Here is a 57,671-nt window from a genome sequence, read left to right on the forward strand (position 1 = left end):
AATATCATTTGAACCGAACGGCGTCATCTTCACTCAGGTATTCGCCATTTTGGTAACTAATCATCACCACGTCAATCAGTCCGGGGTTTTCGAGCCGGTGTTTGTGGTCGGCGGGGATGACCTCGATTCGTTGGTGTTGAGCAGTTTGTCCTGATATCGTTGACGATCTTGGCTTGGCGCGCACAACCATGATCCGGTGCGTTCGTTGCGGTGGTGATGCATCTGCAGCGATAGCGACGTTGCCGGGCTCGACCTCGATGCGTTCGATCTTGAAACCGACGCCTTCTTCAAGCACCGTGTGTTCCCACGGGCGATACACGTGCAGCCAGCCCTGTGGCCTTGGTCTCGAGTGCGGCGTAGATGTGTTCTTCTTACGTCCTGCGCGCGGCTGCGGTCCGCTACCAGCAGTGCGTCGGGCGTATCGATGATGATCAGGTTATCGACACCGACCGCGTCACCACGCGCTGCTTTGAAATGTAGTTATTCGTCGAATCGTGCAGCATGGCATCGCCCAGGATGCGGTTGCTATTGGTGTCGGGCGCGGATAGTCTACCCACGGTATCCCAGAATCTTATATCGCTCCAGCCAATCCCCCAGGGCACCACCGCCAGGCCTTTGATTTCTCCATGACGGCATAGTCGATCGAAATATCCGGCACCTTCGCGAAGTGTGCATCCAGCTCCATTTGCGCAAATTCGACGCCTTGCGCGGCGCCTTCAACGCGTGAGATGATACCACAGCGTGGCTGTCAGCACCTCCGGCACAATAGCGTTCCATCTCTCGTAGCATCGCGCCTGCGCGGAATCAGAACATGCCGGAATTTCGCGATAGTCGCCGGATTCGAGGTAGGATTTCTATATTCCAGCGATGGCTTTTCAACGAACTGCACGACGCGATTGCCGTCCGCCCGATGTACCATACGCGGTCTCAGGGACGTTGGGCTTGATGCCAAAGGTCACCAGGCTGGCCTGGCCTTCGCAGCTTCGCCGCGGCCGCGCGGGTGCAGGCAGGTGGATCGGCGATCAGGTGGTCCGTCGGCAATACCAGCAGGATTGCATCCTCGCCATGTCCCAGCGACGTGGCGGTGGCTACAACGTGATGATGGAGCCAGCGCCAAACGGTTCGAGAATGTACGACGTCGTGATCTTTCGCTTTGTTGATTTCGCGATACCTGTCCTCGGTCTTGAAGAACACCCCCCGGTTTGTCACCGTGATCATTTCGGTTGCGCTCGCCGGTGCCGCGTCATGCAGGAATGCCTTCTGCAGGCTCTGGGCCATCGGCAAGACGGATGAACGGCTTCGGATGGCGCTTCGCGTAAAACCGGCCAGAGGGCGATTCGTGCCGCCGCAGAGGATGGTGGGAATGAGGGTCATATCTGGTGGAGTTTATAAAGCCCTTCTCCCTGGAGAAGGGTGGAGACGAGGACTGGTGTCATTAATGACGATAAATATCCAATCCACCCCATAAGCGCCAACCTCATTATGCGGTGCCCGGGTTGTGGAGGATCACGGAGATATGTGCGCGATCGTGGCCGGCGGAAAAGATCCCGCTTCGGGCAGTGCAAGGCCGGTATAACCTGTTTATCCCATTACGCAGAAATTGCATCTGTGTAGGACGTCAGTCAACGGTGGCTGTAGCTCAGCGGTAGATTCCGGGAGTCAGATTCCAGTTGTCGTGGGTTCGATTCTTATCAGCCACCCCAGAATGGAAAGTTTGTTCCTGGCGGCGTCGTTACTCTTTGGCGGCTGATGGGAATGAGGAATACCACCGCGACCAGGCGCTATCGCCGAATCATCCAGAAGGGTACTTTATCAATCTGATTTCCGTTCGCCCGGATCCTTCTTCGAGTCCTCAGGATAGTGTTGCGCGTATCGAAGGGCATTCCGATGCAAAATGAATCAATGCCTTACATTGAGGGTGAACGATACCTCAGCACGAACGGGGAGTTACGGAAGTCCCAGTACGTAACCCTAAGCGCTGGTAATCAGTCGAAAATGCCTGAAAGCCCCGCCAAATGGCGTTCTGCGTCATTTTATCCCAAAACGAAGAATTACCCGGACCCGCTTCTTCTGTATCAATTGCCTCGCTCGCGCTTCCATCCTTTCCTCTCCACATCGCGCTTTGTCGTGCTATGTTTGCTTCTGGCGAGGCCGATTTCGGAGTTTGACGAAGCCTCGCCCTTGTAGTGGAGGTTGCTGACAAGCGTAGCCGCGCCGCTCGATCTTGCCGACGAGTTCTTGATTTCATCCGCCTTCAGTAGCAGTTTGCGGCGCACGGGTCAAGGATGACGTGAGTGGACGCTTCCGGTAGTGTGGAGATATGCGCGCCGATCAGACATAGTACCCTCCGTTTCAAGATGACGTAACCTTCCTGATCTGCGCGCGGACAGCGTCCGAATGGCTTTCACTTCCCAGCCATGGAGGACGACGCCCGCCTCGTAGCGTTCCTCGATGAAGCAACGAAAAGGCTTTTGTTGTCGACAATGCTCATAGAGCCGAATTATCCCATGGGATGCTTGCGCCCCGGTCGATAGAATCTGATTGCCATGGCTCACGTCGAAAAAATCTGCCCCTTGATCCCTATTCCGCCGCGAAGAGGGACGAATTGCGGACGATTGCGAGCGCGCCATCCGGAATTCCTGCCATGGTGCGGCGGCGCCGGAGACGCCCGTGCGCGATCAGACGCGAACGCTGGCGACCATCCACATCGACCATCGCGGGATCCGGCAGTCCTTCACGACCGATAACGCTAAGATCGAGAATGTCGAGAGGTAGACGAATCTTCCGTGAAGGGCCATTCAGCGAACTCAAGGGCAAATGGCGATTTGGCGCGTCGGAGTCGGCGTGCAAGGTGTCGCCGACGCTCGACTACGGATTTTCAAATACGTTGCTGGAGAAAGTGGTCGGTCCCGTGTTCGGCATGATCGGCAACACGATGATCGGGAACGCTTCGTGACGCGGGCGGAAGCGCTGTACGGCGACCCGGTGTGAGCATCTTGCGGTTGCGTGTAGCTTTGGCGGAGCCTGAATCGCAAGGCGAAATTGCCGTGGAATTGCCGGAACCCGCGAACGTGCAGATGGCCATTGATGCCGCATGTGAATCGATGCCCGAGATCGCGACGATTGCGGCGAACGCGGTGGCTGTCGGCGTATGGGGCAAGGTGCGTACCCGCGATCATTGGCTGCGGGACGGCGATCGCGTCGAGTTCTATCGCGCCCTGCAAGCCGACCCGAAAGATGCGCGCCGCGCCAATGCGAAACGCTCGCCGGGAAAGACGAAAAAAATGTGAAGTGGGGACCGGTTACCGTTTGCCGATCACTTCAAATCGCAACCCGACCCAATCGCCTCCCTTGCGCAATACGCGATTGATGCGAACCCGAAAATTATTGGTTTTCGTGGAAGGCTGAATACATTTTTCAAGCCGAAATCCTCGCGGCGAGAACCATGCGTCGGATTTTCCATCCTGGTCGCGCCCCGGCAGGTAAATCGCCGGAACGGGCGGATTACCTGGGTCGGGCATGGCATCGCGGGCATTTGTATAGCGATAGAGAGGGTCATCGGCAATGGGCGATAGGAAAGCATTTCAACGCCCAGCAGCGTGTCACCCTGGGTGTCCTGGGTGCGCTGGGTCAGCTTACGTACGATCACGCCGAGCATGAAGTACGCGAACCCGTCCGGCTTTACGGCCAGCAACTGTCCGACGCTAATGCGATCGCCGGTCGCGCGATCCACGATCAGGCCGATGCCCTTTGAACTCATGTCGTGAATTCTCCAGCGGGTCTGGGGCGTATCGGATACCGGCGGGACCGTGGTTGCGGATGTCTCAACAGTGGTCGATGCGTTGCCCTGGCGCGGCGCTTCCAGGGCTGAGCTGGAGGCCGCCAAATTTCGTGCGAGTGGTCCCGGTTGCCGCAAGCCGAGCGGGGTGGCTGGGGGCGACTTGCCGGCCTCGCTGTTCATCGCCAATCGTGCCTCGCGAAACCCGAGCCGTACTTCCGCCGTCAAGTTTTCGACGGGCTTGCGTGCCTCAATGCGCGAGGCGCTGGCCTGCAAAGGGCGGCATACAGGCGCTCAATGGTCGTCAGCAGCGCGACATGCTCCTTCATCGAGAAATGAATCGGCGCACCGCGGCCGCGATAGGGTTGCCAGTACGAAGCTGGGCGCGCACCGCCTCGACCTGCTCTTTCAGGCCTTCGATACGCGCATAGCGGATAGGAAGGCTTGGCCGAAATGCTTGTGACCAGTTGCAGGCCGGCCATGAGGTCAAGATCGACGAACAACGCATGTGAACGCGGCGAGTAGAATTCGTCGAGCGCGTAGTCGGTGGTCCATTCCGCCAGCCATTCATCGGCAATTTCAATTTGCGGCGCGTTCAGGCTGCCAGTGTTCAATACTTCCAGCATCAGCGCGCGCAGGTACAAAGACAACGCCGTGACCGGTTGCTGCGGCTCGTCGGCGAACAATGCGATGGGCGTGCCGGCAACCCGTGGCCTCGGCGAATTTGTAGAGCGCAGCAGGCCAGGCCAGAGGGTGGGCTTGATCGGTTCGTGGCGAAAGAAGCACCACTTCACCGCCGCGCCATGGTGAAAGAGGGCAAAGCGACGATGCGTTGCAGCAGCGGATCGGCGTCTTCTTTGGTCCACTCGCCGCGACGCTCGACAGGGTCTCCAGCGTCTTGGCCGCCAGGCTATGCATCAGGTGCAGGTCGCGCGCGAGTTGTTCCGCCGCCGGTTTTGCGGGTTGAGGCAAAGAAGCTGCTTTGTCGGATTGAATGACCTGATACAAACTGGTTTTCAAATGCAACGACTTGATGGACGGCTTCCACCGACATGGGCGCTGGCGTCGGCCAATGCCTTGACGGTTCCGATCAGTGCGAGGCAGCGGGCGCCATTCTGCGGCGCCGGGGCATCCACCGCTGTCGACATGGGAGCGAATCATTTCGGGTGAATGTGCCTGTTTGCATATTCATTGCCGCTATTCATTGCGCCGGCCCGGTCGGGAGTCGCGAAACGGGCCGTGATGGAATCAAAGTCGGCGCGACTGACGCCGTGATCATCCAGCAATGCCAGGCGCAGATCGGACATCAATGCGTCGGAGGTAAAGTCCATGGGCGCATTGAGCCAGTTTCGGCAATCGGGTCAAAACGCGTTTCTCCCGCCAGCGGGGGCTGCCGCTGGCCGCAAACAGGGGATTGCCGGGGAGGTCGAGTTCGTGGCCGACATGGCGCACCTTTGGCCACGCCGCAGTATGGCTGAACAGTACATGGAATTTACCGGCCAATTCGTGGAATTCGGCCACCATGTTTTCCAGGCGAAAGATCTCGAACTGGGCCAGCCAGAAACGGATTTCCTGCGGACGTTCTTCGACCGCGAAGGTAAGCAGTTCACTGGCCTTTTTCGCGGCCGTTGCCCGGTCGCCTTCTTCGTAGTAAAGGCGCGCGGCAGTGATGACCGAATCGGCGTCGTCGATCGAAACCGTATTGCTTTTCAGCTCGGGGTAGCGCTCGTGCATGTACTGCAGGCGCCGCACCTGATCCTCGGGGAGCTTCTCGTCCATGCCAACCAGAAAGTCAACGGCGGTCGCGGTGTTGGCATCGAGTTCGTAGCTTGCAGGCGTGTCGTCGAAAACGACCGGTGCATCCACTTGGCTGGTGCGTGTCGATGCGCGGGCGCCATCTGCACCGGCGCGCCGCCGCATCGGCCGACCGGATATCCGGTCAATTCGTCAGGCACGCCGCGTACGGTTCGCACATGGGCGTCGGCGCGGCTGGTTGTCGACAAAGGTGTCGCCAACTTCTTCCTTCTCCCAATCGGCGAATGCGGCGTCGTCCGAACTTGACGCCCGTGGATTTGCCCTGTGTGGATTCCTGCCGGCGGTGCTGGAGCGTTGCGCGCCCGGCGCGACGGAATCACGAGCTTTTTCGATTTGCCATCGCGGCGCGACCAGACCCGGGACGCCAGCAGCGCAAGGAGTCGACGGCGATTCCCCCAGGCCAGCGGGGTGACGTGAGGTAGCCGGCAATCTTGTCGGCAATCGATGAGCCTCAGGCGGATGGGTTTCTCGATCGAGCGGGACCTGGCGCGGTATCTGGTGCAGCCGGCACGGCAGCCGGGGTAGGTTGTACCTCACGTGTTGCTTGCGCTGCGGGTGTGACCGGTGACCCGGCGGATGCAGCGGGTGCCGTGTCCCGAATCGGCAGTTCCGCCGTCTGCTTCAGCTGAATTTCATTGAGGCGCTGTTCCATCTGCTTCACCGAATTCTTGAGTGAGAGCAGCGGCCACCCTGATCGTCCGCATCGAGCATGAGTTGTGGGGGGCGCGGGTTGCTCGTCGCAACTTCCGGCTTCGCGACAGGTCCATTCTGACCGGATAGCGTTGCGGCTTCGCCTCTGGCGAGGCTTTCAGTCTTGATAGTGGTCCGGATAGCGGCCATGGGCAACCTTCGCCGCGGAGCCGACGATATTGCACTGGCTCTGGCGGCGGTGCCTGCCGCCTTTGGACCGCGCACGGCCGATATTGTGACCGCCCGGCGATGGCTGACGCCCGTGAGGGACCGTAAATCCGCATTGCAGCTGGGCGCGCTTGCGGCTCTTCGGCGATGTCGGGGCTGCCGGATTGAGCGCACGCAACGGCTGCGACGCTGATTCTAGTGGTCGTGTGGCTGCATTGCCAGCCGCGTGTCGCCTTCGCGCTGACCAGGTTTACCCCGCGTCATCGAAGTCGGCCGGCGGAGGCAACCTGGGGCGCGTGCGCGATTCGATCGTGGTCGCCATGGAGGGAGCTACAGGCGGCGGCGCGATGAACGGCGGCGGATCAAGCGCAATACCAGAATTCACGATCGAACGCTGGTTCGCCGGGGCAGCCGATCCGGATCGAAAATCGCGCAACCGGCTCATTGATGGCATGATGGCTGCGAATTTGCAGATAACGCGAACTGCGCAGTTCCACCATCGTCAGGATCAGGTCTTTGCGGCGCAGCGCGTTTTCGCGCCGGTCGCTGTCGATGACGGATTGGCAAATCGCACCGGTTTCGGGTGACGTCGAGGCAGCGAGCGCAACGCGCAGATTTAGTGGCTCGCCGAGGAATGAGCGAACCTTGATGTCGCCCAACACCGGATTCTGCGCATTGCAAGCGGAATGAGGAGGCTGGAAAGAACCAAAGTCCTGACGAGTCCCTTGAAGCCATCAAGACCATTGCATCACGCTCGCGAAACTTCTTCAAGGCATGAATACAACGGCGCATGCATCACGCTTTACATGATGCGGCGGCCGCGGCTCGTACCTTGGTCAGTTCGGCTTCCCGCTCCTCATCGGACATGACGTTTATCTCGCCCTTTTCGTTGGTACGTCGAATCGGTCGTCCGCTCCAGGTCGCGCAAGCCGGCGCGGGCCGATTTGCAGTTCTCTTCGGCGATTTCGTCATTCTTCTGTGTCGCTTCCGCCTTCTTGGCACTGTCTGCCACGTCGGTGCGGCGCTTGTCATAGTCCTTGGCGCGATCCTGCAAAGTTTTCGTGGGCGTACTCGTGGTCGATGCCACCGGCGCACTGGTCTCGACCTTCTTGGCCTCGGCTTTCGATGCGCCTTGGGGTGGCGCATCGGTGTATTGCACCTGGCCGTCCTTGTCCACCCACTTGTAAACCTGAGCCGCGACGGTCGCAGTCGCCAGCAGAATGGCAATGGCAATGAATAATTGAATCGGGGATCGCCGTGACGCTCTTGCGAACATGTTCAATTTTACCACTTGACCGGCGGTAGCGCCGTTTGCTTGATCGAAAGTGCACACAACGCCACCACTTCCTTCGCGTGCTCGAGGGTGGCCGTGCTATCCAATATTTGCGCGGCGGCTCGTGCTTTATTCAGGTGTTCAACGGCAGCGGTCCACAACGCGCGCTTTACTCGCGCTTCAATTACACTTTGTTCGGCGGCCTTCAGTGCGGAATCCGCTTCCGCCGTCAGCTCGATTGGTCTGGTAACCGGGACAATGACGACCGGTGCGACCGGCGCAGTTTTGGGTGGCTCCGGGGCGACGCATCCGCCGGCCAAACCGAGCAAACCCATGCTTGCCACCGCCAAACCAGCCCCTTTGCGGTATTTTGCGCCCATTTTCGCGAAAAATACTGGAAAAACAGCCAAAAGTGTATTTATTGTCAACGGGTTAGCCAAAGAACTTCGCCTAGATTCGCTAAGGTAATCGTAAATATCCTTCGCGTCAACCGAATATGAGCATTGTGCGCCCGATTTTGAAGGTAAATCCGGCTCGCGTATAATGCTGATTTTGTCGGAGTCAAAAACGTGAAAGTCGTCAAAAAAGCCCTGACCTTTGATGATGTGCTGTTGATCCCCGCGCATTCTGCTGTTCTTCCCCGCGACGTTTCCCTTCAAACCCGTCTGACCGCCAAAATCAGCCTGAATATCCCGCTCCTGTCGGCAGCGATGGATACCGTCACGGAATCGCGACTTGCGATTGCGCTGGCGCAAGAGGGGGCATCGGCATCATTCACAAAACATGACGGGACAAATGCAGGCGGCCGAGGTCCTGCGGGTGAAGCGCTTTGAGAGCGGCGTGGTCGGGCGATCCAATTACGGTCACGCCGGATATGAGTGTCCGCGATGTGATCGCGTTGACGCGCAAGCATAATTTCTTCCGGACTTCCGGTGCTCGTCGGCAAGAAGGTGGTGGGCATCGTCACCAACCGCGACCTGCGCTTCGAGACGAAGCTGGATCAGCCGGTCAAAAATGTCATGACGCCGAAGTCCCGGCTGGTGACCGTAAAGGAGGGGACCACGCGCGAACAGGCGCTGGCGCTGATGCACAAGCATCGACTCGAGCGCGTGCTGGTCGTGAACAAAGCCTTCGAGCTACGCGGCCTAATCACGGTAAAGGACGTACTGAAATCGAGCGAACATCCTTTTGCCTGCAAAGATGACATGGGACGCCTGCGTGTTGGCGCCGCCGGCATTGGCGAAGGCACCGACCAGCGCGTTGAATTGCTGGTGGAAGCTGGCGTTGATGTCATCGTGGTCGATACCGCGCACGGCCATTCGAAGAATGTGATGAACCGCGTCAAATGGGTGAAGAAGCATTTCCCGCAAGTCGATGTTATTGGCGGCAACATTGCGACCGCCGCTGCGGCGCTGGCGCTCGCGGATCATGGTGCGGATTGCGTGAAAGTCGGTATCGGGCCAGGCTCGATCTGCACCACGCGCATTGTCGCGGGAGTGGGCGTGCCGCAAATCACGGCCATTGCGGACGTCACGGCGGCGCTGGCGAAACATGGCATTCCCTGCATCGCCGATGGCGGAATTCGCTTTTCAGGCGATATGGCGAAAGCGCTGGCCGCGGGGGCCTCGACGGTCATGCTCGGCGGGATGTTTGCTGGCACGGAAGAGGCGCCCGGCGAGACCGAGCTCTATCAGGGGCGTTCGTACAAGAGCTATCGCGGCATGGGTTCGGTGGCCGCGATGCAAAAGGGATCTTCGGATCGGTATTTCCAGGATCCGCAAAACAATGCAGACAAGTTTGTGCCGGAAGGCGTGGAGGGCCGCGTGCCGTACAAGGGCAGCATGCTGGGTGTCGTGCATCAGTTAACGGGCGGATTGCGTTCCAGCATGGGCTACCTGGGCTGCAAAACCATCGAGGAAATGCACAAGAATGCACAGTTTGTCGAATCACGTCTGCCGGCATTCGTGAGTCGCACGTGCACGATGTGCAGATCACCAAAGAAGCGCCTAATTATCGCGTCGATTGACGCTCGCCGATGAGCAACGAAAAAAACCAGGCACTATTGGTCATCGACGTACAGGTGGGTATTGCCCCGCGGAAGGACATGCATGCAGGCTGGCCAAAATACTCGGCAATATTGTCGATCTGATTGCGCGTGCGCGCACGCAACATGCCGGTGATTTTTGTTCAGCATGACGGCGAACCGGAGACCTGTTGCAGCCGGGCAGCGATGGCTGGGCATTGTGCCCGGAACTTGGCGTGCTGCCCTCCGATATCATCGTCCGCAAAACCGCCAGCGATTCGTTTTTCAATACCCGCCTCGAATCGACCTTGCGCGAGCAGGGCATCCAGCGCCTGATTGTCGCTGGTTGCATGACCGAATACTGTGTGGATACGACGGTGCGGCGCGCGGTGTCGCTGGGGTTCGATGTCACGCTCGCCGCAGACGCGCACGGGACGTGGAATTCGCCCACACTCAATGCCGATCAGGTCATCGATCATCACAATCGCCTGCTCGACCAGTTTTCGGCCGGTCGCGCCGCCGTCACCGTCGCGCCGGCATCGGCCGTGGCATTTTCCTGAGTGGCTGAAACCGCCATGTTGAAATTGTTTGGTTCGCCCGGAATGGGCTCCGCTGCCGCCGAAGTGGTTTTGCAATTGGCCAATCAACCTTACGAGTACATCAAGACGTCGTTCTGGGACCAGAACAAACATTTTGCCGAACTGGTAAAAGCCAATCCACAAGCCAAGGTTCCCACGCTGGTGTTCGAAGACGGTACGGTGATGACCGAGAGCGCCGCGATCCTTCTCCATTTTGCCGAGAAGGTTCCGGGCCTGATTCCGCTGGAACCGGCGAAGCGCGCGGCTTTTATCGCTGGATGATTTTCATCCCGGCAAACATTTACGCCATGTTTGACATTGGCGATGAGCCGTCGCGCTGGGTCGACGGCGACGCATTGCAGGCGGCGCTGAAAGAAAAATCCGTCGAGAAGCAGAAGTTCTTCTGGGGCTTGCTGGAACAAACCTGTCGCCGGCACCCTATGTGCTCGGCGAGCACATGACCGCGCTGGACGTTTACATCGCCATGGTCAGCCGCTGGCGTCCCGGACGCGACTGGTTCAATGCCAATGCCCGAAGCTCGCGAAAGCGGTCGCCTTGACCGAGCAACACCCGGTGGTTGCAAAGGTGTGGGAGAAGAATTTTGGAAAGTAGCACGACGGTAGAAATCGCGAACGCCAAACCGGGCAAGGTTGCCAAGCCCGTGGGCCTGAATTTCATCATGGTCTGTGTCTTCATCGACATGCTGGGAATCGGACTTGCGGTGCCGGTATTGCCGGTGCTGGTCGGCCAGTATGTCGAAGGCCGCGAATTGCAGGCACATTGGTATGGGATCCTGGCGATGGTATTTGGCCTGTGCCAGTTCCTTTGCATGCCGCTGCTGGGCGCGCTGTCACGAGGTCGGCCGCCGGCCGGTGATGCTGTATTCGATGGTTGGCATGGCAATTAATTTTTTCTCGACCGCGCTGGCGACCAGCCTGGCGATGCTGTTCATCGGCCGCGTCGTCGGCGGCTTGTCCTCGGCGAGCGTGTCGGTGGCGAACGCCTATGCGTCCGACGAGCACGCCGGAACCCGCGCGAGCGTTCGGCATGATCGGCGCGTGCTTCGGCATGGGATTTATTTTCGGCCCCGTCATCGGCGGTTTCCTGGGCAGCATCGATCTGCACTTGCCGTTTTATGTAGCGGGCAGTTGTGCCTCGCCAATTTCATTTTTGGCTATTTCTTTGTGCCGGAATCGTTGACACGCGATCGCCGCAACCACTTTCGTGGGCCAAGGCGAACCCGTTTACCGCCATCGTCGGCTTGGCGCGACGCGTGGAGATCCGCGGACTGGTGGCGGTGTTTGCGCTGGCGAGCATGGCGCAAATTCTGCTGCACACCACCTGGGTGCTTTACACCAACTTCCGCTTTGGCTGGGGGCCATGTGAAAACGGTCTGTCGCTGTTTTGCGTCGGGGTCACCGCTGCCGTGGTGCAGGCCGGACTGCTGGGTTGGCTGATGAAAACGTTTGGCGAAGTGCGGCTATCTCTGCTTGGGCTGATCTCCGGCGCGGTGGTCTATACGCTTTACGGGCTCGCCACGCAAGGCTGGATGATGTACGTCTTTGTCCTGGTGAACGTACTGGCCTTCGGTGCCGGCCCGGCGCTGCAGGGCATCGTGTCCAAGCAAACCGATCCCAAGGAGCAGGGCGCGCTGATGGGTTCGCTGCAATCGATCAATAGCCTCGCCGTGATCATCGGGCCGCTGATCGGCGCCTCGCTGCTCGGCGTCGTCAGTCAGTATCCGCAGGGAGACTTCCGTATCGGCACCGTGTTCTTCCTGTGCGCGGCATTGAATCTGGTGGCCGTGTTCGTTGCCTGGCGCTACTTCAAGAATCACGCGATTTCTCGACTCCCGACGTTAAACCCCAACGTTAAACCCCAACGCTAAACCCCAACGACAATCCGACGATAAATGTCCGACAAAATCCTCATCCTCGATTTCGGTTCGCAAGTCACGCAGTTGATCGCGCGCCGTGTGCGTGAAGCCGGTGTGTATTGCGAGCTGCATCCGTTCGACATGTCCGACGAAGACATTCGCCAGTTCAATCCACGCGGAATTATTCTCTCCGGCAGCCACGCCTCCGTTACCGAAGACGGCACCGCGCGCGCGCCGCACGTGGTATTCGAACTCGGTGTGCCGGTGCTGGGCATCTGTTACGGCATGCAGACCATGGCCGCACAGCTTGGTGGCACGGTCGAGACGGGACGGGTGCGTGAATTCGGTTACGCCGAAGTGCGCGCGCGCGGCCACTCGAAATTGCTCGAAGACATTCAGGATCGCTCCAACGCGGAAGGTCACGGGTTGCTCGATGTGTGGATGTCGCACGGCGACAAAGTCACGGAATTGCCACCCGGATTCAAAGTGATCGCCTCGAACGACACCACGCTGCTGGCCGGCATGGCCGACGAAGCGCGTGGCTTCTATGCCGTCCAGTTCCACCCGGAAGTGACGCACACCCGTCAGGGACGCGCGATCTATAACCGATTCGTCCACGACATCTGCGGTTGCGATGGATCGTGGAACATGCCAGACCACGCGCCACACGCAATCGCGCACATCCGCGAGCAGGTGGGCAGCGAGGAGGTCATTCTCGGCCTGAGTGGCGGGGTGGATTCGAGTGTCGCTGCGGCGCTGGTTCACCAGGCGATCGGCGATCAGCTCACCTGCGTGTTTGTCGATACCGGCCTGCTGCGTTTGAACGAGGGCGAGCAGGTGATGGACATGTTCGGCAATCACATGCACATGAAGATCATTCATGTTGACGCGGCGGACGAATTTCTCAGCCAGCTGAAAGGCATCTCGGACCCCGAGCAGAAGCGCAAGATCATCGGCCGCGTGTTCGTGGAAATCTTCCAGCGCGAAGCGGCGAAATTGCCGTCGGCCAAGTGGCTCGCGCAGGGCACCATCTATCCGGACGTGATCGAAAGTGCCTCGGCCAAAACCAAGAAAGCCCACACCATCAAGTCGCACCACAACGTCGGCGGCTTGCCCGAGTCGCTGCACCTGAAGCTGCTGGAACCCTTGCGCGAATTGTTCAAGGATGAAGTGCGTGAGCTGGGCGTGGCACTGGGCCTGCCGCGCGAGATGGTGTATCGCCATCCCTTCCCCGGGCCGGGACTGGGCGTGCGTATCCTCGGCGAAGTCACCAGGGAGGCGGCCGATCTGCTGCGCCGCGCCGATGCCATTTTCATTGACGAGTTGCGCGCAACACTGGATGCGGATGGCGTCAGTTGGTATGACAATGTTGCGCAGGCGTTCGCGGTCTTCCTGCCGGTGAAAAGTGTCGGCGATGGGAGACGGACGCACCTACGAATATGTCGTCGCCCTGCGTGCGGTGCAGACCACCGATTTCATGACGGCGCATTGGGCGGAATTGCCGTATTCGCTACTGGCGAGGGTATCGAACCGCATCATCAACGAAGTGCGCGGGTTTAACCGGGTGGTGTATGACGTGTCGGGGAAACCGCCCGCCACCATTGAGTGGGAATAGCGCGCATGGACTGGGTCGCGCGTTTTCACAAGCTGGCAATCAAGCGTGGATTGACGCCTGGCGCACTGCTTGAGGCCAGCCCGGATGATCTTGACTTGCTGCTGCTGTCGCTGCGACGCGAATTTCCGGCTGCACGAACTTTCGCCGAGCGAGAAGTGAACGAAATTCTTTATCGTTGGTTGCAGTCTGCCGGCGGTATGCTGGATGTGGACTACGTCGAATTGCGGCGCTGGCTGGTGGATCTGAAAATTCTTTCCCGTGATGCATATGGCCGGGCGTATTTGCTGGCGCCGGTACCATTGCGGCTGGCGGAATTGAATGCAAATGTGGCGGGAGTGGATTTCGGTCGCGAATTTGCCGATGCCAATACGCAGGAATCGCAAAAACGCGCTGCCAGAAAGATGGCCTGGCAGCAAACCAAGGCTGTGTCGTGAATGTCTGAACGCGAGAACATCTCTTCCGGTGTGCCTTGGGAATCCGTCGTGGGTTACTCCCGTGCCGTTCGCATCGGTCAACACGTCTGGGTGTCCGGCACCACCGCGACCGATGACCATGGCCAGGTCTTCGGCGCAGGCGATGCGGCCGCACAAACGCGCTACGCTCTGCAAAAGATTGAACGCGCGCTGCGTCAAGCGGGCGCATCCATGGTGGACGTGGTGCGCACGCGCATGTTCGTCACCGATATTTCGCAATGGGAGGCGATTGGCCTGGTACATGGCGAGTTTTTCGGCGACATCCGTCCGGCCGCGACCATGGTGGAAGTGAGCAAGCTGATTGATCCCGGACATCTGATTGAAATTGAAGTTGACGCTTACGTCGGGGAGTGATGTGAGCCACGATGTTTGAACACGTCTCCAAGCCGGTTCTGCCAAAGCAACAGTTCCTGTCGCGATTGATGCGCGCGGTCCTGCTCGGTCTTGGGATGATCGTGATTTCGTTGGCGATCGGCATGGTCGGCTACCTGTACTTTTCCAAAGCTGGATTGGGCTGACGCCTTCGTCAATGCCGCCATGATTCTCTCCGGCATGGGCCCAGTTGGCGTGCCGGAAACCACTGGCGCGAAGATTTTTTCGGGTTGTTACGCGATCTATTCGGGCCTGATGCTGGTGATGAGCGCGGGTGTCGTGTTCGCGCCGTTGGTGCACCGGTTTCTGCACAAGCTGCATGCCGACGAAGTTGATGTTCGCGAGAAAGGCAAACGTGTTGCCAAGGATAAAGTCTAGCACTGGCGCGGCGTTTAAGGCATTTTCGGCTGAGACGCCGCGCCAGTGCTTGAGTTGTGCTCATGTATTGCTTGCGGTTGCGTATGGCTGAAAGCCGCGACGAGTCTTTCATGCGCGAAGCGCTCGCCCTCGCGCAACGCGCGTGGGACCTCGGTGAAGTGCCCGTCGGTGCGGTCGTCGTCAAGGACGGCGAAATTATCGGCCGTGGCTTCAATCAGCCGATCACATCATCGGACCCCACGACGCATGCCGAGATCGTCGCGTTACGCGCGGCTGCCGCGCACCTCAAGAATTACCGGCTGGTGGATTGCGCGCTTTACGTCACGCTGGAACCCTGCATGATGTGTGTTGGCGCGATGCTGCACGCCCGCGTCAGGCGCGTGGTGTTTGGCGCGAATGACCCCAAGACCGGCGCCTGCGGCAGCGTCATCAACCTGCCCGCCGAGGAAAAACAGAATCATCACGCCACCTTTGAAGGCGGCATGCTGGCCGACGAGTGCAGCGAGATGCTGAAGACCTTTTTCCGCGAAAGGCGACAATCCGGTTAGCCTGGCAAAACATGCCAGAATGAACCGCCGCCGGTAGATCGCTCCAGAAGAAACCGCCCGCGGCGAGGAGACCCGCACATGCACCACCTGAGCGCGCTGGATGCACTTTTCCTTCAACTCGAAACGCCGGAAGTGCCCGCGCATGTCGGCAGCGTGAGCCTGCTGCAAAAGCCGAAAGGCCATCGCGGCAGTTTCTACAAGCATGTTCGCAAACACATTGAAAGCCGCCTGCACCTGGCGCCGCTGTTTTCGCGCCGCCTCGCGTTCATGCCGCTAGACCTGGCCAATCCCATCTGGCTAAGCGGCACCAAGGTCAATCTGGATGACCACATCACGCATGTGGTGTTGCCAAAGCCCGGCACGCAAGCGCAGCTCGACGCAGCAGTGGCCAAGTTGCACGAAGGCATGATGGACCGCGACAAGCCGCTGTGGCAATTCACCGTCATCGAAGGCTTGCAGGACGGCAACGTGGCGTTCTATTCGAGGATTCATCATGCCGCGCTCGATGGGCAGGGTGGCGTGGCATTGGCGCACGCGATTCTCGACACCAGCGCCACGCCGCGCGCGGTGGAGTCGCCCGGCAGCAATACGAAATCGGCAAAACCGCGACTGCCGCCCACGACCGCCAGGATGCTGAGCGCGGCATTTCGCAATACCGTTGCGCAGTACACCCGAATCGTCAAGGCAGTTCCCGATGCATTGCGGCTGGCCGGCGCGGCGGGTGCAGGCTTGCTGTCGTCATCGCAGGCACGGAAAGCCGGTGCGCCATCGGAACAAGGAAGCGGATTTGGCCATCTCGCGGATTTCAAACCCGGCGAGTCTCTGCAGACGAATCGCCAAGTCGCTTCTGAAGAAAATTCCCGGTGGAATCTCCCTCGGGCCACGTACGTCGCTGAATGTGGCGATCAGCGGAGAACGCGCTTTTGCGGGCGCTGAATTGTCTCTTGCCGAAACGAAGGCGATCGCCAGCCATTTTGATACCAAGCTCAACGACATCGTGCTCGCGGTTTGCGCGGGCGCGCTGCGCCGCCACTTCGCCGGGAACAAGGCGGCGCTGGCCAAAGCCATGATCGGCGGCGTCCCGGCCAGCCTGCGCATCCCTGGTGATACGTCGCAGAGCAATCAGGTGACGATGATGCTCGTCAGCCTGGCGACCAATATTGCCGATCCCCGCAAACGCCTTGCCGCCATAGTGAAAGCCAGCACCAAGGCGAAGTCGCTTACCGGCGGCATGAAGAGCCTGATTCCAACGGACTTGCCTTCGCTCGGCATCCCCTGGTTGATGAGCGTGATCACACCGCTATACCGAACCGCGGTGGCGAGCAATCGCATTCCAGTGGTGGCCAATCTGGTTGTCTCCAACGTACCAGGACCGCAAATACCGCTTTATCTGGCGGGCGCGAAACTGATCACCTACTACCCGGTGTCGATCGTCACCCACGGGCTGGCCCTCAATATCACCATCCAAAGCTATGCCGGTTCACTGTATTACGGGCTGATTGCCTGCAAGGAGGCGGTACCGGATTTGCGCGGATTTGCGGCGCACATTTGCGCGGCGCATCAGGAATTGCTGGCGCTCTCGCGGGAGTCGCGTTCTCCGGCGAGCAGGCGTGCCGTGGCGAAACCGGCGCCTCGTCAGGCCGCGCCGAAAAGTGTGCCTAAATCATCGGTGCGGAACGTAAAGACGAAAGCGGTTACAAAGAAGACCATTGCCGGCAAGCCGACAATCAAGAAGCCGGTGCCCAAGGTAGCGGCAACGAAAAAAACGGGAATGAAGGAAGTCGTTGGCGGGAAGACCGCCATGGAGAAAACGGCGGCAAAAAATACGGACACAAAGAACAAGGTCGCGAAATTGTTGCCTGGGAAATTGACCGGCACCAAGAAAGTTGCGAAGAAAAAACGTGCATAATTCCCGCAGAAAGACAGGCGGCAAAGACCGCCCGCGCAAACCTGAAATCCCCATCGGCAATGGGTTCGGAGACGTCATGCAAAACACACTGGACAATATCTATGCGCTGCGCCCGCCCGGCGCGTTTCTGCTGGCGCTGGAAGGGCGCGCGCCGCTGGAGTTCGGCGCAACCCTTGCGGCGTGGCCATTCCTGAAAAACACCCCGCAAGGCGATGGCCATCCGGTGATTGTGTTTCCCGGGCTGGGCGCGGGCGATTTGACGACGGTGACGCTGCGAAATTTCCTGACCGCGCAAGGCTACGATACCTACGGGTGGGATCTCGGGCTCAATTTCGGTCCACGCCAGGGCGTGCTGCAAAAGAGTATCGAACGGGTGCAGCAGATTCATGCCGACACCGGTCGAACCGTCAGCCTGATCGGCTGGAGTCTGGGGGGCATCTACGCCAGGGAATTCGCCAAGGCACTGCCGGATCACATTCGCAGCGTGATTACGCTGGGAACGCCGTTTGCAGGGGATCCCAAGGCCACCAACGCATGGCGGTTATATGAATTTGCCAGTGGCCACAAACTGGAAGATCCCGAAAAGCTCGCGCATGTGAAGGAAGCGCCACCGGTGCCGACCACCTCGATTTTCAGTCGCACCGATGGCGTCGTGTCGTGGCCGCTGTCGTATCAGCGGGAATCAAAGCACGCCGAAAACATTGAAGTCATGGCCAGCCACATCGGGCTCGGCATGAACCCGATTGCGCTGTATGCCATTGCCGACCGGCTCGCCCAGCCGGAAGGCGCCTGGTCCAAATTCGATCGCGGCGGTTGGCGGCAGTGGTTCTTTCGCGATCACACGCGCAACGCCGACCAGGTGTTCTAGAAAAATTTCGTGCCGGATATTCAGGCCAACGGCCTCACCTTTCACTACGAATCGCGCGGAAACGAATCCGATCCGGTGATTTTGATGATCATGGGTCTGGGCGTGCAGATGATCCTGTGGCCGGAGCCGTTGATCGATCTCCTGGTACAGCACGGTTTTCGCGTGGTGCGGTTCGACAACCGTGATGTGGGGCTTTCCAGCCGGCTTGACCAGATGCCCGTGCCAAACGTGCCTCTGCAAGCCCTCAAGTTCATGATGGGCCTGCCGGTCAAGGCGCCATACCGCATCGAGCAAATGGCCGCGGACACAGCGGCGCTGATCGATGCGCTGGGCCTCGTACGACCGCATGTGGTCGGTGCGTCAATGGGAGGAATGATCGGCCAGAACCTCGCGGCGAATTATCCGGAAAGTGGCCAGCCTGACGTCGATCATGTCAACCACCGGCCGCCGCAGTCTGCCAAAGCCAACCTGGGATGCGCGCCGCGCGATTCTGCAACCGCCCGCCAGGCGCGGTGATATCGAAGGCGCGATTCACCGCATGATGCACGTATTTCGCGCGATTGGCAGCCGCACCTTCCCGTCCGATCCCGTGCGCATGCGCGAGGTGTGCGAGCGCCATGTCAATCGTTCGCATTACCCCGCGGGCGCCGCGCGCCAGCTGCTCGCCATTGCCGCGAGCGGTGATCGCACCGCCGTCATTCGCCAGATCAAGGCGCCGACGCTGGTGATTCACGGCGACGAGGATCCGCTGGTGCCGTTGGCGTGCGGCGTCGATACGGCTCGAGTGATCAATGATGGCGGCGGCAGCGCAACCTTTTCTGTCATCAAGGGGATGGGACACGATTTCCCGCTGCCGTTGCTGCCCAGGGTTGCGGAGGAGATTGTCGCGCATTGCCGCAATAGCGGCGTCAAAGGTAGCCAGACAAGTTCCTGACGCGTGATGGGAGGTGCCCGCGAATGTTAAAATTGCATGGAAAGTTTTCCGTGCATGCAGTGCAATTCCAGAATGAAAAGCCCCTCCTTGAACTCCCCATCGCGCCCCTTCATTCATCTGCGTTTGCACACCGAGTATTCGATCACCGATTCAATTGTTCGAATTGACGAAGCCGTCAACCGCGCACACGCGGAGCGCATGCCGGCGCTGGCGATTACCGACCTTGGCAATCTTTTCGGCGCGGTCAAATTTTTCAAGACGGCGAGCAGCCGCGGCATCCAGCCGATTATCGGCTGCGATGTGTGGATCGAAAATGAAAAAAATCGCGACCAGCCCTCGCGCGTGTTGCTGCTGTGCCGAAACCAGAGCGGCTATCTCAACCTTTGCCAGTTGCTGACGCGTGCCTATCGGGAAAATACCTGGCGAGGCCGGGCGGAGCTGAATCGAAAATGGCTCTCGCGTGATGCAGGCGCGATGTCGAGTGCCAATTCGACGGAGGGCCTGATCGCCTTGTCCGGGGCAGGGTTTGGCGATATCGGTCATGCGATCCTGCAGGGTGACCTGAAGCGGGCGAAATTACTCGCCGAAGCCTGGGCGGCCGACTTTCCGGACGCGTTCTACATTGAGCTTCAGCGCGTGGGTGGCGATGGTCGCGTTCGCGCTGAAGCGCTGTTGAGCGCATCGCTGCGGCTGGCGGCCAAACTCGACCTTCCCGTGGTCGCGACCCATCCGGTGCAATTCATGGCGGCCGATGATTTCAAGGCGCACGAAGCGCGCGTGTGCATCGCTCGCGGCGAAGTGCTCGGCGATAAACGTCGCTCCCGCGATTTTTCAGCCGATCAGTATTTCAAATCGAGCGAGGAGATGCGTGCGCAGTTCGCCGATATTCCTGAAGCACTTGAAAACGCCGTCGAAATTGCCAGGCGCTGTCATTTTGAATTCACGCTGGGCAAGCCACAGTTGCCAAATTTTCCGACGCCAAACGGGGAATCGATTGAAACCTACTTCTTCGATGCGGCGAAGGCCGGGCTGGAAAAGCGCCTCGCTTTCCTGTATCCGGATGTCACCGCGCGCGACGCGCAGCGCGCGCGTTACCTCGCCCGCCTTGAGTACGAACTCAAGATCATCGTTCACATGGGCTTCCCGGGATACTTCCTGATCGTGGCCGACTTCATTGGCTGGGCGAGGAACAATGGCGTGCCGGTCGGCCCGGGGCGCGGTTCAGGCGCCGGTTCGCTGGTCGCGTATTCGCTTGGCATTACCGATCTCGATCCCCTGCAGTACGACCTGATTTTTGAGCGTTTCCTGAATCCGGACCGGGTGTCGATGCCCGACTTTGATATCGATTTTTGCCAGGAAGGCCGTGACCGCGTCATCGACTATGTGAAGAAAAAATACGGCGCGGAGTCGGTCTCGCAGATCGCCACCTTTGGCACGATGGCGGCCAAAGCGGTGATTCGCGACGTGGGCCGCGTGCTCGGAATGGGCTACAACTATGTTGACTCCATCGCCAAGCTGATTCCCAACCAGCTGGGCATCACGCTCGCGGACGCGATGAAGGCCGAGCCGCAATTCAATGAGAAGCGCAAGAGCGAAGAAGAAGTCGATGAACTGCTAACACTGGCCGTGAAACTGGAAGGCATTGCGCGCAATATCGGCATGCATGCAGGGGGCGTGCTCATCGCACCCGGACCGCTGACCGATTTCACGCCGCTGTATGTGGCCGACGGGTCGGATTCGGTGATCTCGCAATACGACAAGGACGATGTCGAAGCCGTCGGCCTGGTCAAGTTTGACTTCCTGGGGCTGACCACGCTGACCATTCTCGAAGAAGCCGAACGCAACGTGCACGCGTTGAACGCCAACCCGGGCGATGATGTGTTCGATCTGGAAAAGGTTCCGCTGAACGATCCGAAGTCATTCGAGATTTTCACCCGAGGCAATACCGCCGCCATCTTCCAGTTTGAATCGAAGGGCATGCGCGACATGTTGATTCGCGCGCGGCCCGACCGGCTAGAAGACCTGATCGCGTTGAACGCGCTGTATCGCCCGGGCCCGATGGATTCGATTCCCGACTATTGCGATCGTAAGACCGGCAAGGCCAAGGTGGAATATCCCGATGCCAAGCTGGAAGCCATTCTCAAGCCGATTCTCGGTCCGACCTACGGCGTGATGGTGTATCAGGAGCAAGTGATGCAGATCGCGCGCGAATTGGCGGCTATTCACTCGGCGGTGCGGATTTGTTGCGGGCGCGATGGGCAAGAAGAAACCGAGAGATGGCCCAGCACCGGGCAATCTTTGGAGAAGGTGCGGCGAAGAACGATGTGTCGGCCGCCAATGCGAAGGCGCTCTACGATGCGATGGAGAAATTCGCGGGATACGGTTTCAATAAGTCCCACTCCGCCCCTTACGCCTACCTTGGCTATCTGACGGCCTACCTCAAGGCCAATCACGGTGCGGCGTTCATGGCCGCCAACTTGTCATGCGTGATGGATTTCACCGACAAGGTGCAGCAGCTGTTTGAGGATACCAAGGCGAACAGGCTTACGGTCCTGCCACCGGATATCAACCGCGGCGCATACCGGTTTATGCCCATCGACCGCAATACCATCCAGTACGGCCTGGGCGCGGTGAAGGGTACCGGCCACGGTGCGATAGACAATATTGTCGCCACGCGCGCCGCCAATGGGCCGTTCAAGGATTTGCTCGATTTCGTCAGACGCGTTGACCGGCACACCGTCAATCGTCGCGCCATGGAGGCACTGATCCGGGCCGGCGCATTCGACACCATCGAGCCCAACCGCGCGGCACTGCTGACGTCCCTGCCGCAGGCGATTGAACTCGCGGAAAAGGCTGAGCGCGACAAGCAGCAGGTGAGCCTGTTCGGGGAAGCCACGCACGAGGGCGGGCAGGTGCTGACGCTGGTCAACGTGGCGCCCTGGAGCGACCGGGAGCGCCTGAATCACGAAAAGCAATCGCTGGGTTTCTATCTGTCTGGCCATCCCTTTACCAGCTACGCATCTGAAGTCCGTCAATTCGCCAAGACCGAACTGAAAGATATTCAGCCCAATACGGTGGTGTTGCTCGCGGGCATCTTGCATGAGCAGCGGGTGCGTAACGGCAAACGCGGCAAGATGTGCGTCATGTCACCTGGACGATGGCAGCGCGCATCGAGGTGCTGGCCTATGGCGAAGTCTTCGACAAGCGCCGCTCGATGATCGTTGACGATCATCTGTTGATCGTGCGAGGCAAGGTTTCATACGACGATTTCTCCGGTGGCAACCGCGTGACCGCCGAGGATATTTTTGATATCGATACGGCGCGCCGGCAATACGCGCGCAAGCTGGAACTGTTCATGAACGGTCAAGCCGACAGCGAGCGGCTGCGCCGCACCTTGTCGCCGCATCTGGCGCCGAACCAGCCCGATAGCTGCCCGGTGCTGATTCACTATAACAACGGCGACGCCGTGGTCGATGTGCCGCTACCCGAGCAATGGCGCGTGCGCATTTCCGAGCCGCTCATTCAGTCACTGCACGACTGGCTCACCGAGCCAAACGTGGTGGTGCTCTACGATGCCTCCGCGGCCATTCCCACGCAGCAGGTACGGGGCTACGGCAACTACGGCGGTGGCGGGTATCAGAGTTCCAGGGTGGGGATTACTGAGCCCCAGCCTCTTCAAAAAATCGGGCGAATAGTTGGATCCGCGCCAATTGTGAAATATTGAAAACTGTGTGGTAATCGCTTGGAGCCCTTCGCGGGGGTGTTCGACAATTTGCGAACACTTTAAACACACCGCGACCATGAAAACCACCGACAAAAATCTTGAAGACAAAGTTGAGGCACTGGATTCCCTGCTCGCCGACCCGCGGCCCGATGACTGTAACTGGTTCGACCAGTTGCTGGTCGCACTTGAGGAAGTCGCGGAGTATTCGCTAAATCCCGGTGTTCCTGTCAGGGCATTGTCGCGGACCTTGCGCGCGCTCCCGCAAACCAGCTTTTGATACGCCTTTCCAGCACGCTATCGCAGGGTTGCACGCGCGGCAAGTGACGGGCGCTTGCTGACTGATGGACAGGTCAACAGAGCACAAAAGAACGTATAACGCCATTTTACGGGGATTGCAGGCCAAAAAAGCTCGGAGAGCCGCGCCAGTGCTGGTGTTTTAGATCCGGATCAGGTTGCTTACGCATGCGGTGCGTGCAGGCCGACGAAGGGATCCCCCCTACGGCATGACCCATCCCGACCGTGCTTTCACCGCGGAAATATCCACGGGGCTGATCGTGCCGGTTGCATTCAAATCTAATCGGAAATTCGTGGCCGTAGTCGGCTGTCCAAGATTTGCCTTGATCGCACTGATGTCGGCCGCATTGACTGAACCCGTGCTATTCACGTCGCCCACCAGGAAGCCCATCGATACCGGCGGCGCACTGGTGCCGCCGTTGACACCGGTAAGCAATACCGTGACGCGCTGGTTGTCGGGCACGCCGGTCAGCGTGATCGCGACTTCGGTGGTGACGCCTGAGAGCGAGGCGGTGGCCACACCGACGGGCGAAGCATTCGGGCCAATCACGGTTGCGCTGCCGTGGTCCGAAATGGTGGTATCGAACTCGAACACGATTTGATGTCCGACGCTGCCGATACGCGGTTCCACGGTGACCGCTTCATGGATCAACCTGCTCTTGTCGATGTCCAGGTTGAATGGCCCCACGTTGCCGTGCGTCTTGCGCGACACCACCTTGATCAACGCCGGTGGCGCCTGCGTCGTGACACTGAACGTTGCCGACACGCCGCCGATGGTGAGTACGGCGCTGGTTTGCGTGGAGTAGCTTGCCGAGGCCGTCTGCCGGACGCGCACCTGATCATTGGCATTCACGCTCGCGGGAAGCGTGGGCGAATACGCGGACCAATTCGCGCCGCCATCAGTGGAGACCGCGTACTCGCCACCGGTGATCGAGATTGATGTCGCGTTGCTGATTCCTTTAACTGTGATGGCGTTTGATGCCACGACCGAGCCCACGGCCACGCCGGTCTGCGCGATGAATGTGAACGGGTCTGGCACCAGTCCTGAGGCGGACGCAATCTCGGCGGCCAAAAGTGGCCGATCATACAGCCGGATTTCGTCCAGCAAGCCACCGAACAGCTGGCCGCCGCAACTGGGTTCGCCGCCGAAACGCAGCGAAACAGGCGCCGGGTCGACTGCCATTGCATGACTCGTCACCGGCAGGCCGTTGATGTACATCGTGGCATCGGTTCCGTCAAAGCTGATGGCGATGAAAGTCCAGACGTTGAGCGGCAACTTGTCCGCGGTGGTGACGACACCGCTGCTGAAGCCACCGGTGCTGGAGAAGGCGAACCAATCACCTTCTTCATACCATTGCAGTTGATAGTGCGCCTGCGCACCGCAACCGGCGCGCTTGGCGAAAATGATCTGCGATGTATTGGTGCTGGTGCGCTTGACCCACAGCGAAATGCTCATCGGCTGGCTGGGATTGAAATTGATACTGTCGCTATTGGGCACATCGACATAATCATCCACCGCGTCGAAGCTGAAGGCTTGTCCGACCAATCCGGCCGCATAGGTTGCGCCATTTATCGCCGTGCCATGATTGCTGCCGATGCTGTCCAGGGCGTTGCCCTCGCCACGCCACATGGAAATCAGGCCAGTCGATGCCTGCACCGCGGAACTGGTCAATACGTTGCCGTAGTCAACATTGGGGCTGACACCATTGACGGCATTCAACGTTGGCCCGGCGGGCGTGCCCCACCAGTTGTAACGTGCGTTCAGCATACTCGGCGTGATTGCGTTCACGACCGCCAGCGTCGTATTGCCGAGGAAATCGTTGCCCAGGCCCGGCGCGCCGCCGACGATGGGGTTCGATCCGCTATCGGCGTAGACACCGTATGGGTTGTTGGAGATGGTGTTGCGGGTGATGGTAGGCGTCGCATTACCCGCCGCCAGATAGATTCCGTAGGCCGCGTTGGCATGGATGGTATTGCCGGTGATGTTCGCGCTGCTGTTGTATATCTGAATGCCGGGACCCAGATTGTTCTGGATGATGTTGCCGGTGAACAAAGTATTGCCGGTGGTGTTGTCGAAGAGGATGCCGTTGACGTTGTGGTCCTGGATCATGTTGTCGCGCACGGTGACGTTGCCGGTGGCACCGTTGATCCAGATGCCCTTTGTAGCACTGGTTTCCAATAGCGAGTTGGTGATGTTGCAAGTTCCCGAACCGGTCTTGAAAATCGATCCCATTCCTGTCCATTGTGCCGAGCCATTCAGGTATGCGCCCGCGTACCGGATGACGGCATGATCGATAAACGCGTTGCCTCCATCTGTCAGATACAAGGTGACCCAGTTGCCTTTGGCCGGCAGCGTCGCGCTGCCATCGCGGTTCGAATCCCCGCCGACCGAATCATCGGCAAGGCTGGTGAAATAGACGGGCTGCGCGGCCGTTCCCGTCACATTCAATGTGCCGTAGACGTAGATGTACCCGCTGAGCTTGATGACGCGGCCCGCCGGAATGGTCAGCGTGACGCCGGCATCGACATTGATCAGGGCAACTGTGTAGGTGCGGTTATTCGCCCAACTCATTGAGTGCGATACGCTGCCCCCGGCAACGAAAATCGGCCCGGAAAAGACATTGTCGTCGTCAACAGTCATCTGCGAACTGTTGGCGTCAACGCCGATCGGTCCTGCTGTGTTGCCGTCAAGCACATTGGCGGATACCGCCGCCGGTGTCGCAAGACCGTGGACATACATAGTCCGTAACTGGTGTTTGCGCTCACGGTGTTGCCGGTGATTGACGGGCTGCTGTTGTAGACCTGGATACCGGATTCGGTGTTGTTCCGGATAGCGTTCCCGGAGAAAGACATCGTCGCGCTTGATCCTTCGACGACGATGCCGTTCACGGCATGCCCGCGGATAATCGAGTTGGCAATCGTCACGCTTCCGGTCGCGTTACTGATCCAGACGCCCTTGGTTGCGCTCGTTTCCACCGTGCAGTTGTTGATGCTGAGTGGTCCCGAGCCGCTTTTGTAGATCGAGCCCATGCCATTCCAGATCGCGGAGCCCGTGAAATACGCGCCCGCGTAGCGGATCACGGCGTGGTCCAGCGCGGCGCTACCGCCATCATTGACAAGGATCCCCACCCATTGCCCTGCCGCCGGGGTCGTGGCGCTGCCATCGCCATTGGAATCGCCGCCGACGCTATCGTCGCGTATGGTTGTAAAAGTGATTGGCGAGCCCTCGGTACCCACGGCGTTCAACGATCCGCTGACCGACAGATACGTGGCGTACGTGTAGCTGTCAGCAAACTTTACGACGGTGCCGGGTTCGATGGTCAGGGTGGCACCCGAGGCGACGCCAAAGTCGCCGGTGATCGCGTAGGGACGATGGTTCGCCCATGTCAGTGACCGCGTGATGGAGCCGCTGGCGACCTTGATCGGCCCGGCGAAAACATTGTCATCCGCCACGGGCGTGTCGGAACTATTCGGCATCACGATGAGGGCGCCAGCGGTATTACCGCTGAGGGTATTGCCGGTGATGTTTGGGCGGCCGCTGTTTACGAGAATGCCGGCACCGGTGTTGTCAACGATCGTGTTACCCGCCAGCGCGATGTTCGCCGCCGGGCTTTCGACCAAAATGCCGTTAGTGGCGTGATTGCGGATGGTGGAATTGGCGATGGTTACGTTCCCGGTCGCATCACTGATCCAGATTCCTCGGGTGGAGCTCGCTTCCAGGATGGAGTTGCTGACGGTGAGTGTGCCCGCGCCCGTCTTGTGGATCGCGCCCATGCCGGTGTATTGTGCCGAGCCGGTCAAGTATGCCCCCGCGTAGCGAATCGTTGCGTGATCCAGCGTGACGTTACCGCCGTCTTGGATGACGATGCCGACCCATAGTCCTGCGGCAGGTGTGGTGGCGCTGCCATCGCCATTGGAGTCGCCACCGACGCTATCGTCCCGCACGGTGGTGAAGGTGATGGGCGAGCCGCTGGTTCCTTGAGCGTTGAGCGTGCCGTTGACGAGGAAATAAGTGGCATAAACATAGTTGTCTGCGAACTTCACCACCGTGCCGGGCTCGATGGTCAGCGTGGCGCCCGCCGCGACACTGAAGTCGCCCACGACATGGTAAGGGCTCGCGTCAACTGTCCAGATCGTGTTGGTGGAAATTGTTCCGCTCACGGGGTAAATGCCGCGGCAGCGTATACCCACAACAGACAGACGCCGAAGACGCCGCAGCGCAGTGCTGCGGACATTCGTGCAAAGTGTCGCTTCATAAAACGACCTTTCACCTGATCAGATCAAACCGGTGCCGGCCGACGTCACCCGTTACGGCTCCTCCGCCGTTGAAATGGTTTTTGTAATGTCGAGCTTAGGCTGATGGCCGGAGGAAACGTTGACAAAAATCAGATGAGGTGTCGATTGGTGGCCGTTCAATCGCGTATCCTGCGAATTGCTCAAGCGCTGCAGTAAACAAGTTATCGCGGATCGCCAGCTGACGCGCATTTCGAGACCAAAGCACCCGGAACGCCTCGCCAGTGCTAGAGTTTGCCCAACTTATCTCGCATGATTGAATTGAGAAGGCAGCCCCTCCATGACCGACCGCAAAATGTCCGAACTCGAAACCCCGGCATTGCTGCTTGAACAGGGCCGCATGAAGAACAACATCGCGCGTATGCGCGAGCGAATCACCCGCCTGAAGGTTGGTTTTCGCCCGCATGTCAAAACCGCGAAATGCCTTGAAGTCGCGCTCGCAATGTCGGGGGGTACGCCGGGGCCGATCACGGTATCCACGTTGCACGAAGCGGACTATTTCGCCGATCGCGGCTTCACCGATATTCTCTATGCCGTCGGCATTACGCCAAACAAAATGGGCCATGTGGCGGCGCTATTGAAACGTGGCGCAAAACTGACAGTCATTCTCGACAGCATTGAGGCTGCCGTGGCGCTGGCGCAGGCGGCCGCCGCCCTGCCGATGCCGCTCAGCGTATTGATTGAAATTGATTGCGATGGACATCGCGCAGGCATATTGCCGGAGAGTCCCGATTTGCTGGCGGTGGCACAAATGCTGGCGGCGGGCGGCGTTACCGTCGCCGGCGTGATGACCCACGCCGGCGGCTCGTACGATTGCCGAGGCGATACCGCGCTACGAGCCATGGCCGAACAGGAACGTGCGCGCACGCTGCGCGCCGCCGAGCGATTGCGGCAGGCAGGCCACGCCGCCCCCGTGGTCAGCGTCGGCTCGACCCCCACCGCCCTGTTTGCGCAGGACCTCACCGGCGTGACCGAAGTGCGCGCGGGGGTGTTCGTGTTTTTCGATCTGGTGATGGCGGGACTCGGTGTGTGCCGAGTCGATGACATCGCGCTATCGGTCCTCTCCACCGTGATTGGCCATCAACGCGAGAAAGGCTGGACGATTGTCGATGCCGGCTGGATGGCCATGTCGCGTGACCGCGGCACCGCCGCGCAGACGGTCGATCAGGGCTTCGGCCTGGTGTGCGATGTAAACGGCAAGGCGATGCCCGATTACATCATGGTCTCGGCCAATCAGGAGCATGGCATCATCGCGCATCGTCACGGCACCAATGGAACAGCGCTTGATCTGCCATTGGGGGCGCTGCTGCGGATTCTACCCAATCACGCCTGCGCAACAGCTGCGCAGCACGCGCGCTATCACGTGGTCGACGGCACGCCAGCAGTGACAGCGGTGTGGGAGCGGATCAGCGGGTGGTAGGCGTGGGAAGCGTAGAGGGTTTCTACATTGTCGCAATTGCTTCGGGCGGTTTCACCCGCTGACGCGCCGCGTAAACCGCAACAGCGACGACCGCCATGCTCCAGACGATAACCGCGCCCGACGGCAGGTCAAACAGTGAAGACAGCACCAATCCCGACGCATAACCGGCGGCCGACGTCGCATAGGCGGCGATGAGCCTTCGCGACAGGAATTTGCGTGTTGCCAGTGCAGGAATGATGAGCCCGGCAAACACCAGATAGACGCCGACCAGTTGCACGGAAATCGTCACCGTGCACGCAAACAACACGTAGAATCCGGCGCGCCCCAGGCGATCCCCTGAAACCAAACCACAGCGCCAGGATGACGGCATAAGCCAGCAACACCGGCAGCAGCGAATTCAGGTTGACCCAGAGAATCTGCCCGACCAGCAGATCCTTGAGGTGTTCGCCGCCGTGGGGATTACCCGCGAGCAGCAGCAGCGCGGCACTCGCCGCCAGCACGAACGACACGCCGATCGTCGCCTCCTGCACGTCCGGCCAGCGCTTTTCGGCCCAGGTAAGTACGATGGCGCCGATAACGGCTGCGGACATGGCCACTCCCTGCGCCGCCCAGCCCTGCGGTTCCCAGCCGAACATATCCGCCAGCATGATGCCGAGGCCGGCGATTTGCGCGATCGCCAGGTCGATGAAAACTATCCCGCGCTGTAGCACCTGAATGCCCAGCGGCACATGGGTGGCGGTGACCAGTAATCCAGCCAGAAAGGCCGGAATCAGGATGCTGAATTCGAGCGCCGAGAGATTCATTTCAATGCGGCCAGCAGGCGTTGAATGGAATCGTCAAACAGCCAGAACAAATCCTTGGCCTGTTCGTTTCCACCCACCGTATACGGCAGCGTCACCGTGGGAAGCTTTGCCCGCTCGGATAACCATGTGGCCGCCTTGGGGTCGGAATAGGCAGAACGCAGGATCATCTTCGCTGGTTCGCGTTGCAGTTTAGCGAGCATTTCGGACAAATGGCCGGTGGTTGGCGGGACGCCGGGCTTCGGTTCCAGACTGGCGATATCGCGCATGCCCAGCCAACGCAGCAGGTAAGACAGATCCTTGTGATAGACGACAACGGCAACGCCCTTGAGCGGCGCCACCTGTGCTTCCCATTTCTGCATGGACTCGCGCCATTTTTTCTGGAACGCCGTTGCGCGGGATTTGTAGGTTTCAGCGTTGGCGGCATCGAGTTGCATGAGGCGCGCGGTAATGGCCTCGCCCACCTTGGCGATGTTCTGCGGGTCGAGATGGATATGCGGATTGCCGGCGGGATGCACATCACCTTGCGAGCGATCCAGCAATTGCGGCACTTCCATTTTGTTCACCGAGGCCGCGGCTTCCAGATAGCCCGGTTGCCCCGGTTGAATTTGCCGGTTGCCCGATTGTGATAACAGTAGCGGCAGCCAGCCGATTTCCAGCTCCGCGCCGGTGCAGACCAGCAGGTCGGCATTGCGCGCGCGGGCGATGAGACTGGGGCGCGCCTCGACGTGATGCACATCCTGCAATGCGGTGGTGGCTGAAGTGACTTTGACTTTGTCGCCGCCCAACTCCAGTGCGAGTGCGGCCCACTCGGGTTCACAGGTGAATACATTCAGCGTCGCGGCCGCCGGTAGCGCGGTTGCACTCAGCATTGCGGCAAATACTGCAGGAAACATATTTCGAAAATTGATGTTCATGAGCGGGCCCTAGAATTTGTGCGCGCCGTGGGCGCCAAGACTGAAGATGTATTGCAGAACGATCTGGTTGTCGGTCACGTTCTGCCGCGATTTGTCCTGCCCGAATTGCAGACGGAAGCGCGTGAATTCGCTGGGGTTGTAATCGAACATCAGGCTCACGCGCGACGGGTTGTATTCCGTGCGCTGGAAATTGCCAAGGTTGGCGGTACCGATATTGACCGTGCCGCGATCGAGCTTGTCAAAGCGCAATCCGACGCGCCATTGCGGCATGAACTGATACACGCCCTGCAAATACCAGCCGGCTTGGGACGTTCCATAACTGCTCGCGATGTTGGACGCCGCCAGGCCGTCAATGCCGGCGAAATCGTAAGTCAGCGCGCCGCTTTCGCGACGATGAAAATATTCCCCCTGCAACTTGAAACTGCTGCGTGTGGCGTTGCCATCGGGAGCGTACTTGTAGACGAAATCCGCGCCAACGATTGTCGTCTTGCCGGTGAACGCATTGGTGACATTCGTGCCCGCCGGATCGATGTCATTGACCGTCGCATCGCGCGGCGACGTACGCAGTGTCGAAAGCCCAAGGCGGTACGATTGGCTATCGCCGATATCACCGCCCAGGTGCGCGAACAAGGTGCCTGAGCCGCCACCGTTCTTGTTGCGATTGCTGCCCGGTCGATCCTTGCCGCGGCCGATCTCGGCGCCGAACTCAAGTAGGCTGTCGGTGGGCGCCAGCCATTTCAGTTGGAGCCCATCGTCGGCGTAATTTTCGCCGCTCAAGAAAGCACGGTAGACCAGCGGGGCATCGACGAAATCCCAGGCGTGGCTGTGAATCTCGTTCTGGTAACCGAGCGCTGAAAAAAACCTGCCGCCCTTTAGGCTCAAGCCCTTGCCAAGGCCGATGGTTTCGAAATATGCCTCCTCCACACCGACGGCGTTGGCTTCATCGAATGAGAGCAGCAATTTGCCGCGAAAATCGGGATCGATATTGGCCGCGATCGCGAGTTCCGATTCACGCAGGCTCAAGCCGCGCGTACCCGGCGAAAGACCGTTGTTGGCCGGCACGAAGCCACTAAGCGCGTAGTGATCCGGATCTTTGGAAAAATTTCCATATGCGCCATTGAGCACCACCGAAATCGCCGGATTGAATGCCCCTTCACCGGCGGCGCGACCGGACGCCGGTGCAACGGGCTCCACACGGGACGCTATCGGCGTTGGCTTGCTGGCCGCCGCTTCGAGTCCCTGTAGCCGCTGCTCCAGTGCCTTGATTTGTGCTTCGTACCCTTCCTTCAACTGCTTGATCTGTGCGCGAACTTCATCAAGCGCGGTATCGCTGGCCGCCTGCGCAGCCGTCGATATTCCCAGCGCCGTGGTGAACAATGTCGCAACGAATCCGAATTTCAAAACCATGAAAACCTCCTTTGAAGCCATACAACGAGTGCGTAGCGCTGGACGACATTGGTCCACGCGTTACGCGGCGTGATGTCAAATCAAAGGAAGGCGGGAGGTGCCCGGGCAGAATAGACCGGGTGGGTGAGGGCGGGAAAAAAAGATTGTGCGACGGACGCAACGACGATGAATGGCGCGGGCACCTGAAGCGCGGAATGCGCAGTGATCGGCCCCGTACCGCTGACCTCGGCATAGACGACACACTTATCGCAGCTCTTGCCATGCGGCAGGTGTTTTTGCGACCCCGTGGAATGCTCGCCGGCGAGGTGCGAAAGTTCATGGAACGCCGCGCCTTGTTGCAGGCCGAGCAGGCACAGCACCGCCACAAAGGCGATGACCGTGAAACGAAGGCGGCGTAGCATGTGCAGGGTTGTTTTCAAGAGAAGCAGAATATACAAGATTTTGGGTCTGCCGTCGGGGAAAGGCGGATTGTCACCGCGCCGCGTCATAATGGCGGGTCTGCCTTTCCAATCTTCCAGAGGTTGCTCGCCATGTCATCACCCCGTCCCATTCTCGACGAAGCCCACATCCATCCCGCGATCCGCGAAAAGATCGCCACCTTGCACGTCGATATCATCGATGAAGTCCGCGCCGCGATTGCCGCGAACCCGGTGGTGGTGGTCGGCATGGCGCAAAATCCCATGCCGAAGAAAGCGCGCAAGGCACTCGCTGCTGCCGGCATCGCCCACAAGTATCTGGAATACGGCAGCTACCTCAATACCTGGCGGCGGCGCAACGCGCTCAAGATGTGGACCGGTTGGCCGACTTTTCCAATGGTGTTCGTCAAAGGAACGCTGGTTGGCGGAGCGGATGATGTCGCGCGATTGAATGCGGGCGGTGAAATGAAGAAGATGATTCAGATGATTGGGTAGCGCGGCGCGAACTTGGATTCCCGCCTTCGCGGGAATGACGGGTTTTACCGTTGATGCGGCGATCAAACATGTTCCATCGCCGTTGCAATTGAAGCGCGACAAATAAGCGCAGATCGCCATTTGGCGAGGCGTATGGAGCCAAAATGGCTGGAAACCCGCGCCAGATATAGAGTGTTGCAACACTACCTTGGGCTTGTCGTCGCGCAATTACTACCTGCTAAGTTACGAAGATGCGGCGCGCCAGCAGGCGATGGTCTGCTCCCTAAATCACCTTGGAGTACTTCGCCGTCGCCGTCGCCTCGCGCAGATATTTGTCAAACTGCATCGCAACCGTCCGCACCAGTAGTCGCCCGCGCGGCGTAACCTTTACCGATTTTTCGTCCAGCTCCACCAAGCCATCCGCGGCGAGGGGCTTCAATGCGGCGAGATCGGGCGCGAAATAATCCTCGAAGCGGATGCCGTATTCGCTGCTGGCGGCGGCGAAATCCAGTTCGAAATTGCACATCAGTTTCTGGATCACGTCGCGGCGCATCAGGTCATCGGCATCCAGTTTCACGCCGCGCATCACCGGCAAGTGGCCGGCGTCGAGGTGCTTGTAATATTCGTCCAGCGTTTTGACGTTGGCAACGTATGAGGGACCGACCTTGCCGATGGCCGATACGCCGAATGCCAGCATGTCGCAATCCGGCTTGGTGGAATAGCCCTGGAAGTTGCGGTGCAGTTTCCGCTCGGCTTGCGCGACCGCGAGTTCGTCGCTGGGCTTCGCGAAGTGATCCATGCCGATGTAAATGTAGCCGGCCGCACCGAGCTTTTCGATGGCGAGCGCCAGAATGGCGAGCTTTGTTTCCGCCGTCGGCAGCGTATCGATATCGATGCTGCGCTGCGGCTTGAACAGGTGCGGCACATGCGCGTAGCTGTAAAGCGCGATGCGGTCCGGCGACGCGGCGATGACTTTGTCCAGCGTTTGCGTGAAGCCGGCGACGGTCTGCTTCGGCAGGCCGTAAATCAAGTCGGCATTCACCGAGACAAATCCATTGGCTCGCGCGGCGTCAATGACTGTCATGGTCTCCGCTTCGGACTGGATGCGATTGACCGCTTTCTGCACCTCCGGGTCGAAATCCTGGATGCCCACCGAAATGCGGTTGAAGCCAAGGCTGCCGAGGAACGCGATGGTCTCCGCACTCACTTTGCGCGGATCCACTTCAATCGAGATTTCGGCGTCAGGTGAAAATGTGAACGCGGCCCGCAGCATGCCCATGAGCTTGGTCATTTCCTCCTGCGAGAGGAACGTCGGCGTGCCGCCCCCGAGGTGCAATTGTTCGACTGCGTGGCCGGCGGCGTCGCCATTGATCTGCTTCCTGACCATGGCGATTTCGCGGCCGACATAATCGATGTACTTCTGCGACCGGCTGCGATCCTTGGTGATAATCTTGTTGCACGCGCAGTAGTGGCAGATCGTGTTGCAAAACGGAATATGCACGTAGAGCGATACCGGCTTTGGCTTCGCCGTGTGCTCGTGAAAGCGGGTCTGCAGGGCGCTTACGTATTGCTCGGCGGTGATGCCGGGGTGAAAGCGGTCCGCGGTGGGGTAGGAGGTGTAGCGGGGCCCAGATGCGTTGTATTTATTTATCAGGGCGGTATCGAGAACCAGGTTGTTGATGGAATTACGACTTGAGGCAGCTCCTGCAAGGGCCGATGTGGACATGTTGACTCCAAACGTTAGCGGTCATACTCCCGCGATTGTTCTGACATCTTAGGGTAACAACGGTTCGCGTATTTGAGGTAGATCAAACTTTAATGCATTGTCCGGCGTTTCCCGGATCGATCGGGCAGGTTGCGCAGGCAGGTTTGCCGCCAGTATGAATGTCACATAGAATCACGTCATTCTCAGGCAAAAGCCTGTCTGGGTACTGATAATTTTGCGAAATGCGCCGGGTGCGACAGGTGCCCAAGTGCCCAGGTGCCAATCGCGGAACTGCCAAACCAACACACGGGTTTCTTCCCCCACGAATTGCAATCATGCAGCCTACGCCAGTGTCATCCGCCGGACCATATCAGGCGATTCTTGATGAATCGCAGCTGCCTGCCGACCCGGCCGCGCATCGATTGCGGGAGCGCTACATCGCCGCGCGATTTCTTCAATTTCCCCAGCCGACGCATGCACTCAGAAATACCTCCAGCGTGATGCTTTGTGCGCGGCAACTGCTCGACGATGACCATCCGCGCCTCGCGGCGGAATTGCTGCAATTGGCGCTGGAAGAAGATCGTTCGCAGCGGCCGTTGTGGTTGTGCCTGATTGAGCTGGCCTACCTGGACAATGATCCGGCTGTGTTTGGCGAGTTGAGCGACGCATTCAGGCGACGCTTTCCCGATGCCGAAGCGTTGCCGGTTATCGATGCGATGGGCAACAAATTGCTTCCGAAGGACCCGCGGTTCGCCCATGCGGTGAACGCGGTCATTCTGCCTGACTGGAGTAACCCGGAATCGGAAATGCGTGATGAACTGCGGCAGCGAAAGTTTCATGCGGCGCTGGTTGATGCAATGACGTTTCACCAGTCGCGTACCGCATCCTGAGAGATTGACATGGCCAACATTTCCCCCGGCGGCGCCCAGCCCGGACTTCAAGTCACCCGCAACCACTCGGGAATGGCGGACAAGCATTCCGCGCTCGAGCAAGCCATGGATAAGCGCAACGTCGTCGATTCCATGCAGGCGATTTCAAAGGCGCTGCGCGAGTTCGAGGATTTTTCCAAAAACGATCGTGAGCGGTTCCTTCAGGGCGGCCTGACGCAAACAAGCGGCGACCAGGCAGTATGCGAATGGGTTGCCGCACGCTATGACCATCTTGCGCGCATGGCCCGCGAGGTAGTGCCTTATGAGCAGGCCGTTGACGCGCAGGAGCGGGCCCGTATGGCGCCCGCCTGGGCGCTGGCGATCATGCTGGCCGGGCACACATGCAAGTGGCGCAAGATTGCCGGTTTGCGTAGCGAACTCTCGGCGCGCGGCAGGCTTCACAAGCTGTTTGTGAGTGCCATCGATGCGCACGTCGATGATTGCATCCTCGATGTCATGGTCGATCGGCGCAGCATCGAGACGACGGTCGAAGCGTTGTACGTGCGCGCCCTGTTGCTGGAACGATTTGCGAGCGGCAATCTGCCCCCCCGGCGCCTGGAAATACTAGATAGCTGGCTGCTTGAGTGGATGGGCGCGTTATGGCTGAGCCGTGAGCCGATTGCGGATGGTCCGTCGCTTGCGGTCGATACCCGCAACGCGAGTCTGGGCCTGACGCGGTTTGTGCCAGGTGCACGCGCGGATTTTTTCCTTGGATTAAGGCCCTTGCAGCGGCAGCTGGCGCGCGCCGCGCAGGAATTTCATCGAGGCGTTATTTTTCCGGGATGGGGCATCGGCCTGGCTTTCCGCATGGAAGACCATGTCGCGGTGATCTCGTTTCTGGAGCGTGAATTCACGATCATCGAAAGCGCGGGCGCGCAGAAGAGCAAGCGTTTTTCCATCGGACGCAATTCGGTCGTTACGGCCTTCTTTGGTTTCAATGACATCTATGCGCGAGGACTTCAGCGCCAATCCACGCTCGCGTCGGCCAATGTAACCGAGAAGGGTGGCGTGAACGCGCCGGGAGATGTCTTGTCCTCGGCCGCGGCGCGCCGGGCAGCGCTGAGCGAAACCGGAAGCTATGTTGCGGTTCGCGTCGGTAGCCAACCCATTCACCTTCTGGATATCAGCGAGTCGGGACTTGGGCTGGAAATGAGCACGGAGGATGCCGCTTTCGTCGAGGTGGATGAATTAGTCGCGGTGCGAATTGAGGAAGGCAAACCCTGCGTGCTCGGTGTCGTGGCGCGAAAGACCAGCGCACACCATCAGCATGTCACCACGGTGGGCATCAAGGTTTTGTCAAAAGTGCCGTTGCGCGCGACGCTGGAAATGGTCAATGATCGCCTTGCGAGGCAATCCGCAAAGGGCATTTTTGTAACAGGCAAAGCCGATCACGGATTTGGCGATTCGATTATCGTTGCCGACGCGATTTACAAAGCCAACACAACACTGAGCGTGATGGTTGCATCCGGCGTGTTTCATCTGCGTCTCGGCCGCGTGCGCTTGCAGGGCCCGGGCTGGAAGATGGCCGCGGTGGAAGTCAGGGTCGCGCACTGATCGGCTCGCCCATGCTGCCCTGCCGGGCTGTCAATCGAGGGAGCGGTGGGAATTCTCACGGAGTGGATCAGAGCGGCGGTGCCAATCGTTTTTCGAATGAAAGAGCAAGCGCGTTTGTTGTGTATGCTCGCGGCATGGCCGATCTACTGGCGCGAAGTGTCCCCTGACAGGAAAAGAACAAGTGACCCCTCAATCGCTTCGTCAGAAACTGATCCGCACCACGTCAATCAAGGGGCACGAAAGCGATTCGTTCCCGTTGGACGACACCCTTCATCGCACGCTGGGCGTATTTTCGTTGACCATGCTCGGCGTCGGCGGAACCATCGGCACGGGGATTTTCTTCACCCTGGCCGAGGCGGTGCCCAAGGCCGGGCCGGCGGTGATTCTTTCATTCATCATGGCGGCATTCACGGCGGGCCTCACGGCGCTGTGCTATGCCGAGCTCGCGTCGCGCATACCTGCATCGGGATCGTCGTACTCATACGTGTACGCGACCGTGGGCGAATTCCTGGCGTACGTTGCCGGGGCGTGTTTGATACTCGAGTTTGGTTTGTCCGCGAGCGCCACGGCGATTGGCTGGTCGGCATACCTGAACAACTTTGTTGAGAACGCGTTTGGCTGGCACATTCCCCAGGCGATGCGCTCGCCGATGATTGTCCTGGGGGCGAATGGCACGGAATTCCATCCTGGGCAGATTAACCTGCCGCCGATCCTGCTGATATTTCTCTGTGGGGTGTTGTTGTTGCGTGGCGTGCGCGAATCCACCACCGTGAATACGGTCATGGTTTTGATCAAGATCGCGATCCTGATTTTCTTTGTGGTGGTGGCGTTGTCCGGGTTCAACGCGGATAACTTCACACCATTTTTTAATACTGATACAAGCAAGGGCCACGCGGGCATGACCGGCGTGACCGCCGCGGCGGCAACCGTGTTTTTCTCCTACATTGGCCTTGATACCGTGGCGACGGGTGGCGCGGAGGCCAGGAATGCGCGTCGCGATGTGCCGCTCGGCATCATGGCTGCCCTGGTGATCGTCACGGTTTGCTACATGCTGGTCGCGGTGACCGCGCTTGGTGCGCAGGCTGCCAGCAAGTTTGACGGTCAGGATGCCGGGCTCGCGGTTATTCTGCAAAATGTGACGGGCAAATTATGGCCGGCGATCGTACTTTCGGCCGGCGCGGTCATCTCGGTTTTCAGCGTTACGCTTGCCTCGCTATATGGCCAGACACGCATTCTGTTTGCAGTGAGCCGCGATGGTCTCATCGGCAGGGCGTTTGGCGAAGTGAATCGCAACACGAAGGCGCCGGCCAAGAGCACCGTCATTGTTTGCGGCGTCGCGGCGCTGATCGCGGGCACGGTGGATTCCGGATATCTGTGGGATATGGTGAGCATGGGTACTCTGGTGGCCTTCGGCATCGTATCAGCAGCGGTACCAGTCATTCGTCACAAGCATAGCGATGGGCGCGATGGGAAAGAAGGCTTTCGCGTTCCGTTCGGCCCGTACCTGATTCCGGGCCTCTCGATTCTTTCCTGCCTCTACATCATCAAGGATCTGTCCGTGACGACTTACACCGTGTTTGGCGTGTGGATGGTCTTCGCCCTGTGCGGCTATTTTCTGTACGGCATAAGGCACTCACGACTGAACCGTGCGAGCCGGTAGCGGCATGGCGAACCTTCCGGTGAAGAAATGCGCGGCGGCCGCATGTTGATATCACGCCCGGTCGTGCATCAGTTTCTTGATCAGTGGCGTCAATAGCAATAGCAGTATGCCGGCACCGACTGAGCTCCCGACCAGGAACCAGTAGAGTGGAAATGACGTGCCCGCGAGCATTTCCTCAAGCACCCCGGCCAGGTAGTTGGCGGCCGCATTGGCCGTGTACCACACCCCCATCATCAGCGCGACCAGCCGAGCCGGCGCCAGTTTGGTGACCATGGAAAGGCCGATGGGCGATAGACAAAGTTCGCCCATAGTGTGCAAAATAAAAACGATGAACAGCCATTGCGGACCCACCTTTATTCCGCCGGCCGTTTGCGCGTCCGCAATCGCCAGCACAATGAAGCCGAGGCCGAGGATGATCATGCCCAGCGCCATCTTGGTGGGGGTCGAACTCGCGAAGCGCGTCGTCTCAAGCCATGTCCACATGGCGGCAAACGGCAGGCCGAGCGCAAAGATTGCCAGCGGGTTGATCGACTGGAAATAGGAAGAGGGTAGCTCCCAGCCAAACATCAGGCGGTCGGTCTGTTTGTCGGCGAACAGGCTCATCGTGCCTCCCGCCTGCTCGAACCCCATCCAGAAAAACACCACGAACAGGCCGAGGATGATGATGGCAAGTGAGCCGTGGAATTCTTCCTTCGGACAACTACGCTTGATATAGACCAAAAGCGCGACGAGTAACGCCACCGGCAGCGCCAGTTTGATGGCAGTTGGAACAAGTGCCCACACCGGACCGAGCACGCTCCACGCCGCCATCACCACATAGACGAGCGGAACCGAGGCGACGCTGATAGCCAGGATCTCGATATAGTCGCGCCGGTCCAGATGCGTTTTGCCTTGGGGCAATCCCGCATCACCGAGCTTGGCCTGGCCATAGACGAATTGCGCCAGACCGAGACACATCCCCACGCCCGCGCAGCCGAAGCCCCAATGCCAGCCTATCTTTTCACCCAGCGTGCCCGCGACCAGCGGCGCGAGAAACGCACCCAGATTAACACCCATGTAATAAATGGTGAAGCCGCCATCGCGGCGCGGATCGTGTTCACGATAGAGTGAACCCAGCAGTGTGGACATGTTCGGCTTGAAAAATCCATTGCCGATAATGAGTAGCCCAAGCGCCAGATGCAGCAGCGCCGGAAATGCCATGGCGAAGTGTCCCAGCGCCATGGTCAGGCCGCCAATCAGCACCGCCTTTCGTTTGCCGAGATAGCGGTCAGCCAGATAGCCGCCAAGGATCGGCGTGAGATATACAAGGCCGGTGTATGTCGCGTAAATCTGCAGCGCATTGGCGCGCTCCATGCCTACCGCGTTGACCAGATACAACACCAGCAACGCGCGCATGCCATAGTAGCTGAAGCGCTCCCACATCTCCGTGAAGAAGATCATGGGGAGTGCGGCGGGTTGGCGCTCGATGGCGGGCGCGGACGTGAGGTTGACGCCCTCGGTGATTGTGGTCATTGCAGCCTTCTCCCTTTGGGATCAGGCAATCTACCATCGGTCGCGGGCAAGCGCATAGCCCTATTCAGATAGGGGCGGGGCGGTGTGCTCTGGCCGGGCACGTTATTACGCCGTGCTTTGGGAACCACCTGTCAATCACCCGGACAATGTCGCCGGGCAAAGGCATTCTTGACGCTGCTATTTTGATTTGACCCAGTCTTGCCTGTCGTAATCGTAAGCAATCATGACCGGTTCTGCGCGCGCCTCGCCGCTGGGCGACGGGCAGCGAATCGACACGGGATTGCCGGGACGCAAATAACTTTGCGCCGCCTGTTTGGCAAAGACCAGCGTGTCACCAGCCCTTTTGGGTTCGCCGTGGACAAGCACTACATATGTGAGGTGATGAGCCATGAAGTAATCGATTTCTGAAAGAGACGAGCATTGAGTGTGACACACATGCAAGACGCAGGCCGGCTTATCTCGACAATTGAACGCGGATCGCCATTTGGCGGGCGTTTTCCGCCATTTGTGCCCTGGAATGCCCGCCAGTCAACGAGTTTGATATTTTGTTCTTGACAATGATCGTTGTTCGCCGCCGAGGCGAGTCGGGGCTGCCTGCCGTCATGCTGCGGTGAGTTCAAGCGCATTTCTGCAAAGCATACTAAGGCAGTGCGTGCTTATTGTCGCTCGTGGTTGCGTCAAATGGCATTGCAAAAAAACGGGGGCGTACCGCCCCCGAATCTCATTGCTTTACAAGTGAATCAGAACTTGTATTGAATCGCCAAGCCAATCACGCTTGCATCGTCGCCAGCCTTTAATGTCTTGTAGCCATTTTCGCCGGCGTCGAATTTGAAGCCTTTTGCCAATGAATCGCCACTGTAGTTTGCGTAGTACAGATAGACGAAGGTCTGTTTATCCAGCACATAGTCCGCCTCGAGGCCGATTATCTTGCCGCCATCCTTCGCGTTGCTGGAGGCTTCGCCCGCGACACCGTAGTTCGCCTTCAGAATGAACGGATTCATGTCGTACTTGGCAGCGATCATCCAGTTGTTGGCTTTCTTGCCCGCGTCATTGTCGACCTTGCTGTACGCGCCACCGAAGGTCATGTTGGCCAGCTTCATCCCGGCGATGAATTTGACCGCGGTAATGTCCTTGCCGAGTGTGATGGGATCGCCCTTCTTGTCCGTCGCCGCACCGAGGTTCCACGTACCGTTGTTGTATTCAATTGCAGAACTCAGGAAAATCCGTTTGGAACCGAGCGTGGCGCCGGTATACGTGTCCTTGTTCTCGTCCGGGCTATATGCCAGCCTGACCTGGATGTCGCTGAACTTCGGGCTCCAGTACATGAAGGAATTCGTCGGGCGCGTGTGGAAATTGGCACCGATCGCGGCGTTTGCCTTGCCGTGAATGATGTGTTCCATCGTATCGGCATTACCCTCAAGCAGCGCCACATTCGCCTTCAATAGTTTGAATGGCGTGTCGTATGTGCCCCCCGCCACCGTGCCCCAGCCACCCTGCAAGCCGATATAGCTATTGCGGCTGGCAAAGAGCTTGCTGTTGGCAACGTCATCCGGCGCGATTTTTGTCTCGACCTGCATGACGCCGGTCAAACCATTTGCAAACTCGCGATGGCCTCTCCAGCCTATGCGCGAAGAAAAGCTCTGCATGATGGTGCGGCGGGCCGTTCCGTCATCGTTGGACTCAACACCCATATCGATGAGACCGTACCATTCCCAATCTGATTTTTTCGCCACTTTGCCGTCTGTTGTCGCTGCGACGGGCGCCGCTGCCGGTTTGGCCTTGACCTGCGCTTTCAATGCCGCGATTTCAGCGTTCTGCGCATCGATTGCCGCTTGCAGTGCTTCAATTTTTTTCAGTACATCCGCTTCTGATGCCAATGCATTGCCTGGCATCATGACAGCGCCCAAAGCTGAGGCGACAACCGTCGCGATCAAACTCTGACGAAAAGTGATTTTCCTGCTCATGAAATGCTCCTTTTAGATTCAACTGCAAAAAGTATTTACGAATCGAATCTGCCGCCCCGTACGAATGATATTCGCCACGTGAATTGGTCCTTTGACGGGGATCAAACCAGTACGTGTTATCGGTGTGACATGGGTCAAATGAGCCCGGATTTGTCGGTGTTGAGCGTTGACTGTGTTGTCGTCGCGCAAAGAAAAACGGGGAAGGCGTCCATTCCGCATTCCCCGAGTCAGTTCACTTCCGCCCGATGATCATTGGGCGGCGCTGTCGCAAACTACTCGCCGACGTTTTTGGCACCCGGCCAGCGATAAAGATAGGGGTTACCCTTTTCGTCCAGCGGGCGTTTGTCGGCCTCGGTTACCACGGAATTCTCGTAGTCGAGAATCGCATCGCCAACCATCTTGATGGCGTCTGCCCGGCCTTTGAACCCGGCGGAGGACAACATCAGCTTGCCATCCTTGCCATATCCCTTGTACGACGTAAACCAAGTCTGAAGAATGGTCGTGACACCGGGGAATTTCGCATCGAGATCGGCAATGCTGGTGACCTTGGCAAAGGGTGAGCCCTCCATGACTAGAATGGCCTTGTCGTCCAACTCACCGGTATCGATCAAACGAAGGAGCCCGATTACATGGCCCTTCACCACCGACCCTCGGGGTACCGCTTGCCCCAGTACCAGTACATCGACGCTATCGCCATCACCGCCCTTGGATTTCAACATCACCGAGCGTGGAATAGCACCGTAGTTCACTGGGTAGCCGAGGTATTGAACGAAGCGCGGCGCACCGTTTTTCTGCTCGAGTTCAAGCATGCCGGTCTTGTTATTGGTCTCATACTTGGCGGTGGTTCCCGCCGGAATTTCGATGACGACGTTATAGGTTCCGTCCCGATTGATGGGATCGTAGCCAGTCAGGAAATGTCTTTCGCCCTTCAGGATCGATACATGGGGTGTCACCACATCCTGGGCATAGGCTTGTTGCGGAGAAAGAGCACTGGCAAGCATTAGCGCGATGCCGATGCCAAAGGCGGTAAATGATTTCTTGTTCATGATTTCTTGATTCCTTTCATTGCGGGTCTAGTCAGTGCTTGCCTAGGAGGGATCATCGTTTTGCGCAGCCTTGGGTTTTTTCGCCTTCGCTGGTTTAGGCGCGACCGGTGCCTCGACGGGCTTCTCGACCTTTGGCGCGACCACTTCGGCAGGCCTCTCGATCACTGGTTTAGCCGCCGCGACCGCTACGGGTTTTTCGGCCGAGACCTGCGCCGGACCGCCTTGCATGACGATCAAATGGGGCCGACTCTTTTTCTTCGGGTCGTCATACGCAAGCTTGGGATCCTTGAGCAGTTTTTCGTTCATTGCCGCCGAGGAATAGTCGAGCAGGAAGAATACGGGACCCCATGCGGCGGACCCGGGATCGACCACTTCGCGGATCAGTTTGGCTGCCTCAACGAGTTGTTCAGGTGTGCGATCAAAATTGTGCTTGGTATAGCGCCCTGATTTGTTGTTGAGGGTAAAGGTATTCGAGTCCTTGTCGTAGAGAATTTCTCCACTAATCCGGCCTGCTGCGCCACCCAGCGCGGAAACGTGACCGTAGTTTTCGCGCGTTCCGGGCTTGCGGTCGGACTTATCTTCCGGGCGATGGAATCCCTTGTCATAGGTGCGGCCCAGCGGGTGCGCTGCTTCCTGATTGACCGCGACACGACCGTCGGCGTCAATCACCCAGTTGTAAGGAGCGCTCTTCACGTCAAGGATCGCCGGAAACTCTTTTGAGGCGACCTGCAGATAAGGATTCAGCAGGACCTTTCCGGATTTGTCTGCTTCGTAGTGCTTGATGTAGGCCGGTTGCGAAGGCACGCCGAACTTTCGATCCAGCGGATCCACGGGTGGCGCGCCGAAAGCCGGCACGGCAAGCGTCAGCAGGACGCTGCTGACGGAAAACTTGAAGGCATGTTTCATTTTCATTCATCTCCTATAGAACAGAAAAGACAGACACCAAATTCATTTAGGTAATCCCACCAGCCTCTGCGGTATCCGGGCCAAACCGGCATCCCGCCAGGCAGTCCGAATAACCTCTGAAAGGCTGTGCGGAAAACCCCGCCTACTTGGCCAATACTGGGCGATTCATCAACTGGCGCACCTTGGAGCCCACCCATTTTTCACTACCCGTACCCGCGAGCCCCCAAAGCTCTCCTTGCACGACCTTGGTCATGAATTGCTCGCCGGCGCTATGGGTATCAGCGATGGCATAAAAATCCAGATCGCCATATCCGAAGGAAAAGTCGTAAAGGTAAGGCACGCCGCCTTCCGCGGTGCTCCATGCCTCCATGGAGACGCCGCAGGGCTCGGTGCCAGGCAATACGACTTGGCCCGGCCGGATCCGATACGAGAATGCTTTCGTGCCTGGCAGAGCGGTTTCAGCGGGTAGACCAAGCTTGAGCAGTTCCGGCATGTACTTGCCAAAATCGCCTAGCGTGAATTTGCCCAGCGATTCGAGCGGTACGCTAAAGGTCGACCCTTTTTCGACAAAGCCCATGAGTGCAAGGCCCGGACCGAATCCGACGTTTTCCTCTGCTTCGGTCTTTACCTTCTCGATTCCAACGACGGCGAGTGGCGTTGCCAAGCTGCGCAGTGCATCTTCATTGATGCTCTTTACGGTAACGCTCACCGGCGAATTGGGCTTGCCGTCCTTATAGCGGGTCGTGACGCGCACGAGATATCCTTTGTTCCACAACGCCTGATTCGGCGTGTCAAAGTATTCCTTGGTGGACATTTCGATCTGCAGCGGATTCTTTTCCTTTTCCGTTACCGTCATGCCGCGCTTGGCAGCAGCGGTTTTTACCTGCGCCCAAATATCCTTGAAGGCTTCCGCCATGACCGGCTTGGTTTTCGCCGGATCGATGAGGAACTTGTACTCCCGACCGCCCACATCCTCAAGCTTCGGTGCGGGGTACGTTTCAATCGTCTTCAGGTAAAGCGCTTTGGACGGCTCTTTTGCGATGACCGTTCCAGCAAAGAACATGGTCGCGGCCAGCACGACCCACAGCGCATTCGACTTTACAAGTTTGCTTTTGAACATAAGACACCTCCACTTGAACGAGACAAATTGACCTGCAAAAAATGATCTTAGACTTCCGTCACTTTTGTCCATTGCGATGTGTCAAGCAATGAGCAATAAGCACGAGTTTTTTTGTGCGACACTATTCGAGAAGGCCGTCGCGCGCCCCATTGAGAATTAGTACTCCTGCAACATCGTCAATTTCAGCTCCGTCCTGCGCAATCGCATGGCAAGCGTGCGCGCCATTGCATGCACCAGATTGAAGGCTAGTTTTTTGTGTCCCAAGGCAATCTGATTGAACTGCTCCCGCGAGAGCACATAGACTTCGGTTGGCGTGAGAGCGATGGCGTCATTTGGGCGCGGCTGATTGTCCAGAAAAGCCAGGCCACCGAAGAAATCCCCACGTCCGAAACTGGCGACTGGCTTTTTCTTGCCGGCGTCGAGTGAGGCTACCTGGCGAACCGTGCCGCGCCGCACCCAGTAAAGTTCATCGCCGATAGTGCCACGCGCATAGATGGTTTCGCCGGCCTGATAGCGGCAAATTTTCATGCTGGCTTCGAGGTCCTGCAGGGTTTCATCCTTGTAGTTCGCGAAGAGTTCCATCTCCTGTAACCGCATGGGCGTCTCGGCATCCGGCGCATATTCGATTTCTCCCAGCAAACGATCCTCGACCCAGGCGATGGCCGCATCGAGTTCAGGAAATATCCGCACCGTCTTGCTCTGTGGATGCCAGAGACCTGCCTTGCCGAGGAATTCATGCAGATTACGGCCGGTCGGGTGATTCTCGCGAATGCCACTTAGAACGAGCTTGGCGCCCCGCTCGCGGATCGTGTCGCGAATCTGGTTGAACAGGTGCGCGGCCGTCACGTCGATCGACTGGACGCGCTTCATGTCTATGATTACGTAGCCGCGGTTGCCGATCTCATGTTCGAGGTCGGTATAGAGCTGATGGGTGTTGCCGAAGAACAGGTTGCCTTGCAGCTCGAAAATAACCGCCTGATCGCCCTTCTGTTCGAGGATCGCAAGCTCTGCCTCGGGCCGGTGCCAACTTGACGAAGTCTGTTTCAGCTCCATCTTGTGGCGTACCACGATACCGCTGATCTGTTCACGCACGAACAGGATGATCGCCATGGCAACGCCGACCGCGGAGGCAGCAATGAGTCCGATCGTGAGAGCGACGGCGACCACTGCAATCACCACGCCAAAGTCAAGCACCATGGCGCGCGATTTCAGAAAACGCAGGGGTTCACGATCGATCATGCGCACGCCGATGACCACTAGAATGCCCGCAAGGGTGGCGACGGGTATCCACGCGATGAACGACGCGAGGATGAGTGCAGCGATCAGCGCAAACAGGCCTTCGAGCACGCCGGTCGCGCGCGAGCACGCCCCGCTGTTCAGCCCGACCAGCGTTGCACCCATGGTGCCTGCACCAGAAATGCCGCCCAGCGCATTTGCCGCGACGTTCGCCACCCCCTGCGCGATCAACTCACGATTGGAATCGTGGCGGCTGCGCGTCAATTGATCCAGCACCACGCAGGTCTTGAGTGTGTCGATTGACAGCAGCACGGCCAACGTCAGGGCGCTTCCAAGCGCGCGAAAAACGTGAGCCGGATTCATCTGACCGATTTCCATCCAGCGGCTTCCGAGCGAACTGAAATAGCCTTCGCCCGATGCGCTTAACGGACCGATGACTAAGGAATTGCCGGCGAGTTCACGCAGCGCAGGGTCATACAGGGCAAGTCCGCAATATGCCAGCACGCCGGCGACGATACCCAAAATAGTCCCGGGGACGCGTTGTGTCACGCGCCGCGCGCCGATGGCCACCGTGACGGTCGCGGTGCCGATGACGACCGCACGCCAATCCCAAATCGCCGGTGAAATCAATGTTTGCCACCAGGCGCTGCCATCGGTGACGCCGGCAAATTTTGGTATCTGGCTACCGATAATGATCAAGCCCACGCCAGTCAGATATCCACTTACCACCGGATAGGGAATGTACTTGATCAGTCCGCCAATCCCGACTAGTCCGAGCAGCATCTGGATCAACCCAGCCAGCACGCCCACCAAAATAAGCATGAGAATAATCAGGCCAGGGGCGTCGCCCTGCCGCACCAATTCGATCGCAAATGCCGACAGCACCGCGGCAGCCGGTGCACACGGCGCACTAATCAGCCGGTCGGTGCCGCCAAGGGATGATGCAACCAGACCAATGACCGTGGCGCCGATAATGCCAGCCAGCGCGCCATAGGCGGCGTACGAGGGACCAATAGCGGCGTAGACCGTAACACCGAACGCAATCGCGGCGGGCAAGGCGACCATCATGGCCGCCAGGCCACCCCAGAAATCGCCAGGCGCACAGTGCCGCTTGGCAAACAAACTCATGACTTGCACGAAACCAATTCCTTAAACCTTAACCATGAACCCGCGATGCAAAAGAACGCGTGGACAGGAAAGTAGTACGTCAGTTGAGACCGCCAAAGGCGCGCAAAAAAGTCCTGACGCCTCGGTCAGAAAGTCAGCTCAGGCCAACGACGCGCTTCGCCGCCTTCAGGTAGTTGGTGTTCGGCATGGAAGCAATGCCGAGACCCTCGACCACCTGCTTCATGCCCGCGTAGTTTTCGCTTTCCGCGCAGGCGGTTTCCACCATCGCCCCATTGAACCAGACCTGGGCGTATTCGCAGATGATGCCGTCGACAGTGAAGCCGTATCGCATCTTCTCGACCGTCACCGGGCACAGTTCAGGGTGCTTACGCGCCATCTCGATGAAGGCGTCGATGCTATAGCTTTCCTGATCAAGTGCGATGTTGACTTTCAGATGAGACAGGATTTGCGCGAGGTCGTCTCGTTTCACCGGAAACTGAAATTTTCCGCGCGGCTGAAAAATTTCGTAGCCGTCCGGTGTCTCACCAACCTTGGTCTTGATGTCGAGCAAACCATCGCGGACTTTGACGTTTGAGTCATTGGTATTGACGGACAAAAAGTAGGTTTCCAGCGGCATGCGGCGCGCCTGAAACAGTACGGTCTTGCCGTTCCACATGTGCGCCTTGACGATATCAATCACTCCCTGACCGAAAACGCGAAATTCGGCGCGCGGTGTGATCTTGGCCGCCTCGGTCGCCGAGGTGGCCTGGTTCTTAGCAAAAACATCAGGCATTTGAATTCTCCTTTGGAGATGGCATAAAGCTGATTGGCGTCGTCGGAGGCTTGGCGAGGACCGCGCTGTCTCAGCGTTTGCCCGGTATCACCAGATCCCGGAATGCGAACAGATAGCCCGCTGAAAGTACCAGGCCGACCAGCAGCCAGGTGAGCGAGAGATTGTTTGTAGTGACGTCGAGCGACATGGATGTTCTGTCGCCCTGTTTGAGATTGGTGAGTTGAAGAACCGCGCCCTGATGACCGTCGACGCGATCGAGCCGAACACGCGGTAGCACTTCCGCGCGCCTCAGTTTGGGCAGTTGCTCACCGATCTTGTGGACTCTCACATCGTCGGGCAGGCGAACATCAACCTGATAGGTTCCAATGGGTGTTTCCTGCGTGTTCACGAAACTGTGCCGCAACAGGCTGGTGTCAGCCGGCAGCTTGGATCTTTCACCGGGCGCGCTCTTTGGCCGCCCGAGGACGTCCGGCGCGCCAAAAGAGAAACTGAGCCTCACCTCATCAGCGATGGCATCCGGAAGTTCAATTTCGACGATTGACTGCTCTTTCGCCGGAATCGGCTTCAGCACAACGCCACGCGGCGCGTCCTTGATCTGGAAATTATCCATTGCGCCAAAGCCGATTGGCAGGGTGATGCGACCAGGTTGGCTGCCAGCCAGTTGAACGTTGACCGTTACACGGGCCGAGCCATCAGTCACCACATCGACGCGCGTCACATAATTCCTGATTGTGGTGACGGCGCTGGCACTGGAGCAGACAAGTACCAACATGAGAAATACGAGCAGGCGTCTCATGGCGCAACCGCCCAGAAAGAAGGCGTCAGGCCGAGCCAATGAAACCAGGTTGCGCCGGAAATCACCAGCAATACCACGCCTATCGTGCAAGTGAGCACGCCGTACTTGAAGTTATCAGCGACCGAATATTGATTGGTCGAAAACAGGATCACGTTTGGTTTGCCGCTGATCGGCAATCCCACCACCCAATCGATGCATAGCGCTGCCGGCAATGCGAATGAAATCGGCTCCCAGCCAAGCGCCTTGGCAAGTGTAATGATGATCGGCAGAAGAATCAGCGTGCGAACGGTCTTGGAGGTTGTCAACAGGTGGCTGTACATCATCACCGCAATGACAACGGTGTAGGAAATACCGAACGGAACTCCCTTCAGATCCATTCCGCCGAACAACATCCGCACGCCCCATTCCGCCGCGCCGGTGTCATCGAGCGCTAACCCGCCCGCATAGGCGCCGGCACTGAAAATCAATAGATGCCAAGGTATGTCAGCTTCCGACCATTGCAGAATCCCGTAACGTGGAAAAAGTACAATGACGGCGCCGAGCAGGGCCGCGAAAGGCGCGCTGATTTCAACGCCGAACCAATCGAGATGAAACGCATCCGTCATCCACAGGAACAGCACCAGGGAAAAAATCGCGATCGCCTTCTTCTCCTCGCCGCGCATCGGGCCCATCTCGGCATACTGCTGTTTGACCAGATCGAGGCCACCTTCCAGCTGGGGTGTCTGCTCCGCCTTGGGAATCCGGAAAAGCAGTTTCTGGCCGAGGACCCACATCATCATGGTGGTCATGATGGCGATCGGCGCGCCGACGCGGACCCAATCCATGTAGTACACGCGCTGGCTGCCCATCGTTTCAATCAGACCGACTGCAATCAGGTTGGCCGATGATCCGGTCATGGTCATCGACGACAGCACCGATATTCCGACGAGATTGAGCAGAAACAGGTTGCGGCCGAAATTGTTATTGGTCTCTTCGGTGGCACCGTAGATCGCCGCGACGACAATCATCAGCGGAAGCGTCATCACCGCGCGCGCGGCGGTGGCCGGAATCAGCGGCGCCAGCACCATTTGCAGGATCACGAACGCCAGTAGTGCCCAAGAGGCTTTGCGACCGAATCTGAGAATCAACCACAGCGCCATCCTCTTGGCAAGCCGTACCTTCACGAGCATGGAGCTCAAGATGAAGGCCAGCAGGTTCAGCCAGATCACTTCCATTCCCAGCACATACATGATGGACTTGGCGTCGGACGTGCGTGTCACCAGCAGCAAAAACATCAGCACCAGCGACGTCACGTAGGTGGGGAAAGGTTCGGTTACCCACCACACCAGCGCGAGGGCGAAACAGGCCGCGCCGGCCTGCGCCGAGGCGCTTAACCCCGCCCCGGCAGGCAAATACAAAATGAGTAAGAACAGCAGAATGCCCCCGGGAAACCCGAGGTAGCGCATCCAGCGCTCCGAAGTGCTCTGCGCGGCCCTCGTCTTGGATGACAAGGTCATCTTGTCCATCCCCAGAAGCTCCATCAGCTTCTGGTTCTGGGCACGCGACGGAGAGGCGGGGCTTTCGGACATGGATGATGCCGGCTTAGTGTTTTTCCCAGGCGGTAAACGGATTTTTCAAAAGATTGGAATTGAAATAGCGGGCATCGCTGGAAACTTCCTTGACGGCCCATGTCGGCAAGTCAAACTTCTCGTCTTCGGATGTCAACTCGATCTCGGCGACGACCAGTCCCTCATTCAATCCGTGAAAGACGTCGATTTCCCACGCCTTGCCACCATGAGTTTCCTTGTGGCGATGTTTGTCAATAAGCGGTTGCTCGCAAAGATTGTCGAGCAGGATCGCCGCATCCTCCACCGGGATAGCGTACTCGAATTCGGATCGGGTGACGCCGGTGGTGACACCCTTGATGGTCAGTTTCGCCTGGTTGCCTTCAATGCGTACGCGTACAACCCGCTCTTTCTGCGCATTGAGATAGCCTTGTTTGAAGTGAATTCCTGCGTCATGAGGTTTCCAGGATGTTTGGTCGACCAAAAACTTGCGTTCAATTTCCTTCGCCATTTCCGCTCCTTTGGCCGACACGACTCCGCCTTCCTGTGGAACATTCGGTTGAGACGTTCAGCGTTATGCTGACCCACGGTTAACTTGTGTCACGCAATGCCTTCAACGAACGGGGGGGCAGATCGACTCAAAGTGTCGCCGATTGCTTGTGTGACGAATTCATTCTAGGCACGTCACCAGTTACCGTCCAATCAATCCTCGGAATCGCTTATATAATGTTTTCCTTATAACAAGCCGTTAAGCAGACACTTACTTTTTCAAAATAAAACAGGATGATGACGCTTTCCCAACTGCGGACGTTTCAGGCTGTTGCGCGCCTCAACAGTTTTTCGCGCGCCGCCGAAGAATTGCATTTGACTCAACCCGCCGTCAGCGCGCAGATCGTCGCCCTGGAGAATGCGCTCAAGGTCAAGTTATTCGAGCGCATGGGAAAGAAAATCGCTTTGACCGAATCCGGCCGCGTGGCGCTTTCCTGTGCGGAAGACATTCGCATTCGCATCGGGCGAATGCAAAGGGAGTTGGAAGACTTGGGCGAACTGAATGCGGGCAGTTTGCATATCGGTGCGAGTCTTGTCGTTGGCGTATATTTGTTGCCCGAAATTCTCGCCCGCTTCAAGGACAAGTATCCGCGGGTTGAGTTGGTCGTTCGGGTTGACCCGGCGCGCCAGATCATTGACATGATCCTGCGCAACGAACTCGATCTGGGGATCATCGGCGAGGGCGCACCGGTCACGGATGAACGGATCGCCGTCAAACCAATTCATCGCGATGAACTCATCGTCATCGTACCGGGCAATCATCCGCTTGCCGGAGCCGGTAGCATTACCCGCGCCGAGTTGGCAGAAACACCCTTTGTACTTCCGGCCAAGGACTCCGCGAGTTCAGAGAGTATTCTCGAACAACTCCATGCCGAGAAAATCACTCTGCATTCCGTGCTGGAACTTGGCAACGTAGGCGCCGTAAAGCGGGCGGTCGAGGCCGGAATGGGCGCATCGATCGTTTCGCGCTATGCCGTGCTGAGAGAACTGGAAGACGGTCGCCTGAAATGTTTGCGTGTCTCCGGCGTCAAACTGGAGCGCCAACTGGCATTGTGCTGGCACCACGGGAAATCTTTTTCCAGGGTGACGACGGCGTTTATCCAGTTCATTCAGAAGTACATGAAAACTCTACCGTAGCGACGGCGGATTCCGGGCAGCGCAGGGATTGAAACAAAAAAGGGACATGCCGCCCCTTTTCTCCTGGGTATTGGAGCTACGCCCTCCCAACCTGGTTACCGACTTTGGATACCAATAAAATTAGTGCGTCCAGAACGCTTCAATTCAGCAGCACATTTACGATCGCATTGCCGATACCGACCAGTGCAGCGCCGGAGATGAGGCCCGCGCAGATGGGCTCGCATCCTTCCACCCAGAAGTCATGTCCTTTGGTTCCCGGTGCCTTGTGCTTCCGGCCCATCCACCAGAACAGCAGTGCGCCCACCCACATCATGAATGAAGCCTCGGGAGGCAGGACCACACCCAGCCCGACCGATACGGCTGACAGCGGGAAGCGGCCCTTGGTGACGATGCGCGCAACTTCTATTACCACGGCGGCCACGGCGGCAACAATCATGGAAACGATCGCCGACGCGGGGAGACTGCTGATTCCTTTGGCAATGATTTCCGAGACCCCCTTCCATTGCAAGGCTGCCGGCATCGCGAATTGTTCCGAAACTATGGTCGCCGTCGAGCGAACACCGGAGGCATCAGGTGGCAGGAACAGCAGGAAGAACAACGGTACGGCCGCCATGGCGCCGGCAAAAATTCCGATGACGTGGCCAATAACCTGATGGCGTGGCTTGCCGCCGAGCATGTAGCCGGGCTTGATATCGGAAAGCAGGTTGGCGGCGTTTGAGGCGATCTCGCCCGTCATGCCGGCGGGGATCAGGTTACTGGCAGGATTGGTGCGGTCGATCGCGCCCATGGTGAACTGCGTTATTTTCGCCAGTGATCCGGTGGGCGTCCATGACGTCAGCGCCATCGAGTTGGTGCAGATGATGGTCAGTACAAAAATCAGCGGGAGCGAGATAAAGGCGAGCAGCCATGGCACGCCGAAAAACGCATGAGTTACCCAAGCGCCAAGCACGCTGAAGATGGGCACGCCGACAAACGAGACCCAAAGTGGGACTTCTATGTCTCCCAGCACGTCCGACCCGGCAGGCGTCGCGCCTTTTTTTCCGCGCAGTGACTTGAAGGCGTTGATAAAAATTTCCGGCCTCGCGAGCAAGCTCACGAGCGATCCCACCACCATCATCGTCACGCCCCACCACAGCGCCCACTGGTTGACGATCTCGGCGCGCGAAATGGCGACCACCGCACCACTGGGCAACACGCGCGCGGCGATCTCGCCGTGCTGGATGATGATCGGGGCGAGAATGACAAAATTGATAAAGGCGCCCAGCATCACGCTGGTGGCGACCATGATTCCCATCAGTCCACCGACGCCGATCATTGCCGCGTCCAGCGTGAGGCGCAATCCGAGTTGCCGGATATCGGTACCGAGAATCGTTGGAATCCATAGATTCAATTTTGCGGCGGCGGTGTAGTAATAGCTGTCCAGGCGCTCATGCAGGTTCCATGGTTCCTTCATTCCCGCCCACCGGTCCATCATGAGGATCTTGAATTGCAGAAGCTTCATCCAGCCATCGCTGATGATCATCTGGTACAGGCCAGTGAGCGCAGCGGTCCAGCCGAGCAACCGCGCCTTGTACATGCCGGAGCTGGCCGAACCGGTATAGAGCGCATCGAGCACCACACCGCAGGCGCGACCCTCCGGGAAAGGTAACTGATCCTCATTGATGAAACGCCGTTTCATCGGGAACGCAATCAGCACGCCCAGAATCGAGCAAACCACCATCCAGGTCATCATCTGCCACCATTCCGGAATGTGCCCGGTCACAAGCATGTATGCGGCCAGCGCGGCGCCCAGCGGCGAGACCATGTATCCCGCTGCCGTGGCAATTGACTGGGTGCAGTTGTTTTCGAGGATGGTGTAGTCGGCCGCCAACCCGGCGCCATGCAGAATGCGGAAAATTGCAAAGGAGAGAATCACGGATGTCAGCCCGACACCAATGGTGATGCCGGTCTTGCCGACGATATAAAGCGCCGTTGCCGAGAGCACTCCGCCCAGCAGGAAGCCCGTAAGTCCCGACCGGAGCGTGAGCTGCGGCATGTCGCCACGAAAGACGTTTTTCAGCCACCATTCGTCCTTTTGTACGCGTGACCAGTCTCTGATTTGCTCGTCGGTCAGGTGTTGTATTGCCATGCATCCTCCACGAAACTGAAATGTGGCGCCGTTTCTGCGTCGGCTGCCAGTTGACCAACGAACAATGAATCGATTTGATGCCGCGCCAAGACCAGCTTGTGCCGCGCCGGGCGGGCGCCAAACCCGCACCAAGCCCGCACTATACCGCAGGGCCTTTTATTTCTTTTAGGCGTGCGGGCAAAAAAGTGAAATTGTTCACATTATTTGCCTGTCAGCAGATGTAAAGTCCCCGGACATAAGCCACAAAAGAGCCGCAAGTTCACATACGGTTGATAAGTGGGCGGTATCCGTGCACACCTCAGGGATCATCAGGAACGTGAACAAAATTTCGGATTTCGATCGGCGGCTACTCACCAAACAGGTGGAAGAATTGTTTTTTTTCGCCCCGGCAGCGGTGGCGTTTTCCTTCATCGGCGCTATTGCGACCGTCGTTGTGTTCCACGATACCGGTGCGTTGGCGAAGGGACTGTTCTGGTTTCTGTTTGCGACCCTGATCATGTTCTTTCGCACCGTCGTCGTGCTTGTTTATCGTCAGCAGACAAAACCGGTGACGGACCCCGGGAAATGGGCGCAGTTGATGATTGCGGGCAACATTCTTGCGGGCATGCAGTGGGCCATACTCGGGACGGTGCTATTCCCCGCCGATCACAATTATCGTGAGTTGTTCACGATATTGATTCTCGCGTCCTATGTGGCTGGATCGATCGCCGTCTACTCTCCCGTGAAATGGGCGCAGATGGCGTTTGCCATTCCTGCCTCGGTGCCGCCAGTCATCTACATCTTCTTCATGCGGGACGGAGTGAACTGGCTGGGAGGCAGCGCGGCAATAATCTTCATTTTCGGTGTGTTTTATTTTTCAAGGAGGCAGCATCACAATATTGGTCGCCGCTTGAAAACCGAACTGGAAAACGAGGATCTTCTGGCGCGTTCGCGAAAGACCAGTACTGCGAATGGCATCGCGGCGCCCGTCAGCGGTTCGGCCAATGGCGGCACGCGGATATCTTTTCTGTCCATTCCGACCTATCACGGCCCGACGACCCAATAGTCGCGCGGGTAGCCCGCTACAACTTCACGACACCACAGCTTCCGGCTCCACGCCAAGGTGCTTGCGCACGCGCCGTACCACGAGCCATATGGCCAGCACCACAAACGGTATCGACGCACCGGTCACCAGTTCCACCGATAACGGCGCGCCGGCTTCCTTGAGTGCTTTCGCGGCGTAGCCAACGAGTCCAACGACGTAGTAGGTAATTGCGGCAATCGAGAGCCCTTCGACGGTCTGCTGCAATCGCAATTGCATTCTGGCGCGATGGTTCATGGAAGCGAGCAAGGCCTGGTTCTGTTGCTCACGTTCGATGTCCACGCGGGTGCGCAGCAGGTCGCTGGCGCGCGCGACGCGTTCGGACAAATCCAGCAGGCGTTTCTCCACCGAGCCACACGTGGCCATCGCTGGCGCGAGCCGCCGGTCCATGAATTCTTCAATCGTCTGCAGGCCGGTGAGTCGCTCTTCGCGCAGTTCCGCGATGCGGCGCCTGGTGAGTTCGTAGTAGGCACGCGAGGCACCAAAACGAAAGCTGTTCGCGGCCACCTCGCTTTCCACCGTCGCGGCGAGACGCGTCAGCCGCACCAGCAATGCGGGTTCGTCGTGGGTGGTGTCCTGCGCCATGAGGGAGGTAATTTCGGCTAATTCCCTCTCAGCGCTGCGAAGCATTGCCGCCGTGCGCCACGCCACCGGCAGTCCCATCAACGCCATGATCCGGTATGTTTCAATTTCCAGCAGGCGCTGTGCGGTCCGGCCACCTTGGCGCTTGCCGAGTTTCAGATCCATGATCAGCATACGACTGAACTCATCCGCGTGAATCCGCAGATCGGTCAGTACGATGCCATTGCCGCCCGCCACCTTCGCGCCAACCAGATAGCTGTCACCAAACTCACGGACCACATCCTTCAGATCGGGGATGAAGACGTGATTCTGCTGGACGGCGAGGTGAATGGCCACCACCAGTTTGCCCGATAGCGTGGCGAGCCATTCTTCGTTGACAAGCGCAATCACCGGGTGCTCAAAGGGCCGCTCAAATTCGCCCTTGTGCGAAAACGTATACGTGACAAATTCGGTGTGCCGTTCCCATTTAAGGCGCAGATTGGAATTCTCCGCAATGAAATGGGTCTCCTCGGCGGTGGGAGAGGGCACGCCCCAGATTACGCATAGGCGCAAAAGATCATCGATTGCCGCTTCAGCAACATTGGCCGCATCTGCATCGTAGTTGATCGCGATGTAAGACAGCCGTTCCGGCGCGGAGATCTCCTGTGGCGGGCGCGCATGGATTTCGTTGCTCAGCAAATACCGTTGCGGATGGTTTGGAGGCAGTCGCATATTTTCGTATCCTAGTGGTGCGTGCGCGTGAATTTGGCACATTGATAACTGCGTTTTTGCCAGAGAGCCTTTCAAATGCGAGGCAACTCACCTAGCGTGGCCTGGCGCCAGCAAACCCAAATGGAATTGCAGTACCCAACATTTTGCGTGTTGCGCGTGTCTTGTGCATGACAGCCGCCGATTGGCTGGCAAGTTTGCGATGTTTCGGCGCCAGCAATCGAGCGGAAGATTTGTGTTGTGCGTCGATACTACCGGCTCGATATTCTCAATTCATCGAATAAATAGCGGCCATGCGGCGGTCTGCGCGTGGCGTTCCCGACGACGCTGACGTCACGCGATCCGGTTTTCGACGGATAGCGTGCCGTGGGCAGCCCTGCTCGAAGGCAGGAGCCGAAAATTCAAACTTGAATGTTACCGTCCCGCCGCCTTGGCGTCCTCATCCATCTTGCGTTTGAAGTAAACGCCAAACCAAACCGCCATACACAGAATGAAAGCGATAACGCCCGCGCTCATCAGGCCGTAGTCGGTGGAAAAAAGATCAGCAAGCAGCTTCATGGTGGCAATCCTC

Annotated in this window: 47 protein-coding genes and 8 pseudogenes; 25 read left to right on the forward strand and 30 right to left on the reverse strand. The window is 58.5% G+C overall.

Annotated features, from left to right (window positions below):
- Positions 1-4 precede the first annotated feature (4 nt).
- The 3 genes and pseudogenes from IPP88_22830 to IPP88_22840 all read right to left on the reverse strand — a co-directional run bounded on the left by IPP88_22830 (position 5) and on the right by IPP88_22840 (position 2,491).
- Positions 5-295, reverse strand: a complete 291-nt coding sequence (locus IPP88_22830) for a hypothetical protein (GenBank protein MBL0125380.1) — start codon at positions 293-295, stop codon at positions 5-7.
- A 632-nt stretch (positions 296-927) separates the two neighbouring features.
- Entirely contained in the window at positions 928-1,374 is a 447-nt protein-coding gene (locus IPP88_22835; protein ID MBL0125381.1) for a hypothetical protein, read from the reverse strand.
- 701 nt (positions 1,375-2,075) lie between these two features.
- Positions 2,076-2,491 (reverse strand): annotated as a pseudogene (locus IPP88_22840) (SsrA-binding protein).
- Between the two features lie 270 nt (positions 2,492-2,761).
- Between IPP88_22840 and IPP88_22845 the strand changes: the two are divergent.
- Together IPP88_22845 and IPP88_22850 are read left to right on the forward strand one after the other, a co-directional pair.
- A complete protein-coding gene (locus tag IPP88_22845; GenBank protein MBL0125382.1) occupies positions 2,762-2,956 on the forward strand; it encodes a hypothetical protein in 195 nt (64 codons plus the stop codon).
- Positions 2,957-2,987: 31 nt separating this feature from the next.
- On the forward strand, positions 2,988-3,290 hold the full coding sequence (locus IPP88_22850; GenBank protein MBL0125383.1) for an RnfH family protein: 303 nt from the start codon (positions 2,988-2,990) through the stop codon (positions 3,288-3,290).
- A gap of 26 nt (positions 3,291-3,316) precedes the next feature.
- On the opposite strand, the gene IPP88_22855 is transcribed toward IPP88_22850, so the two are convergent.
- The 6 genes from IPP88_22855 to IPP88_22880 all read right to left on the reverse strand — a co-directional run bounded on the left by IPP88_22855 (position 3,317) and on the right by IPP88_22880 (position 8,104).
- Positions 3,317-4,006 (reverse strand): hypothetical protein, encoded by a 690-nt coding sequence (locus IPP88_22855; protein MBL0125384.1) that lies wholly within the window; start codon positions 4,004-4,006, stop codon positions 3,317-3,319.
- A complete protein-coding gene (locus tag IPP88_22860) occupies positions 4,003-4,572 on the reverse strand; it encodes a hypothetical protein (GenBank protein MBL0125385.1) in 570 nt (189 codons plus the stop codon). Before IPP88_22860 ends, IPP88_22855 begins: the two co-directional genes overlap by 4 nt.
- 481 nt (positions 4,573-5,053) lie before the next feature.
- Positions 5,054-5,644: a hypothetical protein gene (locus tag IPP88_22865; GenBank protein ID MBL0125386.1), complete on the reverse strand. Its 591-nt coding sequence runs from the start codon at positions 5,642-5,644 to the stop codon at positions 5,054-5,056.
- Between the two features lie 1,169 nt (positions 5,645-6,813).
- A complete protein-coding gene (locus IPP88_22870) occupies positions 6,814-7,113 on the reverse strand; it encodes a hypothetical protein (GenBank protein MBL0125387.1) in 300 nt (99 codons plus the stop codon).
- A gap of 194 nt (positions 7,114-7,307) precedes the next feature.
- A complete protein-coding gene (locus tag IPP88_22875) occupies positions 7,308-7,727 on the reverse strand; it encodes a DUF4124 domain-containing protein (GenBank protein MBL0125388.1) in 420 nt (139 codons plus the stop codon).
- Positions 7,728-7,735: 8 nt separating this feature from the next.
- The gene (locus IPP88_22880; protein ID MBL0125389.1) at positions 7,736-8,104 is read right to left on the reverse strand and encodes a hypothetical protein; all 369 of its coding nucleotides are present in this window, start codon (positions 8,102-8,104) and stop codon (positions 7,736-7,738) included.
- A gap of 189 nt (positions 8,105-8,293) precedes the next feature.
- Between IPP88_22880 and guaB the strand changes: the two are divergent.
- The 16 genes and pseudogenes from guaB (at position 8,294) to IPP88_22960 (ending at position 23,299) form a co-directional block, all read left to right on the forward strand.
- Positions 8,294-9,750 (forward strand): annotated as a pseudogene (guaB, locus tag IPP88_22885) (IMP dehydrogenase).
- 188 nt (positions 9,751-9,938) lie between these two features.
- The gene (locus tag IPP88_22890; GenBank protein ID MBL0125390.1) at positions 9,939-10,307 is read left to right on the forward strand and encodes an isochorismatase family protein; all 369 of its coding nucleotides are present in this window, start codon (positions 9,939-9,941) and stop codon (positions 10,305-10,307) included.
- A 15-nt stretch (positions 10,308-10,322) separates the two neighbouring features.
- Complete coding sequence (locus IPP88_22895) at positions 10,323-10,607, forward strand: glutathione S-transferase N-terminal domain-containing protein (protein ID MBL0125391.1); 285 nt, start codon at positions 10,323-10,325, stop codon at positions 10,605-10,607.
- Between the two features lie 26 nt (positions 10,608-10,633).
- Positions 10,634-10,786, forward strand: a complete 153-nt coding sequence (locus tag IPP88_22900; protein MBL0125392.1) for a hypothetical protein — start codon at positions 10,634-10,636, stop codon at positions 10,784-10,786.
- 218 nt (positions 10,787-11,004) lie between these two features.
- A pseudogene (locus tag IPP88_22905) lies at positions 11,005-12,213 on the forward strand (TCR/Tet family MFS transporter).
- 24 nt (positions 12,214-12,237) lie between these two features.
- Positions 12,238-13,816, forward strand: a pseudogene (gene guaA / locus IPP88_22910) (glutamine-hydrolyzing GMP synthase).
- A gap of 5 nt (positions 13,817-13,821) precedes the next feature.
- Positions 13,822-14,250 carry a DUF2087 domain-containing protein gene (locus tag IPP88_22915; protein MBL0125393.1) on the forward strand — a complete coding sequence of 143 codons (429 nt, stop codon included), beginning with the start codon at positions 13,822-13,824 and terminating at the stop codon, positions 14,248-14,250.
- Positions 14,251-14,643: a RidA family protein gene (locus tag IPP88_22920; GenBank protein MBL0125394.1), complete on the forward strand. Its 393-nt coding sequence runs from the start codon at positions 14,251-14,253 to the stop codon at positions 14,641-14,643.
- An 11-nt stretch (positions 14,644-14,654) separates the two neighbouring features.
- Positions 14,655-15,039 (forward strand): annotated as a pseudogene (locus IPP88_22925) (hypothetical protein).
- Between the two features lie 83 nt (positions 15,040-15,122).
- A complete protein-coding gene (gene tadA, locus IPP88_22930; protein ID MBL0125395.1) occupies positions 15,123-15,587 on the forward strand; it encodes a tRNA adenosine(34) deaminase TadA in 465 nt (154 codons plus the stop codon).
- 78 nt (positions 15,588-15,665) lie between these two features.
- Complete coding sequence (locus tag IPP88_22935; GenBank protein MBL0125396.1) at positions 15,666-16,523, forward strand: hypothetical protein; 858 nt, start codon at positions 15,666-15,668, stop codon at positions 16,521-16,523.
- Positions 16,486-17,496, forward strand: coding sequence for a DUF1298 domain-containing protein (locus IPP88_22940; GenBank protein MBL0125397.1), 1,011 nt, complete (start codon positions 16,486-16,488; stop codon positions 17,494-17,496). The genes IPP88_22935 and IPP88_22940 overlap by 38 nt, the downstream gene beginning before the upstream one ends.
- A 76-nt stretch (positions 17,497-17,572) precedes the next feature.
- Complete coding sequence (locus tag IPP88_22945) at positions 17,573-18,364, forward strand: alpha/beta hydrolase (GenBank protein ID MBL0125398.1); 792 nt, start codon at positions 17,573-17,575, stop codon at positions 18,362-18,364.
- A gap of 9 nt (positions 18,365-18,373) precedes the next feature.
- A pseudogene (locus IPP88_22950) lies at positions 18,374-19,298 on the forward strand (alpha/beta fold hydrolase).
- A 72-nt stretch (positions 19,299-19,370) separates the two neighbouring features.
- Positions 19,371-23,022 (forward strand): annotated as a pseudogene (dnaE, locus tag IPP88_22955) (DNA polymerase III subunit alpha).
- Positions 23,023-23,098: 76 nt separating this feature from the next.
- Positions 23,099-23,299 (forward strand): hypothetical protein, encoded by a 201-nt coding sequence (locus IPP88_22960; protein ID MBL0125399.1) that lies wholly within the window; start codon positions 23,099-23,101, stop codon positions 23,297-23,299.
- Between the two features lie 219 nt (positions 23,300-23,518).
- Here IPP88_22960 and IPP88_22965 read toward each other — a convergent pair whose 3' ends face one another.
- Together IPP88_22965 and IPP88_22970 are read right to left on the reverse strand one after the other, a co-directional pair.
- A complete protein-coding gene (locus IPP88_22965) occupies positions 23,519-26,056 on the reverse strand; it encodes a right-handed parallel beta-helix repeat-containing protein (protein ID MBL0125400.1) in 2,538 nt (845 codons plus the stop codon).
- On the reverse strand, positions 25,954-27,477 hold the full coding sequence (locus tag IPP88_22970) for a right-handed parallel beta-helix repeat-containing protein (GenBank protein ID MBL0125401.1): 1,524 nt from the start codon (positions 27,475-27,477) through the stop codon (positions 25,954-25,956). Before IPP88_22970 ends, IPP88_22965 begins: the two co-directional genes overlap by 103 nt.
- Before the next feature lie 412 nt (positions 27,478-27,889).
- Between IPP88_22970 and IPP88_22975 the strand changes: the two genes are divergently transcribed.
- Positions 27,890-29,029: a DSD1 family PLP-dependent enzyme gene (locus IPP88_22975; GenBank protein MBL0125402.1), complete on the forward strand. Its 1,140-nt coding sequence runs from the start codon at positions 27,890-27,892 to the stop codon at positions 29,027-29,029.
- Positions 29,030-29,051: 22 nt separating this feature from the next.
- Here the strand turns inward: IPP88_22975 and IPP88_22980 are convergent.
- From IPP88_22980 to IPP88_22995, 4 genes and pseudogenes are all read right to left on the reverse strand, one after another.
- Positions 29,052-29,832 (reverse strand): annotated as a pseudogene (locus IPP88_22980) (metal ABC transporter permease).
- A complete protein-coding gene (locus IPP88_22985; GenBank protein ID MBL0125403.1) occupies positions 29,829-30,746 on the reverse strand; it encodes a zinc ABC transporter substrate-binding protein in 918 nt (305 codons plus the stop codon). Before IPP88_22985 ends, IPP88_22980 begins: the two are co-directional and overlap by 4 nt.
- A 9-nt stretch (positions 30,747-30,755) precedes the next feature.
- The gene (locus IPP88_22990) at positions 30,756-32,147 is read right to left on the reverse strand and encodes a DNA-binding protein (protein ID MBL0125404.1); all 1,392 of its coding nucleotides are present in this window, start codon (positions 32,145-32,147) and stop codon (positions 30,756-30,758) included.
- A gap of 86 nt (positions 32,148-32,233) precedes the next feature.
- Entirely contained in the window at positions 32,234-32,554 is a 321-nt protein-coding gene (locus IPP88_22995) for a hypothetical protein (GenBank protein MBL0125405.1), read from the reverse strand.
- A gap of 129 nt (positions 32,555-32,683) precedes the next feature.
- On the opposite strand from IPP88_22995, the gene IPP88_23000 reads away from it, so the two are divergent.
- Positions 32,684-33,064 (forward strand): glutaredoxin, encoded by a 381-nt coding sequence (locus tag IPP88_23000; protein MBL0125406.1) that lies wholly within the window; start codon positions 32,684-32,686, stop codon positions 33,062-33,064.
- Positions 33,065-33,326: 262 nt separating this feature from the next.
- On the opposite strand, the gene hemN is transcribed toward IPP88_23000, so the two are convergent.
- A complete protein-coding gene (gene hemN / locus IPP88_23005) occupies positions 33,327-34,769 on the reverse strand; it encodes an oxygen-independent coproporphyrinogen III oxidase (protein MBL0125407.1) in 1,443 nt (480 codons plus the stop codon).
- A gap of 314 nt (positions 34,770-35,083) precedes the next feature.
- On the opposite strand from hemN, the gene IPP88_23010 reads away from it, so the two are divergent.
- From IPP88_23010 to IPP88_23020, 3 genes are all read left to right on the forward strand, one after another.
- On the forward strand, positions 35,084-35,638 hold the full coding sequence (locus IPP88_23010) for a hypothetical protein (GenBank protein MBL0125408.1): 555 nt from the start codon (positions 35,084-35,086) through the stop codon (positions 35,636-35,638).
- Positions 35,639-35,647: 9 nt separating this feature from the next.
- The gene (locus tag IPP88_23015) at positions 35,648-37,231 is read left to right on the forward strand and encodes a hypothetical protein (GenBank protein MBL0125409.1); all 1,584 of its coding nucleotides are present in this window, start codon (positions 35,648-35,650) and stop codon (positions 37,229-37,231) included.
- A gap of 181 nt (positions 37,232-37,412) precedes the next feature.
- Positions 37,413-38,891: an amino acid permease gene (locus IPP88_23020; protein ID MBL0125410.1), complete on the forward strand. Its 1,479-nt coding sequence runs from the start codon at positions 37,413-37,415 to the stop codon at positions 38,889-38,891.
- A 51-nt stretch (positions 38,892-38,942) separates the two neighbouring features.
- Here IPP88_23020 and IPP88_23025 read toward each other — a convergent pair whose 3' ends face one another.
- From IPP88_23025 to IPP88_23075, 11 genes are all read right to left on the reverse strand, one after another.
- On the reverse strand, positions 38,943-40,403 hold the full coding sequence (locus IPP88_23025) for a peptide MFS transporter (protein ID MBL0125411.1): 1,461 nt from the start codon (positions 40,401-40,403) through the stop codon (positions 38,943-38,945).
- Between the two features lie 177 nt (positions 40,404-40,580).
- Positions 40,581-40,793 (reverse strand): hypothetical protein, encoded by a 213-nt coding sequence (locus IPP88_23030; GenBank protein MBL0125412.1) that lies wholly within the window; start codon positions 40,791-40,793, stop codon positions 40,581-40,583.
- A 350-nt stretch (positions 40,794-41,143) separates the two neighbouring features.
- Positions 41,144-42,367 (reverse strand): porin, encoded by a 1,224-nt coding sequence (locus IPP88_23035; protein ID MBL0125413.1) that lies wholly within the window; start codon positions 42,365-42,367, stop codon positions 41,144-41,146.
- 272 nt (positions 42,368-42,639) lie between these two features.
- On the reverse strand, positions 42,640-43,413 hold the full coding sequence (locus IPP88_23040) for an inorganic diphosphatase (GenBank protein MBL0125414.1): 774 nt from the start codon (positions 43,411-43,413) through the stop codon (positions 42,640-42,642).
- 42 nt (positions 43,414-43,455) lie between these two features.
- Positions 43,456-44,325, reverse strand: coding sequence for a hypothetical protein (locus IPP88_23045; protein ID MBL0125415.1), 870 nt, complete (start codon positions 44,323-44,325; stop codon positions 43,456-43,458).
- Positions 44,326-44,461: 136 nt separating this feature from the next.
- Entirely contained in the window at positions 44,462-45,439 is a 978-nt protein-coding gene (locus IPP88_23050) for a hypothetical protein (protein ID MBL0125416.1), read from the reverse strand.
- Between the two features lie 156 nt (positions 45,440-45,595).
- A complete protein-coding gene (locus IPP88_23055; protein MBL0125417.1) occupies positions 45,596-47,803 on the reverse strand; it encodes an SLC26A/SulP transporter family protein in 2,208 nt (735 codons plus the stop codon).
- A 133-nt stretch (positions 47,804-47,936) separates the two neighbouring features.
- Entirely contained in the window at positions 47,937-48,575 is a 639-nt protein-coding gene (locus IPP88_23060) for a hypothetical protein (GenBank protein MBL0125418.1), read from the reverse strand.
- A 70-nt stretch (positions 48,576-48,645) separates the two neighbouring features.
- Positions 48,646-49,371 (reverse strand): hypothetical protein, encoded by a 726-nt coding sequence (locus tag IPP88_23065; protein ID MBL0125419.1) that lies wholly within the window; start codon positions 49,369-49,371, stop codon positions 48,646-48,648.
- The gene (locus tag IPP88_23070) at positions 49,368-50,939 is read right to left on the reverse strand and encodes an anion permease (protein MBL0125420.1); all 1,572 of its coding nucleotides are present in this window, start codon (positions 50,937-50,939) and stop codon (positions 49,368-49,370) included. Before IPP88_23070 ends, IPP88_23065 begins: the two co-directional genes overlap by 4 nt.
- A gap of 13 nt (positions 50,940-50,952) precedes the next feature.
- A complete protein-coding gene (locus IPP88_23075; protein ID MBL0125421.1) occupies positions 50,953-51,426 on the reverse strand; it encodes a CYTH domain-containing protein in 474 nt (157 codons plus the stop codon).
- Positions 51,427-51,701: 275 nt separating this feature from the next.
- On the opposite strand from IPP88_23075, the gene IPP88_23080 reads away from it, so the two are divergent.
- Positions 51,702-52,601, forward strand: a complete 900-nt coding sequence (locus tag IPP88_23080) for a LysR family transcriptional regulator (protein MBL0125422.1) — start codon at positions 51,702-51,704, stop codon at positions 52,599-52,601.
- 139 nt (positions 52,602-52,740) lie between these two features.
- Here the strand turns inward: IPP88_23080 and IPP88_23085 are convergent, their stop codons facing one another.
- A complete protein-coding gene (locus IPP88_23085; protein ID MBL0125423.1) occupies positions 52,741-54,729 on the reverse strand; it encodes an OPT/YSL family transporter in 1,989 nt (662 codons plus the stop codon).
- Positions 54,730-55,045: 316 nt separating this feature from the next.
- Here IPP88_23085 and IPP88_23090 point away from each other — a divergent pair, with 316 nt between their 5' ends.
- Complete coding sequence (locus tag IPP88_23090) at positions 55,046-55,774, forward strand: hypothetical protein (protein MBL0125424.1); 729 nt, start codon at positions 55,046-55,048, stop codon at positions 55,772-55,774.
- A 24-nt stretch (positions 55,775-55,798) separates the two neighbouring features.
- Here IPP88_23090 and IPP88_23095 read toward each other — a convergent pair whose 3' ends face one another.
- On the reverse strand, positions 55,799-57,103 hold the full coding sequence (locus tag IPP88_23095) for a DUF3422 domain-containing protein (protein MBL0125425.1): 1,305 nt from the start codon (positions 57,101-57,103) through the stop codon (positions 55,799-55,801).
- A gap of 411 nt (positions 57,104-57,514) precedes the next feature.
- On the reverse strand, positions 57,515-57,658 hold the full coding sequence (locus IPP88_23100; protein MBL0125426.1) for a DUF3149 domain-containing protein: 144 nt from the start codon (positions 57,656-57,658) through the stop codon (positions 57,515-57,517).
- Positions 57,659-57,671 lie beyond the last annotated feature (13 nt).

The organism is Betaproteobacteria bacterium (genome assembly GCA_016720925.1).
GTDB lineage: Bacteria > Pseudomonadota > Gammaproteobacteria > Burkholderiales > Usitatibacteraceae > UKL13-2.

Bases quoted from the DNA above. Each gene is read 5' to 3' on its own strand.
- IPP88_23085 (MBL0125423.1), bottom strand. From the start codon at position 54,729: ATGGCAATACAACACCTGACCGACGAGCAAATCAGAGACTGGTCACGC.
- IPP88_23035 (MBL0125413.1), bottom strand. From the start codon at position 42,367: ATGAGCAGGAAAATCACTTTTCGTCAGAGTTTGATCGCGACGGTTGTC.
- IPP88_23055 (MBL0125417.1), bottom strand. From the start codon at position 47,803: ATGAGTTTGTTTGCCAAGCGGCACTGTGCGCCTGGCGATTTCTGGGGT.
- IPP88_22995 (MBL0125405.1), bottom strand. From the start codon at position 32,554: ATGCTACGCCGCCTTCGTTTCACGGTCATCGCCTTTGTGGCGGTGCTG.
- IPP88_22900 (MBL0125392.1), top strand. From the start codon at position 10,634: ATGTTTGACATTGGCGATGAGCCGTCGCGCTGGGTCGACGGCGACGCA.
- IPP88_22920 (MBL0125394.1), top strand. From the start codon at position 14,251: ATGTCTGAACGCGAGAACATCTCTTCCGGTGTGCCTTGGGAATCCGTC.
- IPP88_22965 (MBL0125400.1), bottom strand. From the start codon at position 26,056: ATGTATGTCCACGGTCTTGCGACACCGGCGGCGGTATCCGCCAATGTG.
- IPP88_22945 (MBL0125398.1), top strand. From the start codon at position 17,573: ATGCAAAACACACTGGACAATATCTATGCGCTGCGCCCGCCCGGCGCG.
- IPP88_22960 (MBL0125399.1), top strand. From the start codon at position 23,099: ATGAAAACCACCGACAAAAATCTTGAAGACAAAGTTGAGGCACTGGAT.
- IPP88_22880 (MBL0125389.1), bottom strand. From the start codon at position 8,104: ATGGGCGCAAAATACCGCAAAGGGGCTGGTTTGGCGGTGGCAAGCATG.
- IPP88_22895 (MBL0125391.1), top strand. From the start codon at position 10,323: ATGTTGAAATTGTTTGGTTCGCCCGGAATGGGCTCCGCTGCCGCCGAA.
- tadA (MBL0125395.1), top strand. From the start codon at position 15,123: ATGGCTGAAAGCCGCGACGAGTCTTTCATGCGCGAAGCGCTCGCCCTC.
- IPP88_22875 (MBL0125388.1), bottom strand. From the start codon at position 7,727: ATGTTCGCAAGAGCGTCACGGCGATCCCCGATTCAATTATTCATTGCC.
- hemN (MBL0125407.1), bottom strand. From the start codon at position 34,769: ATGTCCACATCGGCCCTTGCAGGAGCTGCCTCAAGTCGTAATTCCATC.
- IPP88_23045 (MBL0125415.1), bottom strand. From the start codon at position 44,325: ATGAAAATGAAACATGCCTTCAAGTTTTCCGTCAGCAGCGTCCTGCTG.
- IPP88_23100 (MBL0125426.1), bottom strand. From the start codon at position 57,658: ATGAAGCTGCTTGCTGATCTTTTTTCCACCGACTACGGCCTGATGAGC.
- IPP88_23075 (MBL0125421.1), bottom strand. From the start codon at position 51,426: ATGGCGAAGGAAATTGAACGCAAGTTTTTGGTCGACCAAACATCCTGG.
- IPP88_22835 (MBL0125381.1), bottom strand. From the start codon at position 1,374: ATGACCCTCATTCCCACCATCCTCTGCGGCGGCACGAATCGCCCTCTG.
- IPP88_23025 (MBL0125411.1), bottom strand. From the start codon at position 40,403: ATGACCACAATCACCGAGGGCGTCAACCTCACGTCCGCGCCCGCCATC.
- IPP88_22975 (MBL0125402.1), top strand. From the start codon at position 27,890: ATGACCGACCGCAAAATGTCCGAACTCGAAACCCCGGCATTGCTGCTT.
- IPP88_23065 (MBL0125419.1), bottom strand. From the start codon at position 49,371: ATGAGACGCCTGCTCGTATTTCTCATGTTGGTACTTGTCTGCTCCAGT.
- IPP88_22985 (MBL0125403.1), bottom strand. From the start codon at position 30,746: ATGAACATCAATTTTCGAAATATGTTTCCTGCAGTATTTGCCGCAATG.
- IPP88_23040 (MBL0125414.1), bottom strand. From the start codon at position 43,413: ATGAACAAGAAATCATTTACCGCCTTTGGCATCGGCATCGCGCTAATG.
- IPP88_23060 (MBL0125418.1), bottom strand. From the start codon at position 48,575: ATGCCTGATGTTTTTGCTAAGAACCAGGCCACCTCGGCGACCGAGGCG.
- IPP88_23000 (MBL0125406.1), top strand. From the start codon at position 32,684: ATGTCATCACCCCGTCCCATTCTCGACGAAGCCCACATCCATCCCGCG.
- IPP88_23050 (MBL0125416.1), bottom strand. From the start codon at position 45,439: ATGTTCAAAAGCAAACTTGTAAAGTCGAATGCGCTGTGGGTCGTGCTG.
- IPP88_23080 (MBL0125422.1), top strand. From the start codon at position 51,702: ATGACGCTTTCCCAACTGCGGACGTTTCAGGCTGTTGCGCGCCTCAAC.
- IPP88_23015 (MBL0125409.1), top strand. From the start codon at position 35,648: ATGGCCAACATTTCCCCCGGCGGCGCCCAGCCCGGACTTCAAGTCACC.
- IPP88_23010 (MBL0125408.1), top strand. From the start codon at position 35,084: ATGCAGCCTACGCCAGTGTCATCCGCCGGACCATATCAGGCGATTCTT.
- IPP88_22845 (MBL0125382.1), top strand. From the start codon at position 2,762: ATGTCGAGAGGTAGACGAATCTTCCGTGAAGGGCCATTCAGCGAACTC.
- IPP88_23095 (MBL0125425.1), bottom strand. From the start codon at position 57,103: ATGCGACTGCCTCCAAACCATCCGCAACGGTATTTGCTGAGCAACGAA.
- IPP88_22915 (MBL0125393.1), top strand. From the start codon at position 13,822: ATGGACTGGGTCGCGCGTTTTCACAAGCTGGCAATCAAGCGTGGATTG.
- IPP88_23070 (MBL0125420.1), bottom strand. From the start codon at position 50,939: ATGTCCGAAAGCCCCGCCTCTCCGTCGCGTGCCCAGAACCAGAAGCTG.
- IPP88_22935 (MBL0125396.1), top strand. From the start codon at position 15,666: ATGCACCACCTGAGCGCGCTGGATGCACTTTTCCTTCAACTCGAAACG.
- IPP88_23030 (MBL0125412.1), bottom strand. From the start codon at position 40,793: ATGGCTCATCACCTCACATATGTAGTGCTTGTCCACGGCGAACCCAAA.